The sequence below is a fragment of the Tardiphaga sp. genome, from assembly GCF_044336785.1.
In the GTDB taxonomy this organism is placed as follows: Bacteria; Pseudomonadota; Alphaproteobacteria; order Rhizobiales; family Xanthobacteraceae; genus Tardiphaga.
This window is the reverse complement of record NZ_JBIIOT010000007.1, coordinates 1-56650: the sequence shown is the minus strand read 5'-3', so window position 1 is coordinate 56650 and position 56650 is coordinate 1. Positions and strand designations below refer to the sequence as shown.

Annotated in this window: 54 protein-coding genes and 1 tRNA gene (1 of these 55 cut by a window edge); 30 read left to right on the top strand and 25 right to left on the bottom strand. The window is 62.5% G+C overall.

All coding sequences use genetic code 11. From position 1 onward, the window contains the following. The 3 genes in view from ACIQ2A_RS03785 to ACIQ2A_RS03775 are tightly spaced (at most 13 nt apart) and all read left to right on the top strand, a layout consistent with a single transcriptional unit that may run on beyond the window. Positions 1–871 carry the 3' portion of an amino acid--[acyl-carrier-protein] ligase gene (locus ACIQ2A_RS03785; RefSeq protein ID WP_398475912.1) on the top strand. The gene continues 59 nt to the left of window position 1, outside the view, so the window shows 871 of its 930 coding nt (coding positions 60–930); its start codon lies beyond the left edge, outside the window; its stop codon occupies positions 869–871. Positions 872–874: 3 nt separating this feature from the next. Further along, the gene (locus ACIQ2A_RS03780) at positions 875–1870 is read left to right on the top strand and encodes a DUF1839 family protein (protein ID WP_398475910.1); all 996 of its coding nucleotides are present in this window, start codon (positions 875–877) and stop codon (positions 1868–1870) included. 13 nt (positions 1871–1883) lie between these two features. After that, positions 1884–4337 carry a glycosyl hydrolase 2 galactose-binding domain-containing protein gene (locus tag ACIQ2A_RS03775; RefSeq protein WP_398475907.1) on the top strand — a complete coding sequence of 818 codons (2454 nt, stop codon included), beginning with the start codon at positions 1884–1886 and terminating at the stop codon, positions 4335–4337. Between the two features lie 131 nt (positions 4338–4468). On the opposite strand, the gene ACIQ2A_RS03770 is transcribed toward ACIQ2A_RS03775, so the two are convergent. Next, positions 4469–4555: transfer RNA gene (locus ACIQ2A_RS03770), tRNA-Leu, on the bottom strand. 161 nt (positions 4556–4716) lie between these two features. Here ACIQ2A_RS03770 and ACIQ2A_RS03765 point away from each other — a divergent pair. Next, complete coding sequence (locus ACIQ2A_RS03765) at positions 4717–5685, top strand: complex I NDUFA9 subunit family protein (RefSeq protein ID WP_398475905.1); 969 nt, start codon at positions 4717–4719, stop codon at positions 5683–5685. 154 nt (positions 5686–5839) lie between these two features. Here the strand turns inward: ACIQ2A_RS03765 and ACIQ2A_RS03760 are convergent, their stop codons facing one another. From ACIQ2A_RS03760 to dnaK, 8 genes are all read right to left on the bottom strand, one after another. Beyond that, complete coding sequence (locus tag ACIQ2A_RS03760) at positions 5840–6460, bottom strand: 2,3-bisphosphoglycerate-dependent phosphoglycerate mutase (RefSeq protein WP_398475903.1); 621 nt, start codon at positions 6458–6460, stop codon at positions 5840–5842. A 24-nt stretch (positions 6461–6484) separates the two neighbouring features. Beyond that, positions 6485–7300: a 4-hydroxy-tetrahydrodipicolinate reductase gene (gene dapB / locus ACIQ2A_RS03755; protein ID WP_398475901.1), complete on the bottom strand. Its 816-nt coding sequence runs from the start codon at positions 7298–7300 to the stop codon at positions 6485–6487. A 104-nt stretch (positions 7301–7404) separates the two neighbouring features. Then, positions 7405–7710, bottom strand: coding sequence for a DUF1330 domain-containing protein (locus tag ACIQ2A_RS03750; protein ID WP_398475899.1), 306 nt, complete (start codon positions 7708–7710; stop codon positions 7405–7407). A gap of 125 nt (positions 7711–7835) precedes the next feature. Beyond that, entirely contained in the window at positions 7836–8552 is a 717-nt protein-coding gene (gene pyrF, locus ACIQ2A_RS03745) for an orotidine-5'-phosphate decarboxylase (protein ID WP_398475897.1), read from the bottom strand. A 7-nt stretch (positions 8553–8559) separates the two neighbouring features. Beyond that, positions 8560–9138 carry an NADPH-dependent FMN reductase gene (locus ACIQ2A_RS03740; RefSeq protein WP_398475894.1) on the bottom strand — a complete coding sequence of 193 codons (579 nt, stop codon included), beginning with the start codon at positions 9136–9138 and terminating at the stop codon, positions 8560–8562. A gap of 152 nt (positions 9139–9290) precedes the next feature. Beyond that, positions 9291–9893 carry a class I SAM-dependent methyltransferase gene (locus ACIQ2A_RS03735; RefSeq protein ID WP_398475892.1) on the bottom strand — a complete coding sequence of 201 codons (603 nt, stop codon included), beginning with the start codon at positions 9891–9893 and terminating at the stop codon, positions 9291–9293. A 93-nt stretch (positions 9894–9986) separates the two neighbouring features. Continuing rightward, positions 9987–11132, bottom strand: coding sequence for a molecular chaperone DnaJ (gene dnaJ / locus ACIQ2A_RS03730; protein WP_398475890.1), 1146 nt, complete (start codon positions 11130–11132; stop codon positions 9987–9989). Between the two features lie 160 nt (positions 11133–11292). After that, positions 11293–13191: a molecular chaperone DnaK gene (gene dnaK / locus ACIQ2A_RS03725; protein WP_398475887.1), complete on the bottom strand. Its 1899-nt coding sequence runs from the start codon at positions 13189–13191 to the stop codon at positions 11293–11295. A 364-nt stretch (positions 13192–13555) separates the two neighbouring features. Between dnaK and ACIQ2A_RS03720 the strand changes: the two genes are divergently transcribed. Further along, positions 13556–14494: a hypothetical protein gene (locus ACIQ2A_RS03720; protein WP_398475885.1), complete on the top strand. Its 939-nt coding sequence runs from the start codon at positions 13556–13558 to the stop codon at positions 14492–14494. 68 nt (positions 14495–14562) lie between these two features. Then, positions 14563–15279: a bifunctional nicotinamidase/pyrazinamidase gene (pncA, locus tag ACIQ2A_RS03715; RefSeq protein ID WP_398475883.1), complete on the top strand. Its 717-nt coding sequence runs from the start codon at positions 14563–14565 to the stop codon at positions 15277–15279. Here pncA and ACIQ2A_RS03710 read toward each other — a convergent pair. Beyond that, positions 15268–16779: a hypothetical protein gene (locus ACIQ2A_RS03710; RefSeq protein ID WP_398475881.1), complete on the bottom strand. Its 1512-nt coding sequence runs from the start codon at positions 16777–16779 to the stop codon at positions 15268–15270. The two genes, pncA and ACIQ2A_RS03710, sit on opposite strands and share 12 nt — an antisense overlap. A 68-nt stretch (positions 16780–16847) precedes the next feature. After that, positions 16848–17657: an undecaprenyl-diphosphate phosphatase gene (locus tag ACIQ2A_RS03705; protein ID WP_398475879.1), complete on the bottom strand. Its 810-nt coding sequence runs from the start codon at positions 17655–17657 to the stop codon at positions 16848–16850. Positions 17658–17856: 199 nt separating this feature from the next. Here ACIQ2A_RS03705 and ACIQ2A_RS03700 point away from each other — a divergent pair, with 199 nt between their 5' ends. After that, positions 17857–18549: a glutathione S-transferase family protein gene (locus ACIQ2A_RS03700; protein WP_398475877.1), complete on the top strand. Its 693-nt coding sequence runs from the start codon at positions 17857–17859 to the stop codon at positions 18547–18549. Further along, positions 18498–19685 (top strand): tRNA epoxyqueuosine(34) reductase QueG, encoded by a 1188-nt coding sequence (gene queG, locus ACIQ2A_RS03695; RefSeq protein WP_398475875.1) that lies wholly within the window; start codon positions 18498–18500, stop codon positions 19683–19685. Before ACIQ2A_RS03700 ends, queG begins: the two co-directional genes overlap by 52 nt. A 152-nt stretch (positions 19686–19837) precedes the next feature. Here queG and ACIQ2A_RS03690 read toward each other — a convergent pair whose 3' ends face one another. Next, the gene (locus ACIQ2A_RS03690) at positions 19838–20302 is read right to left on the bottom strand and encodes a nuclear transport factor 2 family protein (RefSeq protein WP_398475873.1); all 465 of its coding nucleotides are present in this window, start codon (positions 20300–20302) and stop codon (positions 19838–19840) included. A gap of 61 nt (positions 20303–20363) precedes the next feature. Next, on the bottom strand, positions 20364–21146 hold the full coding sequence (locus tag ACIQ2A_RS03685) for an alpha/beta hydrolase (RefSeq protein WP_398475871.1): 783 nt from the start codon (positions 21144–21146) through the stop codon (positions 20364–20366). Positions 21147–21228: 82 nt separating this feature from the next. On the opposite strand from ACIQ2A_RS03685, the gene ACIQ2A_RS03680 reads away from it, so the two are divergent. Together ACIQ2A_RS03680 and infC are read left to right on the top strand one after the other, a co-directional pair. Next, positions 21229–21357: a hypothetical protein gene (locus ACIQ2A_RS03680; protein WP_398475869.1), complete on the top strand. Its 129-nt coding sequence runs from the start codon at positions 21229–21231 to the stop codon at positions 21355–21357. Positions 21358–21425: 68 nt separating this feature from the next. After that, positions 21426–21965 (top strand): translation initiation factor IF-3, encoded by a 540-nt coding sequence (gene infC, locus ACIQ2A_RS03675; protein ID WP_398475987.1) that lies wholly within the window; start codon positions 21426–21428, stop codon positions 21963–21965. Between the two features lie 171 nt (positions 21966–22136). On the opposite strand, the gene ACIQ2A_RS03670 is transcribed toward infC, so the two are convergent. Beyond that, positions 22137–22283 (bottom strand): hypothetical protein, encoded by a 147-nt coding sequence (locus ACIQ2A_RS03670; RefSeq protein ID WP_211911126.1) that lies wholly within the window; start codon positions 22281–22283, stop codon positions 22137–22139. 296 nt (positions 22284–22579) lie between these two features. On the opposite strand from ACIQ2A_RS03670, the gene rpmI reads away from it, so the two are divergent. From rpmI to ACIQ2A_RS03645, 5 genes are all read left to right on the top strand, one after another. Continuing rightward, positions 22580–22780, top strand: a complete 201-nt coding sequence (rpmI, locus tag ACIQ2A_RS03665) for a 50S ribosomal protein L35 (protein ID WP_002717744.1) — start codon at positions 22580–22582, stop codon at positions 22778–22780. Positions 22781–22850: 70 nt separating this feature from the next. Beyond that, positions 22851–23210 (top strand): 50S ribosomal protein L20, encoded by a 360-nt coding sequence (gene rplT, locus ACIQ2A_RS03660; RefSeq protein ID WP_398475867.1) that lies wholly within the window; start codon positions 22851–22853, stop codon positions 23208–23210. A 181-nt stretch (positions 23211–23391) separates the two neighbouring features. Further along, a complete protein-coding gene (gene pheS, locus ACIQ2A_RS03655) occupies positions 23392–24474 on the top strand; it encodes a phenylalanine--tRNA ligase subunit alpha (protein WP_398475865.1) in 1083 nt (360 codons plus the stop codon). After that, positions 24471–26876, top strand: a complete 2406-nt coding sequence (pheT, locus tag ACIQ2A_RS03650; protein WP_398475863.1) for a phenylalanine--tRNA ligase subunit beta — start codon at positions 24471–24473, stop codon at positions 26874–26876. Before pheS ends, pheT begins: the two co-directional genes overlap by 4 nt. Beyond that, the gene (locus tag ACIQ2A_RS03645) at positions 26873–27640 is read left to right on the top strand and encodes a sulfite exporter TauE/SafE family protein (protein ID WP_398475861.1); all 768 of its coding nucleotides are present in this window, start codon (positions 26873–26875) and stop codon (positions 27638–27640) included. The genes pheT and ACIQ2A_RS03645 overlap by 4 nt, the downstream gene beginning before the upstream one ends. Here ACIQ2A_RS03645 and ACIQ2A_RS03640 read toward each other — a convergent pair. Further along, positions 27637–29055, bottom strand: a complete 1419-nt coding sequence (locus ACIQ2A_RS03640; RefSeq protein ID WP_398475859.1) for a flavin monoamine oxidase family protein — start codon at positions 29053–29055, stop codon at positions 27637–27639. The two genes, ACIQ2A_RS03645 and ACIQ2A_RS03640, sit on opposite strands and share 4 nt — an antisense overlap. Before the next feature lie 194 nt (positions 29056–29249). Here ACIQ2A_RS03640 and ACIQ2A_RS03635 point away from each other — a divergent pair, with 194 nt between their 5' ends. Continuing rightward, positions 29250–30122 carry a YiiX/YebB-like N1pC/P60 family cysteine hydrolase gene (locus tag ACIQ2A_RS03635; RefSeq protein ID WP_398475856.1) on the top strand — a complete coding sequence of 291 codons (873 nt, stop codon included), beginning with the start codon at positions 29250–29252 and terminating at the stop codon, positions 30120–30122. A 101-nt stretch (positions 30123–30223) separates the two neighbouring features. Here ACIQ2A_RS03635 and ACIQ2A_RS03630 read toward each other — a convergent pair whose 3' ends face one another. The 3 genes from ACIQ2A_RS03630 to ACIQ2A_RS03620 all read right to left on the bottom strand — a co-directional run bounded on the left by ACIQ2A_RS03630 (position 30224) and on the right by ACIQ2A_RS03620 (position 33522). Beyond that, positions 30224–31075, bottom strand: a complete 852-nt coding sequence (locus ACIQ2A_RS03630) for a carbohydrate ABC transporter permease (protein ID WP_398475985.1) — start codon at positions 31073–31075, stop codon at positions 30224–30226. A 26-nt stretch (positions 31076–31101) separates the two neighbouring features. Then, complete coding sequence (locus ACIQ2A_RS03625) at positions 31102–31974, bottom strand: carbohydrate ABC transporter permease (protein WP_398475854.1); 873 nt, start codon at positions 31972–31974, stop codon at positions 31102–31104. A gap of 165 nt (positions 31975–32139) precedes the next feature. Continuing rightward, complete coding sequence (locus ACIQ2A_RS03620) at positions 32140–33522, bottom strand: ABC transporter substrate-binding protein (protein ID WP_398475851.1); 1383 nt, start codon at positions 33520–33522, stop codon at positions 32140–32142. Positions 33523–33663: 141 nt separating this feature from the next. Here ACIQ2A_RS03620 and ACIQ2A_RS03615 point away from each other — a divergent pair, with 141 nt between their 5' ends. After that, complete coding sequence (locus ACIQ2A_RS03615) at positions 33664–34413, top strand: sulfate transporter family protein (RefSeq protein WP_398475849.1); 750 nt, start codon at positions 33664–33666, stop codon at positions 34411–34413. Between the two features lie 138 nt (positions 34414–34551). Here the strand turns inward: ACIQ2A_RS03615 and ACIQ2A_RS03610 are convergent, their stop codons facing one another. Further along, complete coding sequence (locus ACIQ2A_RS03610) at positions 34552–36321, bottom strand: caspase family protein (RefSeq protein WP_398475847.1); 1770 nt, start codon at positions 36319–36321, stop codon at positions 34552–34554. Between the two features lie 224 nt (positions 36322–36545). Next, positions 36546–37316 (bottom strand): endonuclease III, encoded by a 771-nt coding sequence (gene nth, locus ACIQ2A_RS03605; protein WP_398475845.1) that lies wholly within the window; start codon positions 37314–37316, stop codon positions 36546–36548. Positions 37317–37338: 22 nt separating this feature from the next. Here nth and ACIQ2A_RS03600 point away from each other — a divergent pair, with 22 nt between their 5' ends. After that, the gene (locus ACIQ2A_RS03600) at positions 37339–37854 is read left to right on the top strand and encodes a DUF2244 domain-containing protein (RefSeq protein ID WP_398475843.1); all 516 of its coding nucleotides are present in this window, start codon (positions 37339–37341) and stop codon (positions 37852–37854) included. Positions 37855–37935: 81 nt separating this feature from the next. Continuing rightward, positions 37936–38820: a methylated-DNA--[protein]-cysteine S-methyltransferase gene (locus ACIQ2A_RS03595; protein ID WP_398475841.1), complete on the top strand. Its 885-nt coding sequence runs from the start codon at positions 37936–37938 to the stop codon at positions 38818–38820. Positions 38821–38923: 103 nt separating this feature from the next. On the opposite strand, the gene grpE is transcribed toward ACIQ2A_RS03595, so the two are convergent. Then, positions 38924–39523, bottom strand: coding sequence for a nucleotide exchange factor GrpE (grpE, locus tag ACIQ2A_RS03590; RefSeq protein ID WP_398475839.1), 600 nt, complete (start codon positions 39521–39523; stop codon positions 38924–38926). 93 nt (positions 39524–39616) lie between these two features. Next, complete coding sequence (gene hrcA / locus ACIQ2A_RS03585; RefSeq protein WP_398475837.1) at positions 39617–40705, bottom strand: heat-inducible transcriptional repressor HrcA; 1089 nt, start codon at positions 40703–40705, stop codon at positions 39617–39619. 154 nt (positions 40706–40859) lie between these two features. On the opposite strand from hrcA, the gene rph reads away from it, so the two are divergent. The 3 genes from rph (at position 40860) to hemW (ending at position 43497) form a co-directional block, all read left to right on the top strand. After that, complete coding sequence (gene rph / locus ACIQ2A_RS03580) at positions 40860–41585, top strand: ribonuclease PH (RefSeq protein WP_398475835.1); 726 nt, start codon at positions 40860–40862, stop codon at positions 41583–41585. A gap of 123 nt (positions 41586–41708) precedes the next feature. Further along, positions 41709–42350, top strand: a complete 642-nt coding sequence (gene rdgB, locus ACIQ2A_RS03575; protein WP_398475833.1) for an RdgB/HAM1 family non-canonical purine NTP pyrophosphatase — start codon at positions 41709–41711, stop codon at positions 42348–42350. Continuing rightward, the gene (gene hemW, locus ACIQ2A_RS03570) at positions 42337–43497 is read left to right on the top strand and encodes a radical SAM family heme chaperone HemW (RefSeq protein ID WP_398475831.1); all 1161 of its coding nucleotides are present in this window, start codon (positions 42337–42339) and stop codon (positions 43495–43497) included. The genes rdgB and hemW overlap by 14 nt, the downstream gene beginning before the upstream one ends. A gap of 131 nt (positions 43498–43628) precedes the next feature. Here hemW and ACIQ2A_RS03565 read toward each other — a convergent pair whose 3' ends face one another. Next, positions 43629–44858, bottom strand: coding sequence for a penicillin-binding protein activator (locus ACIQ2A_RS03565; RefSeq protein WP_398475829.1), 1230 nt, complete (start codon positions 44856–44858; stop codon positions 43629–43631). Between the two features lie 202 nt (positions 44859–45060). On the opposite strand from ACIQ2A_RS03565, the gene rsmI reads away from it, so the two are divergent. From rsmI to ACIQ2A_RS03545, 4 genes are all read left to right on the top strand, one after another. Then, a complete protein-coding gene (rsmI, locus tag ACIQ2A_RS03560) occupies positions 45061–45987 on the top strand; it encodes a 16S rRNA (cytidine(1402)-2'-O)-methyltransferase (protein WP_398475827.1) in 927 nt (308 codons plus the stop codon). Continuing rightward, positions 45980–46390 carry a YraN family protein gene (locus ACIQ2A_RS03555; protein ID WP_398475825.1) on the top strand — a complete coding sequence of 137 codons (411 nt, stop codon included), beginning with the start codon at positions 45980–45982 and terminating at the stop codon, positions 46388–46390. The genes rsmI and ACIQ2A_RS03555 overlap by 8 nt, the downstream gene beginning before the upstream one ends. 22 nt (positions 46391–46412) lie before the next feature. After that, positions 46413–47354: a glutathione synthase gene (gene gshB, locus ACIQ2A_RS03550; RefSeq protein ID WP_398475823.1), complete on the top strand. Its 942-nt coding sequence runs from the start codon at positions 46413–46415 to the stop codon at positions 47352–47354. A gap of 232 nt (positions 47355–47586) precedes the next feature. Continuing rightward, positions 47587–48567, top strand: coding sequence for an MBL fold metallo-hydrolase (locus ACIQ2A_RS03545; protein ID WP_398475821.1), 981 nt, complete (start codon positions 47587–47589; stop codon positions 48565–48567). Here the strand turns inward: ACIQ2A_RS03545 and ACIQ2A_RS03540 are convergent. Beyond that, a complete protein-coding gene (locus ACIQ2A_RS03540; RefSeq protein ID WP_398475818.1) occupies positions 48554–49660 on the bottom strand; it encodes a diguanylate cyclase domain-containing protein in 1107 nt (368 codons plus the stop codon). The two genes, ACIQ2A_RS03545 and ACIQ2A_RS03540, sit on opposite strands and share 14 nt — an antisense overlap. Positions 49661–49833: 173 nt before the next feature. Here ACIQ2A_RS03540 and ACIQ2A_RS03535 point away from each other — a divergent pair, with 173 nt between their 5' ends. The 4 genes from ACIQ2A_RS03535 to ACIQ2A_RS03520 all read left to right on the top strand — a co-directional run bounded on the left by ACIQ2A_RS03535 (position 49834) and on the right by ACIQ2A_RS03520 (position 55571). Continuing rightward, entirely contained in the window at positions 49834–51372 is a 1539-nt protein-coding gene (locus tag ACIQ2A_RS03535; protein ID WP_398475983.1) for a YifB family Mg chelatase-like AAA ATPase, read from the top strand. Between the two features lie 102 nt (positions 51373–51474). Then, the gene (locus tag ACIQ2A_RS03530) at positions 51475–51945 is read left to right on the top strand and encodes a hypothetical protein (RefSeq protein WP_398475815.1); all 471 of its coding nucleotides are present in this window, start codon (positions 51475–51477) and stop codon (positions 51943–51945) included. 152 nt (positions 51946–52097) lie between these two features. After that, positions 52098–54299 (top strand): ATP-binding protein, encoded by a 2202-nt coding sequence (locus ACIQ2A_RS03525; protein WP_398475981.1) that lies wholly within the window; start codon positions 52098–52100, stop codon positions 54297–54299. Positions 54300–54647: 348 nt separating this feature from the next. Beyond that, complete coding sequence (locus tag ACIQ2A_RS03520; protein ID WP_398475813.1) at positions 54648–55571, top strand: GNAT family N-acetyltransferase; 924 nt, start codon at positions 54648–54650, stop codon at positions 55569–55571. A gap of 143 nt (positions 55572–55714) precedes the next feature. Here ACIQ2A_RS03520 and coaA read toward each other — a convergent pair. Continuing rightward, positions 55715–56650, bottom strand: a 936-nt coding sequence (gene coaA, locus ACIQ2A_RS03515) for a type I pantothenate kinase (RefSeq protein ID WP_398475811.1), incomplete at its 5' end; no start/stop codon positions are given.

Here is a 56650-nt window from a genome sequence, read left to right as displayed (position 1 = left end):
CGAATCGATCCTGATCAAGACTGGCGTCGATGGCCTCTATGGCCGCGCCGGCGTGTTCGAGGAAGTGATCGATCGGTTCGAGGACGCCGTGACGAAAATGGCGGTCGGCGATAAAGCCACGCGGATTCATTTTCCGCCGGGCATGCCGCGCAAGAATCTCGAAAAGGCGGGCTACCTCAAGAGCTTTCCGCAACTCGCCGGCTGCGTCCATTCCTTCATGGGCGACAATGCCGACCACGCAAAACTCGTCGGCATGATCGAGAAGGGCGAAGACTGGACCGAGATGCAGGACGCGACGGAAGTCGCGCTGACACCCGCGGCCTGCTATCCGCTCTATCCCACGGTGGCGGCTGCAGGCCCGGTGCCCGATGGCGGCAAGCTGTTCGATCTGAAATCCTACTGCTTCCGCCATGAGCCCTCGAAAGATCCGGGCCGCATGCAGCTGTTCCGGATGCGCGAATTCGTCCGCATCGGCACGGCCGATGATGTTATCGCCTTCCGCGCCACCTGGCTGGAGCGCGGCGAACAGCTCATCAAGTCGCTGGGCCTGCCCTGCGTCATCGATCTCGCCAACGACCCGTTCTTCGGCCGTCCCGGCCGTATGCTGGCGGCGAACCAGCGCGAACAGGGTTTGAAGTTCGAACTGCTGATCCCGGTCGCCAGCGATGACAATCCGACGGCGTGCCTGTCGTTCAACTATCACCAGAACCATTTTGGCACGCTGTGGGGCATGCAATTCGCCGATGGCGAAGCCGTGCATTCCGCCTGCGTCGGCTTCGGCCTGGAGCGAACGGCACTTGCGCTGTTCCGCCATCACGGCACCAAGGTCGAAGCCTGGCCCGATGATGTCCGCCGCGTGCTGTGGGGCTGAGCATTGCCGATCGCATGTGCCATTGATGGTCTCGATCCCGCCCATTACGCGCGGCATGCGCTGCATGATCCCGCGCGGAACTGGCCCGAGACCAATTGCTATGTCGATCTCCTGATCGAGGTGCTGCACCAGCGCGGGCACGATCCCCGCGCGGCGCTGGCTTTCACCGTGGCGCAGGATTACGAGGGCGACCAGTTCACTTTCTTCAAGTATCCAGCGGCCGATCTCGCGCGTCTCTACGGTGTCGAGATCCTGGAGCTTTCGATCTTCGATGAGCTGGAAGAGCATGTGCGTGTGCAATTGACGCGCGGCCGCGTGCCGATGATCGAGGTCGATTCCTACTATCTGCCGGACACCCGCGGCATCACCTATCGCCACAGCCACGGTAAGACGACCATCGGCGTCAATGTGTTGGACTCAACCAGTCGCCGGCTCGATTACTTCCACAATGCCGGCTATTTTCGCCTCGAAGGCGAGGATTTTGACGCGCTAATGCGAACGCCGCGCGACAACGGCGCGCCACTGTTTCCCTATGTCGAATTCATCAAATTCGGTCCGGCACCATCAGCCCAGACGCAGGTCGAGATATCCCGCATGCTGCTGGCACATCATCTGCGTCGCCGCCCATCGCAGAATCCGTTCACGGCATGGGGAGATACGATCGGCGCCGACATCGCCAAACTGATGGGCCGGCCTCCCGAATGGTTTCATATCTACGCCTTCAACACCTTGCGTCAGGCCGGTGCGAATTTTGAACTGCTCGCGACCTATTTGGCTTGGCTGCAGGAGCATGTTGCCGACCCGGCGCTTGAACGCGCAAGGATCGCGGCGGAAGCCATCGCCGGCGGCACCAAGATGATGCAATTCCAGTTCGCCCGCGCCTCCGCCCGCGGCAAGGTGCCCGACGTGACGGGCGCCATCCACCAGTTGGCGAGCGACTACGACATCGCTCTCGACAGCCTCACGGATGCTTTCGCCGCACGCGGCGCTGCGGTGTGATATCTCTCAAGCCATGACCGACATCCGCACCATGACGGGGCGCCATGTTCAGCCGCTAGACAGCGGCTGGGAATTGGCGCTGTCGCCCGCGCAGGCATGGCAGGAGCCCGGCGCGCTAGGTGGTGCCGTCTGGTTGCCGGCGATCGTCCCTGGCACAGCCACTGGCGCATTGCGGGCTCTCGGCCAATGGAGTTTCGACGAGCCGCAGCCGCTCCACGACAGGGATGTCTGGTATCGCCTGAAGATCAGCGGACACGGCGAGCGCAAGCTACGCTTCGAGGGGCTCGCGACATTCGCTGAAGTCTTTCTCGACGGCGCATCGATCCTCGCCGCCAGCTCGATGTTCGAGTCTTATGAGGCCGACATCGTCCTCGACGGCGAGCATTGGCTGCATATCGTCTTCCGGAGTCTTCACCACGTGCTCGCAGCGACCAAAGGCCCGCGCGCACGCTGGAAGACCATGATGATCGCGGAACCAAAACTGCGATTCCTGCGCACCACGTTGATCGGCCATATGCCCGGCTGGTGCCCGCCGGTGGATGTGGTCGGCCCCTATCGATCCGTGCTGCTGATCGACGAGGGAGCGGTGCGCGCCAGCGCCATCGATCTGCGCAGCCGCCTCGACGACACCGACGGCGTGCTGACGCTCGCACTCGATCTGTCGGGCGTGCCTGAAGGCGTCACACCGATCCTGCACTGCGCCGGATCACAGACGCCGCTCACTGGGACGACACACTGGCAAGGCACGCTCCGCATCCCCGATGTGGATCTGTGGTGGCCGCACACCCATGGCAAGCCAACGCTCCATGCCGCGAGCATTACCATCGGCGACGCACGCATCGATCTCGGCGAAGTCGGATTTCGCCGCATCGACATCGATCGCGGACGCGACGGAAACGGATTCACGCTTCATGTGAACGGCGTCCGTGTCTTCTGCCGCGGCGCAAGCTGGACGCCCATCGACGTGGTTGGCCTGCAAGCCTCCGAAGCCGACTACGCGCGCGATCTCGGCCTGCTGCAGAGCGCCGGCCTCAACATGCTCCGCCTCAGCGGCACCATGCTCTACGAGACGCCGGAGTTTCACCGCCAGTGCGACCGGTTCGGCATCATGGTCTGGCAGGACATCATGATGGCCAATTTCGATTATCCGTCGGATCAGGCTTTTGCCGATGTCATCCGCAGCGAAGTCACGACTCTCATTCGCCGCCTGGGCGCATCGCCGTCATTGGCGATTGTGTGCAGCGGCAGCGAAGTCGCCCAGCAGGCCGCGATGATGGGTCTGCCGCGCCAGACGCGTGACGTGCCCCTGGCGGACACCGTCATTCCCGAAGTCTTGGCTGATTGGTCCGACGTCATCTATGTGCCAGGCTCGCCATCCGGCGGCGCGCTGGCTTTCGTGAATGACGCCGGCCCCTCGCATTATTTCGGCGTCGGCGCCTATATGCGCCCACTCGACGACGCCCGCCGCGCCAATGTGCGCTTCGCCTCCGAATGTCTCGCTTTCGCCAATCTGCCGGACGAGCGCCACTTCATCGATCATTCCGTCGATCCCGTCGCCAATCCCGACCGCTGGCTCAAAGGCGTGCCGCGCGATGGCGGCGCCTCCTGGGATTTTGACGATGTGCGCGAGCATTATCTCCAGGCGCTCTGGCATGAAGACGGGCGCAGCCTGCGCCACAGCGATCCCCCACGCTGGCGCCGACTCTCGCGTGCGATTGCAGCCGAAGTGATCGAACGCACCATGGACGAATGGCGCCGCCCGGCCTCCATCACCGCCGGAGCGCTGCTGTGGCTCTTGCGTGACCTCGAACCCGGCGCCGGCTGGGGCCTGCTGGATTCCGACAGCCGTCCGAAGTCGACCTTCTACGCGCTTCGCCGCGCATCACTACCGCTGCGCCTGTCGATATCAGATGAAGGCACCAACGGGCTCCATCTGCACGTCGTCAACGACACGCCACAGCCCGTCACCGGCCAGCTGAATTTGCGCTGCCTGAAAGACGGCAAGATCCCGGTGATCGAAGCCTCGCGCGACGTGGCCATCGCGCCGCATGGCGGTCTCTCCATCAGCTCCTTCGACCTCCTCGATCGCTTCTTCGACGCCGGCCACTGCTACCGCTTCGGCCCCGCCCCGCATGACACCGTGCATGCGAGCTTCACCGCAGCGAACGCCGATCAGCCGCAAGAGGCCTTCCATTTTCTGAGTCCCCCGACGTCAGTTCTCGATCACACGATCGAAGCCGCACTCGGCGAAGACGCCGCCGGCTTCTTCCTGGATCTGCAGACGTCAGCAACGACGCGCTTTATCGAAATCGCCGACGACGCATTCTTGCCCGACGACAATTATTTCCATCTGACACCCGGCCATCGCAAAATCGTGCGGCTGGCACCGCCACAACATTCGGCCAGCGATCTGCGCCCATCAGGCCGTGTCTCGGCGCTCACGCTGAAAGGCGATGTCCCATACTGAGGGGCTTATTCGGGGTGTTTCATGGACGTGCCACGACAAAGATCATGTGTGCCACCCGCGTGTACCAAGCGGCACCGCCGAGATCGATGATCCCGTTTATGTCCTTGTAAACCAATGGTTTAAAGGGGGTGTGGTGCCCAGGAAAGGACTCGAACCTTCACGGCCGTTAAGCCACTGGCACCTGAAGCCAGCGCGTCTACCAATTCCGCCACCTGGGCACGTGCGAGGCACGTGGCGCGGTGTGTAGGGGGCCGTTACGCACTTGTCAAATTGCTTTGTGCAATTCCTTTCCGCTGTACAGGCCAAGCGCGTTGGCGTATCGCGAAACGGTCTAAACTGCCGCCTTTTCACTGCCCTATCCACGCAAGGAACTGACCCCATGGCTGCCCCCCTCGACACCCTCGTGACGGTTTTCGGCGGATCCGGCTTTGTGGGTCGTCACGTCGTCCGCGCGCTGGCCAAGCGCGATTACCGGATTCGTGTCGCGGTGCGCCGTCCGGAGCTCGCAGGCTACCTGCAGCCGCTCGGCCGCGTCGGCCAGGTGCACACCGTGCAGGCCAATATCCGCAATCCCGCCTCCATCAAGGCCGCCATGCGCGATGCATCGATCGTGGTGAATCTGGTCGGCATCCTGGCCGAAGGCGGCAAGCAGAGCTTTGATGCCGTGCAGGCCGAAGGCGCCGGCGCCATCGCGCAGGCCGCGGCGGAGATCGGCGCCCGCCTGGTGCATGTCTCGGCCATCGGCGCCGACGCCAATTCCGAATCGGCCTATGGCCGCGCCAAGGCTGCCGGCGAGGCGAATGTGCTGGCTGCCGTGCCGCAGGCCTCGATCCTGCGTCCATCGCTGGTGTTCGGTCCGGAAGACAGCCTGACCAACCGCTTTGCCTCGCTGGCCCGCATGGCGCCTGTGATGCCGGTGTTCGGCGCCGAGACGAAGATGCAGCCGGTATTCGTCGGCGATGTCGCCGAAGCCGTGGCCGATGCGGCCGAGGGCAAGACCAAGCCGGGCGCCGTCTATGAACTGGGCGGGCCGGAAGTGCTGACTATGCAGGAAATCGTCGCCATCGTGCTCAAGACCATCGAGCGCGAGCGCATGATCCTGCCGGTGCCGATGGGCATCGCCAAGCTGAAGTCGTATGTCCTGCAATTCGCGCCCGGCGACTTCAAGCTGACGCCGGATCAAGTGGCGATGCTGAAGGTCGATAATGTCGTCTCGGACGCCGCCAAGGCTGCCGGCCTGACACTAGAGGGGCTGGGCATCGCGCCGGATTCGCTGGAAGCCGTGGCGCCGCAATATCTCTGGCGTTTTCGTGCCACCGGCCAGTTCGCGCATAACGGCGCGAACTAACCTCCGCTATCGACTGCCCCTCATGGTGAGGAGCGCGCCACTCGGCGCGCGTCTCGAACCATGAGCTGGCCTGGCGCGGAGACCGCCGCCATCCTGCGAGACGCCGCGCTTTGCGCGGCTCCTCAGGATGAGGGCGGAGTTTGGGAGCGCCCCCTTACGCGAGATCGAGCTTCGATTCCACCGTCGCATCCGCCTTGAGGCGATAGATGATCGGTGCGCCGGTGCCGAGTTCGCGGGCCAGAATCCCTTCGGGCGACAGTTTTTCCAGCACCATGATCAGCGCGCGCAGCGAATTGCCATGTGCGGCCACCAGCGTGCGCTCGCCACGGAGCACGCCGGGCAGGATCTCCTGCACATAGTAAGGCAGGGTGCGGGCCAGCGTGTCCTTCAGGCTCTCGCCGCCGGGCGGCGGCACGTCATAGGACCGGCGCCAGATATGGACCTGCTCCTCGCCCCACTTCTCGCGGGCATCGTCCTTGTTGAGGCCGGAGAGATCGCCGTAATCGCGCTCGTTCAGCGCGAGGTTCTTGGTCACCGGAATGCCGGTCTGGCCCATTTCCTCCAGCGCAAGACGCAGCGTGTGCTGGGCACGGGTCAGGTCTGACGTGAAGGCGCGGTCGAAAGTGAGGCCCTGGGCCTTCAGCTTGCGGCCGGCTTCCTTGGCTTCCGTGACGCCCTTCTCGGTGAGATCCGGGTCTTTCCAGCCGGTGAACAGGTTCTTCAGATTCCATTCGCTCTGGCCATGGCGGACGAGAACGAGAAGGCGGTCGGTCATCGCAGATTCCTATCCAGTTTGTTCTTACTTCTCACCAAGGCCGAGCACGTCGGCCATCGAATAATGTCCGGGCGGCTTGCCATGCGCCCACATGGCGGCCTTCAGCGCACCATGGGCGAAGATCATGCGGTCCTCGGCCTTGTGCACGAGTTCGATCCGCTCATGAGGGCCGGCGAAGATCACCGTGTGCTCACCGGCCACGGTGCCGCCACGCAGCGAGGCGAATCCGATATCGCCGGCCTTGCGCGCACCCGTGATGCCATCGCGGCCGCGGGCCGAATGCGTATCGAGCGACACCTTGCGGCCGTCGGCCGCGGCCTGGCCGAGCATGAAGGCGGTGCCCGACGGCGCGTCGATCTTGGCCTTGTGGTGCATCTCGAGCACTTCGATATCGAAACCGTCGTCAAGCGACTGGGCGACGCGCTTGACCAGAGCAGCCAAGAGATTGACGCCCAAGCTCATATTGCCGGACTGCACCACGATGGCCTGCTTGGTGACGCTCTTGATGACAGCATCATCCGACGCCGAGAGGCCCGTGGTGCCGATCACATGCACGATGCCACGCTGGGCTGCGATGGCGACATTGGCGATAGTCGCGGCCGGTACCGTGAAATCGAGGATGCCATCGGCTTCCTTCGAGATGGTCCACAGATCGGCCGAGAGTTTGACGCCGTTTTCCGGCAGGCCGGCGAGAATGCCGGCATCCTGGCCGATCAGTTCCGAGGTCGGCGCCTCCAGCGCACCGGCGAGCACGGCACCGGGCGTGTCATGGATGGTGCGGATCAGCGCGCGGCCCATACGGCCGCCGGCGCCGGCAACGATCAATCTCATATCGGACATCTGGCGTTCCTTCGTATCTCAGGCGGTATAGCGGCGCGTGCTGCCCACGGCAACACGCGCGCGTCTCGCGAAATCCCCAGATACCAATCGAATCAAAGAGATGCTTAAGCGGGTTGCGGCCCGTCATAGCCTTCGATGATCACGAGGTCGCTCTCGCCATGCGGTTTGCGCATCTCGACGAGGCGCTGGTATTCCGGCGAATTGTAGCAGGCGAGCGCCGTCGCGTAGTCAGCGAATTCGAGTACGACATTGCGCGTGCGCGAGGTGCCTTCCTTGGCCTCGAACTGGCCACCGCGGACGACGAACTTCGCGCCGAATTTGGCGAAGACCGGGCCGTTCTCGGCGACATATTGCTTATAGCCGTCCATGTTGTGCACATCGACGCGCGCGATCCAGTAGGCCTTTGGCATTGGTCTCTCCCTTTTCTTGACTCAGTCCCTCATGGTGAGGAGGCGCGAAGCGCCGTCTCGAACCATGAGCTTGTGAAACTCTGACGCCCGTGGCCATCCTTCGAGACGCGCGCGATGCGCGCTCCTCAGGATGAGGGGCGGAGTGAAGTTTCGATCTCGGCGACAATCGCTTCCGCTGCAGCTTTTGGATCAGCCGCCGCAAGAATCGGCCGTCCCACCACCAGATAATCCGAACCTGCACCGATCGCCTTCGCGGGCGTCATCACACGCTTCTGGTCGCCGATGTCGGCACCGGCGGGACGTACGCCCGGCGTCACAAGCATCATCTCCGGCTTGATCAGCTTGCGCAAATTGCCGGCTTCTTCGGGCGAACAGACAAGACCGTCGATGCCAAGTGCCTGCGCCTGTTGCGCGCGCGTCGTCACAAGATCGCTGACGCCGAGCTGATAGCCGGCGGCTTTGAGATCTTCATTATCGTAGGACGTCAGCACCGTGACCGCGAGAATGCGCAGGTCGGAGCCTTTGCTGGCATTTGCCGCGGCCTGCATGGTCTGCGGATAAGCATGAACCGTGAGGAACGTCGCGCCGAGCTTGGCAACGCTCTCCACACCACGCGCAACGGTGTTGCCGATGTCATGCATCTTCAGATCGGCAAACACCTTCTTGCCGGCATCCGCGAGCTTACGCACCAGGGGCAGGCCACCGGCATAACCGAGCTGATAGCCGATCTTGTAGAACGTCACGCTGTCGCCGAGCCGTTCGATCATCGCTTCGGCGGATGCCACATCCGGCACGTCGAGGGCGACGATCAGGCGGTCGCGAGGATCGATAATGGCGGTCATGTCAGGCTCACTTCATCTGCTGGGCGACATCGATCAATTGCCGCACCATGGATTGCATCGCCGCGATATCGGCGGGGTGTTTGAGACGGTCCATCTCGTCATAGGCGTCGTCAGCATGCGATAGCGCCAGCTGGCTCGGAATCACCAGCGCGCGGCATGCCGAGAGCACCAGCCGCAGCGCCTCAAGACAGCGCGTGCCGCCGAGACGACCATTCGATGCGGCAGCGATGGCGAAGGCACGGCCACGAAACACATGGCCCCTTGCCTCTTGCCCGTCCGTCACGCGCGATACCCAGTCGATGGTATTTTTCACCAATGGCGGCAGCGAGGAATTGTATTCGGGGGTCACGATCAGCACGCCGTGATGCGATGCGATCATGCGCTTGAGGTTCAGCGCGTGTTTCGGCACGCCGGATGACGCTTCGAGATCCCCGTCATAAATCGGCAACGGAAAATCGCCGAGCGAGATGCGGGTGACCTCGGCATCGGCACGCACCAGCTCATCGACGGCAGCAGCGGCCAGCTTCGCATTAAGCGAGCCGGTGCGCAGAGAGCCGGGAATGACGAGAATCTTGGGTGTGGGCATGGGTCAGGTCGTCACTCTCTTGTCGTCCCCGCGCAGGCGAGGACCCATAGACACTGGAGAGATCATTGGATGCCGTAGCATCGGCCTTCGCGCTTAGCCAGACTGTCAGAGGCCATGGGTCCCCGCCTGCGCGGGGACGACGAGCTCTAGCCTCAGCCCTTGCGGTACACCCAGACGCGGGCCGGCGGAAGGTTCATCCAGATCCGCTCGGAGGCTTCCGTGGACACACCGGGCAGCGACTTCGGGATCGGCGGCGCCACTGAATAGGTGAACTGCACGAAGGGCGCGCTGGGCGCGAGGGCCGCAAACGCATCGCGGATCAGCTTCAGGCGCGTCAGCATCGGTTTTGTCACAAGCGGCAGGCCGGAGACGACGGCAGCAGCCGGCTCTTTCAGCACGTCCCACAGCGTGTCACGCAGCGTATAGGCATCGCCTTGCACAACGGTCGCTTGCGGATAGCGCTCACGCAGCAGGGCACAGAATGTCGGATTGAATTCGACGAGCACCAGACGCTTCTGATCGATGCCATGCGCCACGAGCGCCGTGGTGATCGCGCCGGTGCCGGGCCCAAGTTCGATGACCGGACCGGTCCCCTTGGGATCGACATATTGCGCCATTGTGCGCGCCAACGCTTTGCCGGACGGCATCACGGCGCCCATATGCAGCGGCTTGTCGATCCATGAACGGATGAAGCGGACTTCGTCATCGAGACGAAGCGGCTTTTTCAACGGACGCGCGGACGATTGCAGAGGCATTGTGCTTCCAAGCAGACCGCGGAACGTGCGGGACGTCAGAATTTCGTCATAAAGGGGTATCGTCAACCGTAGAAACGGTCAAGCATTCTAACGTCAGGACGCGTTGCGTGTTCCGAAGAAGTCCTTGACCTTGGTGAAGAATCCCGCTGCTTCTGGTTGCGTTGCACCAGACGAAAGCTTCTCGAATTCACTGAGAAGTTCTTGCTGCTTCTTGGTCAGGTTCTGCGGCGTTTCAACCACGACCTGCACATACATGTCGCCGGACTGACGCGAGCGCAGCACAGGCATGCCCTTGCCGCCAACGCGGAAGCGACGCCCGGATTGCGTGCCGGACGGCACCTTCACCTTGTTGCGGTTGCCATCGATGGTCGGCACTTCGAATTCGCCGCCGAGTGCTGCCGTCACCATGGAGATCGGCACGCGACAATGCAGATCGGCGCCATCGCGCTGGAAAAAATCATGCGAGGCGAGCGACAGGAAGATGTAGAGGTCGCCCGCGGGACCGCCGCGCGTGCCGGCTTCGCCTTCATTGGCGAGGCGGATGCGGGTGCCATCCTCGACGCCGGCGGGAATGTTGACGGACAGCGAGCGCTCGCGCTCGACACGGCCGGCGCCGGAGCAGCTCGGGCACGGGTCCTCGATCATCTGGCCGCGGCCGTGGCAGCTCGGGCAGGTGCGCTCCAGCGTGAAGAAGCCCTGGGCCTGACGCACACGGCCCTGGCCGGCGCAGGTCGAACAGGTCTTTGGCTTGGTGCCAGCCTTGGCGCCGGTGCCGGAGCAGGCTTCGCAGGTAACGGCGACAGGAATTTCGATCTGCGCTGTCTTGCCGGAGAAGGCTTCCTCCAGCGTGATTTCCATATTGTAGCGCAGGTCGGCGCCACGCTCGCGACCGCCGCTGCGGCCACCGCCACCGCGCTGCCCGGCCATGCCGAACAGGTCTTCAAAGATGTCTGAGAAGGACGAGGCAAAGCCGGAGCCGAAGCCCGGACCACCGCCGCCACCATGCCCCTGCTCAAAGGCGGCATGGCCGAAACGGTCATAGGCGGCGCGCTTGTCGCCGTCCTTGAGAACGTCATAGGCCTCGGCGATTTCCTTGAACTTCACTTCGGCGGCGGCATCGCCCGGGTTCTTGTCCGGGTGCCACTTCATCGCAAGCTTGCGGAACGAGGTCTTGAGCGTCGCGTCATTCGCGGTGCGCTCGACTTCCAGCGTCTCGTAGTAACATTGCTTGGTGGACATTCGTCAGATCCGCCCGAAATCCCAGGTCGCCGCATCATCATGATGCGATATATGCCGATGCAAAGGCTATGCTAGCCGCACCGACCTTACAAAAAATGACCCCCATCCATCGTCAGCTGCCTTGTGCTGCTGTGGATGAGGGTCATGATTTTGCTCGTGATCAGGCCGACTTCTTCGGCTTGTCGTCGTCGACTTCCGTGAACTCGGCGTCCACGATGTCGTCCTTGGCCGCATCGCGCTTGGCGTCGGCTTCGGCCTGCTGGGTGTACATCGCCTCGCCGAGCTTCATGGAAGCCTGGGCCAGCGTGTTGGTCTTGGTCTTGATCGCCTCTGCGTCGTCGCCCTTCAGCGCTTCCTTCAGATCGGCCATGGCGTCTTCAATGGCCTTGCGTTCGTCTTCGCCGACCTTGTCGCCATGCTCGGCAATCGCCTTCTCGGTCGAATGCACCAGCGCATCGCCATGGTTCTTGGCGTCCACGGCCTCACGACGCTTCTTGTCGTCGGCCGCATTGGCTTCGGCGTCCTTGACCATCTTGTCGATGTCGGCTTCCGACAGACCACCAGATGCCTGAATGCGGATCTGCTGTTCCTTGTTGGTCGCCTTGTCCTTGGCCGAGACGTTGACGATGCCGTTGGCGTCGATATCGAAGGTCACCTCGACCTGCGGCATGCCGCGCGGCGCCGGCGGAATGCCCATCAGGTCGAACTGGCCGAGCGGCTTGTTGTCCGCAGCCATTTCGCGCTCGCCCTGGAAGACCCGGATGGTGACCGCATTCTGATTGTCTTCGGCGGTCGAGAACACCTGGCTCTTCTTGGTCGGGATCGTGGTGTTGCGATCGATGATGCGGGTGAACACGCCACCCAGCGTCTCGATGCCCAGCGACAGCGGGGTGACGTCGAGCAGCAGCACGTCCTTGACGTCGCCCTGCAGAACGCCGGCCTGGATGGCGGCGCCGATGGCCACGACTTCGTCCGGATTGACGCCCTTGTGGGGCTCCTTGCCGAAGAACTGCTTCACGACTTCCTGGATCTTCGGCATGCGGATCATGCCGCCGACCAGCACCACTTCGCCGATTTCACCGGCGGTGAGGCCGGCATCCTTCAGCGCCTTGCGGCAGGGCTCGATGGTCTTCTGCACGAGATCATCCACCAGCGCTTCGAACTTGGCGCGGGTCAGCTTCAGGGTCAGATGCTTCGGACCTGAGGCATCGGCCGTGATGAAGGGCAGGTTGATTTCGGTCTGGGTGGTGGACGACAGCTCGATCTTGGCCTTTTCAGCGGCTTCCTTCAGGCGCTGCAGGGCCAGCTTGTCGTTGCGCAGGTCAATGCCCTGCTCCTTCTTGAACTCGTCGGCGAGGTAGCCGACCAGACGCATGTCGAAGTCTTCACCGCCGAGGAAGGTGTCGCCATTGGTCGACTTCACCTCGAACACGCCATCGCCGATCTCGAGAATCGAGACGTCGAAGGTGCCGCCGCCGAGGTCGTACACCGCAATGGTGCCGGACTTGGACTTGTCGAGGCCATAGGCCAGCGCGGCAGCGGTCGGCTCGTTGATGATGCGGAGCACTTCGAGGCCGGCGATCTTGCCGGCATCCTTGGTGGCCTGACGCTGGGCGTCATTGAAGTAAGCGGGAACCGTGATGACAGCCTGATCGACCGTCTGGCCGAGATGGGCTTCAGCGGTTTCCTTCATCTTCTGCAGGGTGAAGGCGGAGATCTGTGAGGGCGAATAGGTCTTGCCGTCGACTTCGACCCATGCGTCGCCATTGCCACCCTTGGCAATCTTGTAGGGGACGAGCTTCTTGTCCTTTTCAACGGTCGGATCGTCGTAGCGGCGGCCGATGAGGCGCTTCACTGCGAAAATCGTACGCTCGGGATTGGTCACCGCCTGGCGCTTGGCCGGCTGGCCGACGAGGCGCTCGCCATCATCGGTGAAAGCGACGATCGACGGCGTCGTCCGCATACCTTCTGCGTTCTCGATCACCTTCGGCGTTTTGCCGTCCATGACGGCCACGCAGGAATTCGTCGTACCGAGGTCGATACCGATGACCTTTCCCATGCTCTCACTTCCTTCTTTTTGCGGCAGGTTGGCCGGGCCCAACGGGCGCCCCGCTCAAACCCCCAAATCAATCACATGCTCGCGATATTGCGACGCTCAGCGTCATATAGGAGGGGGCTAGGTTGCCGCAAGGCATCCCATCGCGGCTTAGGCGCGGAAATCATAGGGTATTCGGGAAATTAATTAACTCTGAATGCGTGGTCGGAAACTGACAACGCGGCGGATCGGCGCGGGACCTTGCGGGAACGGATTTGTGCCTTGATCTGTTGCTGGAACAGGGCAACCTAAGCCCGTTTCGGCTGGCTGGCCGCTCTGGCCGCCCCGTCCGTCGCCCCGCCGCAACACCGAACCAAGTAAGAGCCTGATGAGACACCTCGCGCCCCTGTTCGCCCTGACTGTGTTGCTGGCCGCTTATTCCCCGGCCTCCGCGGCCGATCCCATCTATCCGCCCGGGGTCCGCATCGGGGTGACCCCGTCGGTGGGGCTGGAGCCGTCCAAGACCTTTACGGGATTCCAGACCTCGGATCAGGGCGTGAAAATGCTGATGACCGAATTGCCGGCCAGTGCCTTCACCGAGGTCGAGACGGCGTTCAGGACCAATCCGGCCAGCATGACGCTCAAGCCGGAGACCATCGAGACCGGCGCCGGCCAGGCCTTCTACACCGTCGAGCCCACCAAGGACGCCGCCGGCATTCCCGTGCGTCGCTACTCGATGATCATCAATGGCGGCACCTTCTCGGGCTATGTCGCAGTGCAAGTTCCTGAAAACGCGCAGAAAATCTATACCGACGATGCCGTCCGGCAGATGTTTGCCAGCGTCACCGTGCGCAAGGAAGTGCCCCTCGACGAGCAGCTCGGCATGATGCCGTTCAAGATTTCGGAGCTCAGCGCCTTCAAGACTGTCCGTACGCTGGCGCCGGGTGCCGCGATTCTCTTGGCGGATTCCGCCGACGAGAATGCCATCGAGCAGGGCCCGTTCATGATCCTCGGCAGCGTCGGCTCGGCGCCCGATCGGCCCGATGACCGCGGCCGTTTCGCCCAGCAGGCGGCCGCCCAGATCCCCGGCCTGCGCGACGCGCGCATCACGCTGTCCGAGCCACAGCGGATTGATGGTGCCCCGGGCTACGAGACCCGGATCGACGCCATCAGCGGCAAGGGCAACACGCCGGTGACCGTGGTGCAGTGGCTGCGCTTCGGCTCGGGCAAGACCGCCATGCGCATCATTGCCAGCGCCCCGCGCGATGACTGGTCGAAAGCCTTCCCGCGCTTCCGTGCCGTCCGCGACGGTATCGAGCCGCGCTGACTCAACCGAAAGCTTTACGGCGATCTCCCGACCTGATTTGCTGGCGCATTCCGGCGGGAGATGTTGCGATGTTTGATCGACGTCAGCTTCTTGTGGGATTTGGTGCGATGACTGCAGCCAGCATGATGCCCAACGCGCTCGAAGCTGCCGGCAAAGTGACCGCCGACCGCAATTCTGTGCTGCTCGTGGTGGACGTGCAGAACTGCTTCCTGCCCGGTGGCAGCCTGGCGGTGAAAGATGGCGACAAGGTCGTGCCCGTCATCAATGCCATCGCCAAGAAATTCACGCATGTGGTGCTGACCCAGGACTGGCATACGCCCGGCCATATCTCATTCGCCTCCAGTCACGGCGGCAAGAAGCCGTTCGACACCACCGACGTGGCTTATGGCAAGCAGGTTTTGTGGCCCGACCATTGCGTCATGGGCACCGAAGGCGCGGCGCTGTCGAAAGATCTGGCTATCCCGCACGCTCAGCTCGTTCTGCGCAAAGGCTACGAGAAGGCGGTCGATAGCTATTCGGCGTTCACCGAAGCGGATGGCAAGACCACGACCGGCCTTGCCGGCTATCTGAAAGCGCGCAAACTGCAACGCATCTTCATAGCCGGGCTGGCCACCGATTTCTGCGTGGCGTGGTCGGCATTGGACGCACGCAAGGCAGGGTTCGAGACCTATGTGATCGAGGACGCCTGTCGTGGCATCGATACGCAGGGCTCACTCGCCAAGGCGTGGAGCGATATGACCAAAGCCGGCGTGAAGCGCATCAAATCCGGCGATCTAGCTGCCTGACGCCTTCCGCGTGAAAATCCCGACTTTGTTGACGGTATCGACCAGCTCGAAATCCGTCAGCAGAGCGGCGACATCCGGGTGTGCCTTCAGCCAGTCGCTGCCATGGCCGGTGAGGTCATCCACGATCAGGATCGTCGGCGGCATATGGCGGATGTCCGCGATCAATCTTTCACGCTCGCGTTGCACATAGCGTTGAAGCATATAGTCCCGCGCCTGATCCAGCATGCCATCGCGGCGCATGACATTCAGATAGGTGTCGATCCAGAGCCCCTGCTGGCGCGACACCCAGGTGCCGCCGATGGCGCGGGTGAGTGGATGACCAATCCCTGGCTCAGCCGTGATCGCGAGAACAGCCGGATCTTTCTGGCCAAGCTGCGCGACTCGCTGCTGCAGCGGCAACGCATCGAAAGATGTGTCGAACCACAGCATCGAACGGACGAACAGCGCGAGCAGCAACAGACTGCCCCCAAGCCGCCAGATGCGCGATGCGCCGGTCTCCGAGGTCAATGCATAGCCAAGAGCAAACAGAGCCAGCGCGATCGCGGGATAGGATTGATACGGCCAGCCTTTACCCTGCAACATGAAAGCCACGGCGAAGGCGGCCGAGGTCGCCATCAGGAGAGTTAGCGACGGCGATAGCCGATGCCTGCGATGCAAGGCGACGATCGCGAGCAAGGCAATGGCCCAGAGTGAGACGGCAGGCTTTTCCAGCAGCGCCATCAAGGGCGGTTTGACCGGCACATAGACGTCGCGCAGCAGCGGCAGAATGTCGGTGAAGAATTGCGGCCAGAGGGTCGCTGTGACGATCACATAAAGAAGACCGGCAACCGCCGCCGCAACGTGTTCAGGCAAAAGCAGCACGCGCCATGACGTGCGCGTCACGCTGCCCACGACCGCAAGGGGGACATAAACGGCCAAAGCGAAATGCGGCTTGAATGCCAAGGTTACTGCCGCGCCGAATCCCGCCGCGACCGCCAGCCATCGCGGCGGCACGCCGCCCGTGATGCGGTCGATCAGCGTCGCCAGAAAAGGGAGCAAAGCGATCAGCGCTATATGTTCGCGCTGACCAAAAGTGTGGGTCGGCAGAATCGCCAGAGCGGCGAAGGCCAACAGCAGAAGCACCCAACCACGCGCGCCAGTGAAACCAGCATGTCGCCGCAGCAGAAGCGTGCAAAAGGTGAGCGATGCGAGAATGCCAAGGAAGACCAGCGCATCGACAATGGTTTCTGCGGCAAGTCCGGTCATGCGCGACAGGACGATGGCCGGCAAATACGCCAGCACGGACATCGGCGGATTGGTTTCAAGCACGTCGGTATAAAGGCGGCCACCATTGAGCACGCGTTCGCCGGCCGTGAGCAGCCAGCTCACATCCGTATTGGCCGCCAGCACTTGCCGAAGCCAGATCGCGGCGGCGAACAGGCCTGCCAATGCAAGCCAGCCGACCAGCGAGCGTCGCGCGCCCGACATCGCAGGCGTGCCGGCTTCGAGATTCATGGTCATTGCGATCGTCCGCTGATGGCGGCGACCCTAGAGCTCAGGTTTTAATAAGTTGTTTACCGACAGGACGCTTACGCGCCGAGCGCCAGCGCGATCAGGCCAAGCGTGCCGACAATCACGCGCCACCATGCAAACAGCGCGAAGCCGTGGCGGGTGACGTAATTCAGCAGGGTCTTCACGACGAAGATCGCTGTGATGAACGAGACGGCGAAACCGATGGCGATGATGACAGCGCCATCCGACGTGATGTCATTGCGGCTCTTGTAGAGATCATAGGCAAAGGCGCCGACCATGGTCGGGATCGCCAGGAAGAACGAGAACTCCGCAGCGGCGCGCTTGTCGGCGCCCATCAGCATGGCGCCCACAATCGTGGCACCCGAACGCGACACGCCGGGGATCATGGCCACGCACTGGCAGCAGCCGATCTTGAAGTAAGTGAGCAGCGGAAACTCGGTGGCATCGTGATGCACCGGCTGCAGATCGAGCTGATCGACCCAGAGCAGAATGGCTCCACCGACGATCAATGTGAAACACACGACCCAGGGATTGAACAGATAGCCCTTGATGTAGCCGCCAACGGCCGCGCCGAGCACGGCTGCCGGCAGGAAGGCAATCAGCACGCCGATCACGAAACGGCGAGCGGCTGCATCGCCCTTGAACATATCGAGCGCGATCCGCCACAGTTTGCCGAAATAGATCGAGAGAATGGCGAGAATGGCGCCAAGCTGGATCAGGATTGCAAAGCTTTTCCAGAGACCGATCTCGTCGAGTCCCAGAATGCGTTCGACGAGAAGGACATGGCCCGTGGAGGACACCGGCAGGAATTCGGTGGCGCCCTCGACAACGCCGAGAATCACCGCCCTCAACACATCAGACATCATCGACTTGCCGTCCTGATTTTTGCGGGCCTCAAAAAGCCGGGTTCTTCTCGCTTATTCCCTGCATTGCTGCAATCGCAAAAAGCGTGCAATCGCGCCTTGCCTCTCATGCGCGCTTCGCTAGTTTGGCGCGCTTCGCGCATCATTTATACCACCGCGACCGAGACGCTTTGTTAACGCCGCTTCCTTAACCAAGGCCCGCATGTACACGCTCTATCATCACGCGTTCTGTCCGCATTCGCGCTTCGTTCGTCTTGTTCTCGGCGAATATGGCCTGGACTTGACGCTGGTCGATGAGCGGCCGTGGGATCGGCGTGAGGATTTTCTGAAGCTCAATCCGGCGGGAACCACGCCGGTGCTGGTCGCCGAAGACACACCGCCGATTCCCGGTGCCAGCATCATCGCCGAATATCTCGACGAGGTGCATGGGCATGAAGCCGGTGATCGCCGGCTGCTGCCGACATCCATGGCCGAGCGCATCGAAGTGCGCCGCCTGATGGCCTGGTTTAACGAAAAGTTCTTCGAGGAGGCCTCCGGTCCTCTCGTCACCGAACGCATCTATAAGCGCTTCATGAGCGAGGATATCGGCGGTGGCGCGCCATCGATGGACGTGATTCGCGCAGCCAACGCGAATGTGCGCTATCATCTGGCCTATATCGGCTGGCTGGCGCGGACGCGAAACTTCCTGGCCGGCGACCGAATGACGTATGCGGATCTGGTCGCGGCAGCGCATCTGTCGGCGATCGATTACCTGGGCGATGTGCCATGGAGCGAGGACGACGCAGCGAAGGCCTGGTACGCACGGATCAAGTCGCGTCCGTCGTTCCGACCGCTGCTGAGCGAGTGGCTGGCGGGCGTGCCGGCCTCGCGGACCTATGTGGATCTCGATTTCTGAGCGCTGACGGCGCCACGCCACTCCCAGCCGATCTGAAGGACAGACTTGCGCGCGAGGCGCAGGCCCTGGGTTTCGAGGCGATCGGCATCACCGATCCCGCGGCCATCGATGGCGCACGCGTGAAGCTGGAGGCCTTTCTCGACGCCGGCGCGCATGGTGAGATGGAGTGGCTCGCCGACAATCCCGCCCGCCGCGCCGATCCGAAGGTGATGTGGCAGGATGTCCGCTCGGTAATCATGCTCGGCATGAATTACGGGCCCGACGAGAATCCGATGGCGATTCTCGCCGAGCGATCCAGTGCTGCGATTTCGGTCTATGCCCGCGGCGACGACTATCACGACCTCATCAAGAAGCGCCTCAAGCAACTTGCGCGCTGGCTGATCGCCGAAGCCGGCGGCGAGGTGAAAGTCTTCGTCGATACGGCGGCGGTGATGGAGAAGCCGCTGGCGTCGGCGGCGGGTCTGGGCTGGCAGGGCAAGCACACGAATATGGTGTCGCGGGAATTCGGCTCATGGCTGTTTCTCGGCGCCATCTTCACCACGCTTGACCTGCCGCGTGATGAGCCGATCACCGATCGCTGCGGCTCCTGCCGTTCATGTCTCGACAGCTGCCCGACATCGGCTTTCATCGCGCCCTACCGCCTCGATGCGCGACGCTGCATCTCCTATCTCACCATCGAGCATAAAGGCCCGATCCCGCACGAATTCCGCAAAGCCATGGGCAATCGCATCTATGGCTGCGACGACTGCCTCGCGGCGTGCCCGTGGAACAAGTTTGCGCAGGAAGGGCGTGAAGCCAGGCTCGCGGCACGCGATGAATTGCGCGCGCCGACGCTGGCCGAGTTGTCGAAGCTGGATGATGCCGCATTCCGTGCGTTGTTCACGAAATCGCCGGTGAAGCGAATCGGCCGCAATCGCTTTTTGCGAAACGTGCTGATCGCGATTGGCAATTCGGGCGATGCGGCACTGATCGATGATGCGATGCGGCTGTTGCACGACGATAACCCGCTCGTGCGTGGCGCTGCGGTTTGGGCGCTGGGCCAGCTGATGTCGGGCGATGCGTTTGCAGAACTCGGGACAACCATCGATCACGATGAAGATGTTCGTGCCGAATGGCGTAACGCGCGCGCATTGTAGGCTGCGCTTTCTTTGAACTCCGCCTTCATCCTGAGGAGCGCGAAGCGCGTCTCGAAGGATGGCCCGAAGCTCCGGCGCCCTCCATCTCATGGTTCGAGACGCGCGCAAATGCGCGCTCCTCACCATGAGGGACAGTGTATGGGCGCTCGCTCCTACAGATGCCTCTTCATCTCCTCGCGCGCCTTGAGCGCTGCGCCCTGTTTGCCGACGATTTTCGCGATCCGCTCCGGCGCGAAATTGAGATCGACAAAAGCCGGTGCCGTGTTCGCGACTTCCTGATAGCTCACGATCAGCCCATTGCGCAGCGTCATGATCGCAACACCCTCGAACATCGCGCGCTTGCCCTGCGCTTCCGGCAGTTTCGAGCGATAGCTGAACGTATAGCGCGCATAGAGCGTGACGCCGTTGCTGACGGGATCATGCATGTCCCAGCGGAAATCCTCGGCGGTCTCGTAGAAATGATGGTCGATCATGTCGGCGATTTTTGCGCGACCTGCGAAGGCACCGTAGAATACGTCGTGATAGACGCCGTCTTCAGTAAACAGGTTGGCAAAGCTCTTGCCGTCGCGCGTTTCGACGGATGAGCAGAACGTCCGCAACATGGCGGTCGTATCCATGGCGTTTCTCCGGAAGGTTTGTTGTTGACGACAAACCTACCGGAAGAGACCGTCAGCGCAATCAGAACTCCGCCACCGTCACCAGCAGCCGTCCGATATCCTGCGGCCGGGACAGGCGATGATCGCCGTCCTGGATCATGGTCAGCACCACGTCTTCACTCGGCAACCGTTCGGCCAGTCGGAATGCGTGCTGCCATGGCACGTCCGGATCCTGCCGGCCCTGCAGGATGCGCACGGGGCAACCGACATCGATGGAGCCGCCGAGCAGGAGATGATTGCGCCCCTCCTCGATCAGCCGCTTCGTGATCGGATAGGGCTCGCCGTAGTCCGACGGCCTCAGCCATTGCCCGGTGGCCTCGATCTCCGCGCGGATTTCCGGCGAAAACTGTTTCCACATCAGCTCTTCGGTAAAATCCGGCGCCGGCGCGATCAGCACCAGCGCCCGCAGCGAGGCACGGCCGGCCTTGCCGCGTTTGGCAATGGCGCGCGCCAAAAGCAGCGCCATCCAGCCCCCCATGGAGGAACCGACCACGATCTGCGGACCCTGACAGCCTGCATCAAAGGCGGCGAGACCGTCCTCGAGCCAGTCGCCGATGGTGCCATCGGCAAAGTTACCGCTGGATTCGCCATGCCCGGAATAATCGAACCGCACACAGGCGCGGCCGTGCTGCGCGGCCCATTCGTCCAGCGCCACCGCCTTGCCGCCCTGCATGTCGGATTTGAAGCCGCTCATCCAGAAAACGCCCGGCGCCGCACCTTCGCGGACCCGCATGGCGATCTGCCGGCGCGCAGCGCCGCTGCCGACGGTGATGAAACTGGGATCGGGCGCCGTCGCCGTGGTCATCGGACGATCTCCATCCTGCTGGAACTGCGGTGGTGTTTGCTGGAGCGAGGCTGGAACGTCAACGCCAGCACGGCGTTTCCGGATGGAACTGGCGCTTGCGGAACAGCGCGCGGCACTCTATGTGGGCTGCGTCCGGTTGGCGGACGATTTTGTCGGGTCCGTCGTGGCGCAAATGCTGCTGATTGAAGCGATCTGGCGCCGCGTTGCGTGAGTTTGCTTGCTCAAAACGCCTTATTCCGACAAAGTGCCGCCTTCCATCACAACCTTGGAGAATATCCCATTCGCCGTCCGAACAGAGCCCCGCCCACTGCAGCCAAAGATGGGCCGCGCACCAACGATGAAATCCGTAATGCCCAGATCCAGCTGATCGATCAGGAAGGTGTCAATCACGGCACCATCGAGACGATGCTGGCGATCAAGATGGCTGCTGAGGCCGGCATGGATCTCGTCGAGATTTCGCCGAACGTGGCGCCGCCGGTCTGCAAGATCATGGACTACGGCAAGTTCAAGTATTCGGCGCAGAAGAAGGCCGCCGAAGCGCGCAAGCGTCAGAAGACCGTCGAAATCAAGGAGATCAAGCTCCGCCCGATGATCGACGATCACGACTATGGCGTGAAGATGCGGGCGATGCAGCGGTTCTTCGAAGAAGGCGACAAGGTCAAGATCACCTTGCGCTATCGTGGCCGCGAAATGGCGCACCAGGAAATCGGTACCAAGCTGCTCGACAAGGTGAAGGCGGATGTCGCCGAATTCGCCAAGGTGGAGCAGGACGCGAAGTTCGAAGGCCGCCAGGTGGTCATGGTTCTGGCCCCGCGTTAAGCGACCGGACCAATCAAGAGTTTCGGCCCGTCAATTTGGCGGGCCTTTTCTTTTGGCGATTGCGGGATCGTAGGATGGGTTGAACGAAGGCGCGAAGCGCCGGAGTGATACCCATCACGGCCGGGCGCTAATGGTGATGGGTTTCGCTTCGCTCAACCCATCCTACGGCCGTCAGCCCAGAACGAACGAAAGCGCTCCGGCGAGAGCCGTCACAGCAGCGAGGCCAGCGGCCACGAACAGCCAGCCGGCGGCGGCTTGCGCGGCGGATTCTTGCTGGATGGCGACCGCGCGGGCGGCGGTGCGTCGATTGCGGACCATTATTGGTGTCCTTTCAATGATCGAATGCTTCGCAGCAGATAGGCATGCATAGCCGAGTCGGCCAGTCCAGAACCAGTTTTTCGGCTAAAAGTTGCGATCGCTTAAACGTTGCCAAGCTGTCGCATCTCTGCCATAAGCCCGGCTTCGTCGACCGGCTGATCAAGGGCTGCCGTGGCGACGTCCGTGACGATTGATTTCATTCCGGAAATAATCGAGCACAATCAACGCTCTAACGAGCATTTTCGGCCGATGCAGCGCCCTCCGGGGCGTTTTCTGCGTGGCTAGAGGAGAGCAAAATGCCCAAGTTGAAGACCAAGTCGGGCGCTAAAAAGCGCTTCAAAGTCACCGGCACCGGCAAAGTTGTGTCGGCCCATGCCGGTAAGCGCCACGGTATGATCAAGCGGACGAAGAAGCAGATTCGTCAGCTCCGCGGCACCCGCGTGCTGTTCAAGACCGATGGCGACAATATCAAGCAGTACTTCCTGCCAAACGCCTGATCCCCTGCCACTGCGCCCTGTGCGCGGTGCATTCACCCCCTTTTGTTATTTCAGATGAAGGAGATCAGTCATGGCTCGCGTTAAACGCGGTGTGACGGCTCATGCCAAGCACAAGAAAGTCTACAAGCTCGCCAAGGGTTTTCGCGGTCGCCGCAAGAACACCATCCGCGCCGCCAAGGCCGCCGTCGACAAGGCCGGCCAATATGCGTTCCGCGATCGCAAGCGCAAGAAGCGTACGTTCCGCGCCCTCTGGATCCAGCGCCTCAACGCTGCCGTCCGTCCGCTCGGCATGACCTACAGCGTGTTTATCAACGGTCTTGCCAAGTCCGGCATCACTGTCGACCGCAAGGTTCTGTCTGATCTCGCGATCAACGAACCGGCGGCGTTCAACGCGATCGCTGAGAAGGCCAAGGCTGCTCTCGCAGCCTAAACCTCTCCGCTTCTCGCGGATCTATCGACATTGTCATGGCCGGGCAGAGGCGCTTCAAGCGCCCCTGTTCCGGCCATTGGCGTCTTAAATCCCTGCAAAACCGTGCTGTAGAACGGCGCACCCGAACTCCTTCGGGGACGACGACAGCAAGAGGCGCATGCCTCTTTGATCGAGGTTGCCGATGTCCGACCTGACGACGCTCCAACAACAAATTCTGGCCGATATCGCCGGTGCATCCGACGAAGCCGCACTCGAAGCCGTGCGCGTCGGCGCGCTCGGCAAGAAGGGCTCGATCTCCGCGCTGCTCGCGACGCTCGGCAAGATGACGCCGGACGAACGCAAGACCGAGGGTGCTGCGATCAACCTCGCGAAGGATGCCGTCTCGCAGGCGCTGACCGCGCGCCGCGACGTGCTGAAGAGCGCAGCCCTTGATGCACGCCTCGCGTCCGAAACCATCGACGTCACGCTGCCGCTGCGCGAGAATCCGGCCGAGCTTGGCCGCGTGCATCCGCTGAGCCAGACCTGGGACGAGCTGACCACGATCTTCGCCGATATGGGCTTTGCCGTCGCCGAAGGTCCGGATATCGAGACCGACGACTACAACTTCACCAAGCTGAATTTCCCCGAGGGCCATCCGGCCCGCGAGATGCACGACACCTTCTACTTCAATCCGAAGGAAGACGGCTCGCGCCTGCTGCTGCGTACGCACACCTCACCCGTGCAGGTGCGCACCATGCTGAGCCAGAAACCGCCGATCCGCGTGATCTGTCCGGGCCGCACCTATCGCAGCGACAGCGACCAGACGCACACGCCGATGTTCCATCAGGTCGAAGGCCTGGTCATCGACAAGACCTCGCATCTCGGCCACCTCAAATGGATTTTGCAGGAATTCTGCAAGGCGTTCTTCGAGGTCGATCACGTCAATATGCGCTTCCGCCCGTCCTTCTTCCCGTTCACCGAGCCTTCGCTGGAAGTCGATATCCAGTGCCGCCGCGACAAGAACGAGATCCGTTTCGGAGAAGGCGAGGATTGGCTCGAGATTCTCGGCTGCGGCATGGTGCATCCGAATGTGCTGCGCGCCTGCGACATCGATCCCGATGTGTATCAGGGCTTCGCCTGGGGCATGGGTATCGACCGTATCGCGATGCTGAAATACGGCATGGCTGACCTTCGTCAGCTTTTCGAGGGCGATGTGCGCTGGCTCAACCATTACGGCTTCAAGCCGCTCGACATGCCGACTCTGGCCGGAGGACTGAGCACGTGAAATTCTCCCTCTCCTGGCTGAAGGACCATCTCGACACCGACGCAACGCTGGATCAGCTGAGCGAAAAGCTCACCATGATCGGGCTCGAGGTCGAGCATATCGAGGACAAGGCAAAACTGCTGGCGCCGTTCACGATCGCCGAGATCGTGGAAGCCGTGCAGCATCCCAATGCCGATCGCCTGCGCGTCTGCACCGTCAATGTCGGTGAAGCCCAGCCGCTGCAGATCGTCTGCGGTGCGCCGAATGCACGTGCCGGACTGAAGACCGTACTGGCCCGCCCCGGCACCTATATTCCGGGCAAGGATTTCACCATCGGCCTCGGCAATATCCGCGGCGTCGAAAGCCAGGGCATGCTGTGCTCGGCCGGCGAACTCGGCCTGCCCGATGCCATCGACGGCATCATCGAGCTGCCGGCCGATGCGCCGGTCGGCGCGGTGTATCCGGACTGGGCCAAGCTCGGCGATCCCGTCATCGAGATCAATCTCACGCCGAACCGCCAGGATTGCACCGGCGTTGCCGGCATCGCGCGCGATCTGGCGGCCGCCGATATGGGCGTGTTCAAGAATCCCGGCATCAAGCCGATCAAGGGTGAATTCCCGTGCCCGGTGAAGGTGACGGTCGAGGACGCAAAACTGTGTCCGGGCTTTGCGTTGCGCCTCGTGCGCGGCGTCAAGAACGGCCCATCGCCGGAATGGCTGCAGAAGAAGCTGACCTCCATCGGCCTGCGCCCGATCAACGCGCTGGTGGACATCACCAACTACCTGACCTTCGATCGCGCCCGGCCGCTGCATGTGTTCGACGCGGCCAAGGTGAAGGGCGATCTCGTCGTGCGTCGCGCCAAAGACGGCGAGACGCTGCTGGCACTCGACGGCAAGACCTACAAGCTCGACGACAAGATCTGCGTCATCGCGGACGAGTACGGCGTCGAATCGCTGGCCGGCATCATGGGCGGCGAAGCATCGGGCTGTTCGGACGACACCACCGATGTGCTGATCGAGTCCGCGCTGTGGAACGAGATCAACATCGCCCAGACCGGTCGCAAGCTCGGCATCAATTCGGATGCGCGCTATCGCTTCGAGCGCGGCGTCGATCCTGTCTTCATGGTGCCAGGCCTCGAACTCGCCACCAAGCTGGTGATGGAGCTCTGCGGCGGCACGCCGTCTGAGAGCATTGTCGTCGGCAAGAGCTATGGCGAAGATCGCCTGATCGACTTCCCGATCGCGGAAGTGAAGCGCCTCGCCGCCATCGATGTGCCGTTCCCGGAAATGCGGATCATCCTCAACCGGCTCGGCTTCTCGGTCGCCGGCAATGGTCCCGTGGTGAAGGTCGCGGTGCCGTCGTGGCGCATGGACGTCACGGGGAAGGCGGACATCGTCGAAGAGATCATGCGCATTGTCGGCGTCGATAAGGTGCCGCTGACGCCGTTCCCGCGTGGCGATGCCCAGCGCAAGCCGGTGCTGACCCAGATCCAGCAGCGCACCCGTCGTGCCAAGCGCGGGCTGGCTGCGCGTGGTCTCGTGGAAGCTGTCACCTGGTCGTTCATCTCGAAGCCGCATGCCGAAGTTTTTGGCGGCGGTAAGCCGGAGCTCGCGCTCGCCAATCCGATCGCGGCCGATCTCTCGGACATGCGCCCGAGCCTGCTGCCGGGCCTGATCGCGGTGGCCCAGGCCAACGCCCATCGCGGGTCATCCGATCTCGCGCTGTTCGAAGTCGGCCAGATCTTCAAGGGCGACCGCCCGCAGGATCAGTTCATCGCGGCGAGCGGCGTCCGTCGCGGTCTGGCTTCGTCGAATGGCACTGGCCGTCACTGGACCGGCGCCAGCGCAGCCAATGCGCTCGATGCCAAGGCTGACGCCTTCGCCGTGCTCGCGGCCGCGGGCGCACCAATGCAGGCGCTGCAGATCGTTCCCGGCGGCGCCGACTGGCTGCATCCGGGCCGTTCGGGCACGATCCAGATCGGGCCGCAGAACATTCTCGGTCATTTCGGCGAGTTGCATCCGCGCACGCTGGAAGCGCTCGGCGCCGATGGCCCGCTGCTGGCTTTTGAGGTGATCCTCGATCGCATCCCCGATGCCAAGCAGAAGGCGACACGCGCGAAACCGCTGCTGGAGCTCTCGGCCTTCCAGCCGGTGTCCCGCGATTTCGCCTTCATCGTCGATCGCAAGGTGAAGTCCGGCGATATCGTCAAGGCGGCAGCCGGCGTGGACAAGAAGCTGGTCACTGGTGTGACCGTGTTCGACATCTATGAAGGCAAGGGCATCGACGACGACAAGAAGTCGGTGGCCATCGCCGTGACCATCCAGCCGCGTGAAAAGACCCTCACCGATCAGGAGATCGATGCGGTGGCGGCCAAGATCGTGGCTGAGGTGACCAAGAAGACGGGCGGCACGTTGCGCGCATGATCAATGGACTGGGCCTCGCGCAATATTCGACAGCGTCGCTCACCGTCATCGCCGTGACCGCCTTCATCGCCGGGCTCGCACGCGGATTTTCCGGGTTCGGCTCGGCGCTGATCTTCATCCCGCTCGCCTCCAGCGTCGTTGGCGCAATCGTGGCATCGCCGCTGCTGTTGCTGATCGACTTTCTCACCACGCTGACGCTGATCCCAAATGCGGCGCGGCGCGCCGACAAGCGCGACGTCAGCATCATCTCGCTCGGCGCGCTGATTGGCGTGCCGCTCGGCACCATGGCGCTTGCGTGGGCTGATCCGCTCACGGTGCGTTGGGGAATCGTTGTCCTGATCGTCGCGTTGCTCGCATTGCTGATCTCGGGCTGGCGCTATCCGGGCAAGCCGACTGTGCCGGTCACGATCAGCGTGGGCGGCCTCGCCGGCTTCTTTGGCGGACTGGCGCAGCTCGGCGGTCCGCCTGTGGTGCTTTACTGGCTGCGCGATGCCGCCGTCGCCGCAGTCGTCCGCGCCAATATCATTCTTTATTTCGCGATTGCCGACGTGCTGATCATCATCAGCTACACGATCGGCGGCCTGTGGAGTTCGGCGGTCCTTGGACTTGCAGCAATCACCGGCCCGCTTTTCGGCCTCGGCCTCTGGATCGGCTCAAAACTGTTCGGCAAGGCCAGCGACGAGCTGTTTCGCAAGATCTGCTACACGCTGATTGCAGTATCTGCGCTGGTCAGCCTGCCGCTGTTCGACGGGCTGTTTCGCTAATTCGTACCAAATCCACCCGCACTGCTCGATTGCGGCGGCGCGCGGCGTTTCTGCTTCTTCGCAGGCTTTGGCTCGGCCTCCGGATCCTTCACTCCGCCGATCCGCTTCAGTGCTGCATCCGCTGCGCGTTCGCCGGTTTCCCAGGCGCCATCGACGGTGCCATACAAGGTCTCATGCGTCGCTTCGCCGGCGATGAAGAGATTGCCTATCGGCTCGGCCAATACGCGCCGCGACGCCTGGCCGCCAGGCACTGCTGCAGACATGGCGCCGAGAATGAAGGGCGACGCATTCCAGCGCGTGACCTTGCTGCGCTGGATCGCAGCCTTCACATCGCTGCCGAACAGTTTTGTCAGCCACTCCGTCGCAAAGCCCGTCATCGCGGCTTCGCCTTGCGCCGCAAGGGTGCGGCCGAATGAGCCGGCGACATCGACCGTGCATAGCGATGAGCCGTTGATATTGGCAAACAGCGCGCCGGTGCGCGTGCTCGTGCTCTGCTCGATCATCAATTCATCGCGACCGAGGCCGAGCGGATTGCCCTTCAGCTCGAGCGCGATGCGATCGTAACTGCCAAGCGTGAGTTTGGACGCCGCATCGAGCTGGCGCTTCGGCAATTCCGGCGTGAACTTGATCGCCCCCGCATTCAGCACATTGCTCGACACGGTGACGATCACCGCGCGGGCCGCAACGCGCCCTGCTGCCGTCTCCACGCCGATATCGCGGCCGCTCCAGGTGACCCGCGACACCGGCGTCGACAGCACGACCGGCACGCTCTCGCCGAGCTTCGCCATCAACGCACCGAGCCCTTGCCGCGTCGCGACCGAGATGGCGCGGTCTTCGGCGCGCGACTGATCCAGGGTCGAGAGGTCCTTGAGATCCTTGCCGGTGGCATAGGCGCCAAGCCCGAAATCGACGGTGCCGGCCCAATCACCGAAATCCTTCGGCAGCACGGCCGCGCAGGAGATATCGCCACGGCGTGCAGCATCGTCGATCGCGCGGGTGGCGCGCACGAAAGTCGCAAGCAGCTCCTCGGTTTCCGCCGCACGCGCATTGCGGCGGCCGATGCGCAGTTTCTGGCTTGGCGAGGGGGCGACATCGATACCGGCACCGCGCGCGAGCTTCACCAGCACATTGGTCTCCGGCGTGTGCAGCCAGCGGGCGCCGAGATCGAGCGGAACATCGAAAGTTGAACTGTCGGTCGCGCAGCGGCCGCCGATCTGTGCCGAGGCTTCCAGCACGATGACCTTGCGCCCTGCCGCCTGAACGCGGCGTGCCGCTGCAAGCCCGGCAGCACCCGCGCCTATCACAACCACGTCAGCGTCGCGCGGCAATGTCGCAGCCTGTGCCCTTGCGCTGAACCATGGCGCAAGCGTCAATCCAGCCGACGCTGAGAGAAATGCGCGGCGAGAGAAAGTCATGACATGGTTTCCGAAAGTGCAACTGGCATGAGAACGTCCCGCGAACTTTGCAGTATTCGCCTGCGCACAGCAACCCTCATGGTAAATCCCGCGTTGATGTCGCTGCTCACGCATGAACCAAATGGCAATGGCTGGCGTCCATGATGAAGGCAGGGACAAAGCGGTCGATACGAACCGCAACCGGGGTCAGCGTCATGGGCATCATGCTCGATACGGTCGGGAAACTGATCGCCAGATATCTGCAGAAGGAAGTGCCGGGTTACGAACCGTTTACGCCCAGCGATCCCGAGCGTCTGCATGATGTCATCCAGGAAGGCGACGTGCTGCTCGTCGAGGGCAACAACCGCGTCTCCGGCATCATCAAATATCTCACCCAATCGACCTGGTCGCATGCAGCACTCTATGTCGGGCCGATCGACGGCGCCGTGGAGCCCAATGGCGAGCCGCATGTGCTGATCGAGGCGAATATCGGCGAGGGCGTCACCACCGCGCCGCTATCAAAATACTTTGCGTTCCACACGCGGCTTTGTCGCCCGGTCGGCCTGTCCTATGAGGATCGCACCACGGTCTGTCGCTACGCCATCAACCGCGTCGGCTTCGGCTACGACACCAAGAATATTCTGGACCTGATGCGCTTCCTGATCCCGCTGCCGATCCCGCAGCGCTGGCGACGGCGGATGATTGCGATCGGCTCCGGCGACCCGACCAAGATCATCTGTTCGGCCCTGATCGCCCAGGCTTTCGAAGCGGTGCGCTATCCGATCCTGCCAAAAATCACCCGCGCCGGCAGCCGGCAGGCGCGGCGCGAGATCCTGCATATTCGCCATTCATCGCTCTATATGCCGCGCGATTTCGACATCTCGCCCTATTTCGAGGTGGTGAAGCCCACCATCGAGCTTGGCTTCGACTACACAGCCTTGCACTGGGCCGACAAACCAAAGCCGCTCCGGGAGGTGGCGGGCTCGGTCGATCCGTTTCCAGGACCTGTCGAAGCACCGGGATTCGCGGCGGAAGCCGCGAGCAACGAAGCGATGGTTCCGCAAGCGATGAGGCAGGTGGCGGCGTGAAACCGTAGGGCGGATTAGCGAAGCGCAATCCGCCGCGGCGTTTCCACCATGCATTCGGCCGGCGGATTACGGCTTCGCCTGATCCGCCCTACATCACTGGATCACGACTTGACCGCACCCGCGGTGAGCCCGCCCACCATGTAGCGGCGGAACGCGTAATACACCGCGGCCGGCGGCAACGCGTAGATGAAGCCGGTGGTCATCAGCAATTCCCACGGCGAGTCGTCGGCAGCCAGAAAGTTGCCGAGCGCGACGGGCAGTGTGATCTCGGTGTCTTTCGAGAGCAGCAGGAACGCATAGAGATACTCATTCCAGGCTAGCAGCAGCGCATAGGTGCCGACGGCCACCAGCGATGGCAGCATCAGCGGCACATAGACCATGCGAAACAGCTGCAGCGGCGTGGCGCCGTCCATGATGGCGGCTTCATCCAGCTCGACGGGCAGTTTGTCGGAGGCCTGTTTCAGCACCCAGATCGCATAGGGGGAGGCGATGGTGACCATCGCCAGGATCAGCGACCAGTGATTGTTGAGCAGGCCGTAATTGCCCATGGTGCGATACATCGGCACCGCGAGGAATGCAGCCGGAATGAAATAGGTGAACAGCGCGAGATTCATCACGGTGCGGCCGCCGCGCACGCGCAGGCGCGAAATGGCGAAAGCTGCCAATGTGGCGATGATCAGCGTCAGCACGCCGGCGGCGATCGCAATCACCACCGAATTGCCGAACTGGACCCAGAAGTCGCGCAAGAAATAATGCTGCTGATTGAAGACGATGCGGAAATTCTGCAGCGTCGGATGATCGGGCCACAGCTTGCCGGCAAAGGCATCCTGCTTCGGCGAAATCGCGAACAGGAACATGTGATAGATCGGGATCAGCGTCCAGATCAGCACGGGAATTCCGATCAGCAGCAGTTTGGCTTCATTGCCGATCTCACGCAGCGTGGGCATACGCATCGTCGAGGCTTTGATCGCTTGGGCCTTCATCGCGAGAGCCTCTTCATCATGAAATAGACCAGCGGCAGCACCAGCGGCATCGCGCAGACGATGGACGCCATTGCGAGATCGAGCTGGTCGAGCCGGAGATAGCGGATACCGAGCGTCGCCAGCACATGGGTGAGATCGGCGGGCCCGCCACCCGTGAGCAGATAGACGCTGTTGAAATCACCGAGCGTCCAGATCATCGAGAGCAGGGTGCAGGTCAGATATAGCGTCTGCATCGACGGCCAGGTGATGAAGCGGAATTTCTGCCACCAGCTGGCGCCGTCCACATCGGCCGCCTCGAACATGTCGGTGGAGATGGCGAGCCGCCCGGTCATCAGGATCAGCGTCCAGAACGGCAGCGACTTCCAGATATGGACCATGATCGCCAGCGTCAGGCCGATGGCGGGATCGTTGAGCCAGTTGGGGCCGTCATCGCCGGTGAACTTGAAGATCAGGTTATTGATCACGCCCCATTCCGGATTGAACATGAAGCGCACCGACAGGATGGTCGGGATCGACGGCACCGCCCAGGGCAGGATGAACAGCACCGACAGCCAGCGGATCCAGGTGCGCGTCTGCACGAAGAAGCCGGACAGGAAGAGGGCGATCAGCATTTTCACATTGATGCCGATGATCAGGAAGATCAGCGTGTTGACGACCGCGCGCGCGAAAACGGGATCGTTGTAGAGCGCGACATAGCTGGCGGGATGGCGTGCGAGCCAGAGGCCATAGCTGATCGGATAGACCACGAAAGCGAGGAAGACGAGGATATAGGGCGCGAGCATGAGAATGCCCCAGACCTGCGGGGTCGAGAACCGCGCGGAGAGGGGACGGGAGGTGGTGGAAGGCGTGGTGTAGGTGATCGCCGTCATGGGATTTGCCTGTCATTCCGGGGCGGGATCGACGCCGGAGGCGTCGAAACAGAGCCCGGAATCTCGAAGTGATGGAGCTCTGATACTGGCTCCGGCAGGTGATAGAGCGGCATGAGGTTCCGGGTTCGCGCGACGCGCGCCCCGGAACGACGCGTATGATGCGGCTTAGCCCGCGATTTCCTTGATCCGTGCGATCAGCTCATCCACGGCCTTCTCCACCGGCACCTTCTCGCTGACCACGCGGTTCATGGCCTTGGCCCACACATTCTCGTTGTTGAGCATGGTGAACTTGTAGTTCTTGGTGAAATCGAACGGCGTGGTGCCGCCCATGAACTGGGTGTAGACCGCCTTGCGATGCTTGTCGGCCTGCCAGAAAGGCGAGGCCTGACCCGCCTTGGTCACCGGAAACCAGCGGCCCAGCGCGCCTTCCACATAAGGCTGCAGGTTCTCTTCCTCGAGCAGGAACTTGACGAATTCGCGCGCGCCGGCCTTGTTCTTCGATTGCGAGAAGATCATGCCGGTCTTCACATCCGAGCGATATTTGATCGGCGTGCCGTCCGGCTTCAGCGGGAAAGATGCGGTGATGATCGTGTCTTCATACGCCTTCTTGCCGGCCGCGCGCTGCTCGGGCGTCAGCGTCTGGTTCTGCGAATCCTCGAACCACTTTGCCGCGATCGAGATCGTGAAATTGTGGGTCATGATGATGCTGCGATTGTGGAAGGCGACATTGTTGTCGGGATCCTTCCACGTGGTCGAGGACGGTGGCGTACAGCCCTTGACATAAGTATCGGTGTAATCGCGCAGCGCCCCGATCAGGCCCTCCTTCACCTTCGGATCGTCCACCGTCAGCTTGCCGTCGTCGTCCACCAGCTTGACGTTATAGGCATCGATGAAGGTGTAGAACGACTGCAGCGAGTCCGTGGACTCCACGCCCATCGGCTGGCCGACACCATAGGCGCGGCTGCCCGAGGCCTTGCGATAGGCCGGCTGCACCTTGTCGCACCAGAATGACCAATAGCCCTTCCAGTCCTTGGGAATATCCTCGACCTTGAAGCCTGCCTGCTGGAGCATGTCGCTCCAGATCTCCACATGCATGGATTGCTGCTTCAGCGGAAAGCCGTAATAGCCCTTCTTCTTGGTCTGTCCGTTCATCAGCAACGCGGTTTCCACCGTGTTGGGCGCGAACTTGTCCATCATCGGCTTGAGAACATCCGTGATGTCCTCAAGCTTGCCTTCAAAAGCCCATTTGCCGGAGGCCTGAACGTCATAGGTGTCGGCATAGGCGACATCGGGCGGCGTGCCGGAATCCAGCGCGGCCACCGTTTTCGGGATCATGTCCTGAATGGCGTATTGGGAGAGCTCGACCTTGATCTTGGTCTTCTCTTCGAACTTCTTGATTGCCGCCAGCAGCGATTCATCTTCGGATTTGTAAAAGCCCTTGCTGAACCAGACGGTGATGCTCTGCTGGGCGAAGGCAGGCGCCGCGCTCAGGAAAAATCCGGAAGCGGCAGTCGCAAACAAAAGCGCACGGGTACCCTTGGTGATCAAGACATCGTCCTCCCTGGTGATCTTTTTTGGGGAGACTACCCCTTTCTATTTATCCGTCCAGTGAAGAAGTGGATGTTGCGCTGCACTTGTCTGACAACTTTGCAGTTGTTACGTGTTCGTGATTGCAAGGAGAAAAATCGAATGCTCGCTGCGGCCTTCAAGGCGCTCTCGCAAATTTTGTCGCCACCGATGCGCAGCATCCTGTGGAAGTCGATCGGCATGGCACTGGTGTTCATCACCGTGCTGGCGATCGGCATGCAGCGTTTCCTGAACTGGGCCGCCACCGCCGGTGGCGTCTGGGCCGAGGGTATGGTGGGCTCGGACTATCACAGCATGGTCTCGGTGCTGACCTGGATCCTGTCCATCGCGGCCGGGCTCAGCGTGGTTGCCGGCGCGATCTTCCTGATGCCGGCGATCACTTCATTGGTGGCCAGCATTTTTGTCGATGATGTCGCCGATATCGTCGAGCGCGAGCATCATCCGGCCGAACGCGCAGGCACCGCGCTGCCGCTCGGCAACGCAATCTTCGAGGGCGGCAAGACGGCATTGCTGACGATCGGCGTCTATCTGATCGCATTGCCCTTCGTGTTGTTTGCCGGCATCGGCTTTCTCATCTTCTTCATTGCCACCGCGTGGCTGCTTGGCCGTGAATATTTCGAACTGGCCGCGATGCGCTTCCGCTCGCCTGCGGAAGCCAAGGCAATGCGCCGGCAGCATTCAGCCACCGTGTTCACGGCCGGACTGTTCATCGCCGCCTTCGTGTCGATCCCGATCGTCAATCTTGCCACGCCGCTCTTCGGCATGGCGTTCATGGTTCACATGCACAAGAAGCTCAGCGGGCCACGGCCGGAGCTGATCGAGCCGGGGCGGGTGAAGGCGCCTGTTGCGTAGAATTTCAGTACTCCTCCCTCATCCTGAGGAGCGCGCAGCGCGCGCGTCTCGAAGGATGGCCGCATACTCCTGAGCCAAGCGATCTCATGGTTCGAGACGGCGCTATGCGCGCCTCCTCACCATGAGGGGCAGAGCTTACTACTTCGCCGCCACGAAGTAAAAATCCTGCCGCCCCGAAATCGAGCCATAGCTGAACGGCTTCTGCTTGCGTTTGGTCAGGTCCATCACATCGTCGCGGACGTAGTCGAACAGCCGGCGCACCTCGAGGCCGGGCGTCGGCAGGTTCTTCACCAGTGCCGTGGCGAACGGGCTGTTGGCACCGGCGCCATCGAGCGCAACTTCGCCATCCTTGGCGGCATAGACGACCATCGTACCGGCTTCCGGCTCGACCGCAGCCAACCCCTGCGAGGTCGAGCGCGAGGCCACTTCCAGCGTGCGCTTCATCTTGTTGGCGAACGGATTATTGCGACAGGCATCAAGGATGACGAGGCGCAGTTTCTTGGCGCGCTCGGCGGCATTGAGGATCTGCCCGAGCGGCACCGCCTCGAATTCGATGTCGCGATCGACAGCGATGCGCGCATCGACGGGAATGAGATAGTTCACGCCACCGACTTCCATGCCATGGCCGGCATAATAGACGACCGCCCAGTCCGCCGCCTCGGCCTGCACGGCGAATTCGCGCAGCGCCGTCATCAGCGCATCCTTGCGCAGGTCGGTGAGGACGGTGACCGTGGAGAAGCCGGTTTTCTTCAGCGTATCCGCCACCAGCGCGGCGTCGCGCCTTGGATTGGTCAGGGCCGACACGCTGCTATAGGCGGAATTGCCGATCACCAGCGCGATACGGCGATCACGCGGCCCCAGCGGCAATGTTGCCGTCGGTGCTGCAGCGGCGATCACCGGCGCGACCGCAGCCGGTCCGCTGGCGCCGGGCGGCGCTGCCGAAGGCGCAGTCGGCACGGTGGATGCGATCGAGGGAATTTTGATCGACGATGGCGGTGTTGAGGTCGATGGGACAGCGGACGGCGCAGTGCTGGTGCCCTCCAGTGCTGCCAGCCGCTCGCGTGCCTTGTCGCGCGCCCATTTTCCGTTGGCATATTTCTCCGGCAAGGTCAGCGCGACGGTGAAGTCGTTGCGTGCCAATGCCGGCTTGCCGAGCGCCTCCTGCGCCAACCCGCGATTGGCATAAGCAGCGCCAAATGACGGATCGAGCTTGATGGCTTCGGAGAGATCCGTGATGGCGCGATCAAACTGCTTCTTTTTCAGCAGGATGTTGCCGCGATTGTTGCGAGCCAGCGCATCGCGCGGATCGATACGAATGGCGTCGCCATAATCAGCGATGGCCCGATCGTCATCGCCTTTGACGCCGTAGACAAAGCCGCGATTGCGATAGGCAAAACCATTCTTCGCATCAAGGCGGATCGCATCACTGAAATCGGCGATGGCGCGGTCGCCGTCGCCGCGGACGCGATGGAGATCACCGCGGCTGGTGAAGCCCGCGACATTGCGCGGATCGATGCGTATCGCTTCGCTGTAGTCGGACAGAGCGAGATCGAGATCATTCTTGGCCGCATAGGCCTTGCCGCGGCTGACATAGGCATCCGCATAGCGCGGATTGAATTCGATCGCTCGGCTGAAATCGGTCAGCGCGAGCGCGACGTCGGAAGGCGCAACGCTGCGGCTCCAGCGGTTCATGAACTTGATGCCGCGATTGCGATAGACGATGGCGCGGTCATTGCCGCGATAGCGACCGGATGTAACCTGCCGATCGCAGGCAGCAATCTCGCCGTCAAAATCCTGGCCGGGATAGATGCAGGCGCGCTTGTCGCTCTCGAAATCGGCGTAAGCGGGTGTGATCGACGGGCCGGCAATGACGAAAGACGCAATCAGCAGCAATATGGCCTTGAACATCCATTTCTCCCAATTGCCGCATTGTGGGTTTGGCAATGTGATGAAAATGGGTCGAAAGCGGGTGAGGGCCGGGTTCCATCATGCCATGCTCGGTCCCTCATGGTGAGGAGGCGCGCAGCGCCGTCTCGAACCATGAGATGGCGTGGCTCTGAGTCCGCGGCCATCCTTCGAGACGCGCGCTTTGCGCGCTCCTCAGGATGAGGGGTAGCGTGTGTCGCAGCAGGTCAGACCACCGTCTTCTCCGGCCACCGGCACAGATCATTGATCAAGCACACCTCGCAACGCGGTTTCCGTGCCAGGCACGTGTAGCGGCCGTGCAGGATCAGCCAGTGATGCGCATGCAGCATGAACTCGTCGGGAATGACCCGCTCAAGCTCCAACTCCACATCCAGCACATTCTTGCCCGGTGCCATATTGGTGCGGTTGCCGACGCGAAACACATGCGTGTCCACCGCCATCGTATGTTCGCCAAACGCCATGTTGAGCACGACATTGGCCGTCTTGCGCCCCGCCCCCGGCAGCGACTCCAGTTCGGCACGGGTGCGCGGCACCACGCCACCGAAGTCGCGGATCAGCTTCTCCGACAGCGCGATGACGTTCTTTGCCTTGGTGCGATAGAGGCCGATGGTCTTGATGTATTCGCGGACCGTCTCCTCGCCGAGATCGATCATCTTCTGCGGCGTATCGGCGATCGGAAACAGCGCGCGCGTGGCCTTGTTGACGCCGGCATCGGTGGCCTGCGCCGACAGCACCACGGCGACCAGCAGCGTATAGGGATTGAGATGTTCGAGCTCGCCCTTGGGCTCGGGGTTGGACGTCTGGAAGCGTGAAAAAGCTTCATGAATCTCGGCAGCCGTCCAGCGCTTCAGCTTGGTCGTCTTCGGCTTGGCTGCCTTTTTAACGACTTTGGCTTTCGCCACCGCTTTCTTCGCCACAGCGGCTTTTGCAACGGGGGTCTTCGCGCGGGCGGCAGGCTGGCGGGTGATTTTCGGCATCAGGGGGATATAGTGGGCGCCGATGACACAGGGCAACGACTTTCACGAAGCCGAGCCGAAGCTGTTCACCGCGCTGCTGCGTCCGCACCGCGCGCTGAGCCGCAAGGGCTTTCTCGTGCTGATGGCCTGCGTCAGCGTCGTGTCATTTGGCGCCGGCATGATGTTTCTCTGGATGGGTGCCTGGCCGGTATTCGGCTTTTTCGGCCTCGACGTGCTGGCAATCTATGTGGCGTTCAGGATCTACGACCGCCGCGCCAGGGCGACGGAGGAGATCACCGTCACCCTTTCGGAAATCCGTGTCCGCCGCGTCTCCCCGCGCGGCGATGTGGTGGAATGGGCGTTCAATCCGCTCTGGGTGCAGGTGGATCGCGTCGAGCACGCTGAATTCGGCATCGAACAGCTGTTCCTGGTCTCGCGCGGCCGCCGCGTGTCGATTGCGCGGTTCCTAGGCGCCGAGGAAAAGGCGAGTTTCCTCAGTGCGTTGCTGGACGCCCTGCAGGACGCCCGGCGCGGCCCGAGCTACAATCCGGTGACATGATGGCTGATCTGGAATCGGGTGGTTTGCAGGGGCTGCGAGGCCTAGATCCGCAGCATGATGAATTTTGCCAGAGACGTTGCGATGAATGACCATCGCCCCATCAAGCCGGGCCTGCGGGATGCGGCCCTGCGTGATTACGACAGTGTTCGCCGCGCCATCGGCTTCATGCACGGGCAGTGGAAACACCAGCCCAGCATCGAGGACGTCGCCGATGCCGCCAGCGTGACGCCGGACGAGCTGCATCACCTGTTCCGCCGCTGGGCTGGCCTCACGCCAAAGGCCTTCATGCAGGCGCTGACCCTGGACCACGCCAAGGGCCTGCTGCGCGATTCCGCCAGTGTGCTGGATGCGGCGCTGGATTCCGGCCTGTCAGGACCGAGCCGGTTGCACGACCTGTTCGTGACCCACGAGGCGATGTCGCCGGGTGAATGGAAGACCGGCGGCGCCGGCATGGAGCTGCGCTATGGCTTCCATCCCTCGCCCTTCGGCACCGCCATCGTCATCGCCAGCGATCGCGGCCTTGCGGGGCTGGCCTTTGCCGACGCCGGCGAGGAGCAGGCCGGCTTTGCCGACATGGCACGCCGTTGGCCGGCCGCGCGGATGATCGAGGATATGGAGGCCACGGCGCCCTTGGCGCGGCGCATCTTCGACAACAAACTCTGGCGCCCCGATCAGCCGTTGCGCGTGGTGCTGATCGGCACGGATTTCGAGGTCCGGGTCTGGGAGACGCTGCTGAAAATCCCGATGGGTCGCGCCGTCAGCTATTCGGACATCGCCTGCAAGATCGAGAAGCCCACAGCTTCGCGCGCCGTCGGCGGCGCGGTAGGGCGCAACCCGATCTCCTTCGTGGTCCCGTGCCACCGCGCCATGGGCAAATCCGGCGCGCTGACAGGCTATCACTGGGGGATTACGCGCAAACAGGCGATGATCGGCTGGGAAGCCGGGCAGGTGGGCTCGAACAGCTAAGCTCTTTCTGTCGTCACCCGACTTGATCGGGTGACCCAATACACACTGCACGGACTGAGTTTGCTGGATCGCCCGGTCGAGCCGGGCGATGACAGATGGAGCGTTACTCGCTCGCAGCCGGCGCCGCCTTGGCGCCGCCCTTCGACACGCCGACCAGCGCCGGGCGCAAAACGCGTTCGCCGATGGTGTAGCCGGCCTGCACGACCTGCACCACAGTGCCCGAAATCACCGACGCATCCGGCACTTCGTACATCGCCTGATGGAAGTTCGGATCGAACTTCTCGCCGGTCGGATCGATCTTCTTCACGCCATGCTTTTCCAGCGCGCTGAGCAGCGAGCGCTCGGTGAGCTCGACGCCTTCGATAAATGCCTTGAGGCCAGCGTCAGCCGATTCCTTCGCATCCGCCGGCACGGCATCGATGGCGCGCTGCAGGTTGTCGGCGATATCGACGATGTCGCCGGCAAATTTCGAGACGCCATAGACGCGCGCGTCGGCGACTTCCTTCTGGGTCCGCTTGCGGAGATTTTCCATCTCGGCCAGCGTACGCAACGTGCGGTCGCGCGCATCCGCGGCTTCCTTCTGCAGGGCCTCGACGGAATTCGGTTCCGGATCGTCGGGCATGACATAGGGCTTCGAGACCACCGGCTCGGCGGCCGCGGCCGTCTTGTCGTGGTTGTCGTTCTGCCCGTTGGACTCAGTCATGACTCTGCCTTCTCGAAACACGCTCAATGGGGTGGGGTTGCTGACCCCGGATATGTTGGTTTACTGGGCAAAAATCAAGCTGAACCGGGCCGATCAGCCGCCCAGCATGCGGCTGACGATGCGGGCTGCGTAATCCACCATGGGAATGACGCGGGCATAATTCAGCCGCGTCGGCCCGATCACGCCCAACACACCCACAATATGGCCTGCACCGTCACTATAAGGCGCAATAATGGTGGACGAGCCGGACAGCGAGAACAGCTTGTTCTCGGAACCGATAAAGATGCGGACGCCCTCGGCGCTCTCCGCGCGGCCGAGCAGATCGACCACCTCGCGCTTGGTTTCCAGATCCTCGAACAGCAGGCGGACGCGTTCCAGATCCTCCAGCGCGTGCAGATCTTCCAGCAGATTGGCCTGCCCGCGCACGATCAGCTGGCGATCGTCGCCATTGCCGCCGGACCACGAAGCAAGGCCAGCTGCGATGACTTTCTGCGTCAGCTGGTCGAGCTCGGCCTGGTTCTGCTTGAGCGTGGTTTCGAGTTCGAGCCGCGCTTCGGCAAGGGTGCGACCGCGAATGCGGGCATTGAGGAAATTCGAGGCTTCGGTGAGCGCGGAAGAAGGCACGCCGGGCTGCAGCGTCAGCACGCGGTTTTCGACCTGGCCGTCTTCGGAGACCAGCACGACCAGCGCCTTTTCCGGCTCCAGACGCACGAATTCGATGTGTTTCAGCCGCGCATTCGACTTGGCGGTGAGCACCACCGCGGCGGCACGGCTGAGGCCGGAGAGATGCGTCAGCGCCTCGCCGATGGCGGCTTCGACGGATTGCGAGCGACCAACCGAAGAGAGCTGTTGCTGGATCGACTGCCGTTCCGGCTCCGTGAGATCGCCGACCTGCATCAGGGCATCGACGAAGAAGCGCAGGCCCAGTTCGGTCGGCAAACGTCCGGCCGAGGTATGCGGCGCATAGATCAGGCCGAGCTGCTCCAGATCCGACATCACATTGCGGACCGAGGCCGGCGACAGCGGCACGGTGATCAGCCGCGAAATGTTGCGCGACCCGACCGGCTCGCCGGTGGCCAGATAGCTCTCGACGATCTGGCGAAAAATCTCGCGCGACCGCTCATTGAGCTGGGCAAGCCCGGCTCGTGGCGAAATCAGGCCGATGGGATCGTGATGCGCCAATGGAGCACTCCTTCCGTCCCAATTTGTCGTCGCGGGCGCCCGGATACAAGCACCTTCGCGCCTGCGGAACCCCGGCTGCCCTTGCCGCTGCCGCCCGGCCCCCCTAAAAGCTCGGCCAACAGACATTATCGGAACATTTGGAAGGATTTTTCTCATGCGGCCAAGCCGTCGTGCGCCCGATGAATTGCGCGCTGTGTCGCTGGAACGCGGCGTCGTCAAATATGCCGAAGGCTCCTGCATGGTGAAATTCGGCGACACCCATGTGCTGGTCACCGCCACGCTGGAAGAACGCCTGCCGCCATGGCTCAAGGGCCAGGGCCGCGGCTGGGTCACGGCCGAATACGGCATGCTGCCCCGTGCCACTTTGGAACGTACCCGCCGTGAAGCCGCCGCCGGCAAGCAGGGCGGCCGCACCGTCGAGATCCAGCGCCTGATCGGCCGCTCGCTGCGCGCCGCGGTGGACCTCGAAGCGCTCGGCGAGCGCCAGATCACCATCGATTGCGACGTGATCCAGGCCGATGGTGGCACCCGCACGGCGTCGATTACCGGCGCCTGGGTGGCGCTGGCCGATTGCATCGCCTGGATGAAAAGCCGCAACATGTTCAAGAAGGACACCGCGGACAAGGTGCTGCGCACCAATATCGCGGCGATCTCCTGCGGCATCTACCAAGGTACTCCGGTGCTCGATCTCGATTACGCCGAGGATTCCGAGGCCGATACCGATGCGAATTTCGTCATGACCGGCGACGGCCGCATCATCGAGATCCAGGGAACCGCGGAGAAGGAGCCGTTCACCCAGGACGAGCTGATAAAGCTGCTGGCGCTGGCCCAGCAGGGCGTCGGCAAGCTGGTGGATTTGCAGAAGATGGCGGTGGCGTAAAACTCTGTCGTTCCGGGGCGCGCGCAGCGCGAACCCGGAACCTTGTATTGAGATTCTCCACTTCGAGATTCGGGGTTCGCGCGATGCGCGCCCCGGAATGACAGTTTCGAGCTATAGTATCCCATGACTCAACATCGTCGAATCACCGGCAAGCTCGTGATCGCCACGCATAATCCCGGCAAACTCGCCGAGATGCGCGATCTGCTGGCGCCCTATGGCATCGAGGCGGTGTCGGCCGGCGAACTCGGCCTCGCAGAACCCGATGAGACCGGCGACACGTTCAAGGCCAATGCCGCGATCAAGGCGATTGCCGCCGCCAATGTCGCGCAGCTGCCCGCTTTCGCCGATGATTCCGGCCTGGTCGTCGATGCACTCGACGGCGCACCCGGCATCTATTCGGCGCGCTGGGCCGGCGAAACAAAAGACTTTAACGCGGCGATGACGCGGATCGAGCGCCTGTTGCAGGAGCGCGGCGCGACCACGCCCGACAAGCGCACCGCGCATTTCGTCTCCGCACTCTGCGTCGCGTGGCCCGACGGCCACCTTGAAGAGGTCGAGGCCCATGCCCATGGCACCCTGGTCTGGCCACCGCGCGGCACCGCCGGCTTCGGCTATGATCCGACCTTTCTGCCCGATGGCCATGAACGCACTTACGGCGAAATGACTGCGGTGGAGAAACACGGCCTGCCGCCGCTCGGCCAGGGTCTGTCGCATCGTGCAAAAGCCTTCGTGAAACTCGCGGAGATCTGCCTTGAGCAACGCTAACGCACAGCAGGACGCCTTCGGCGTTTATGTGCATTGGCCGTTTTGCCTGTCGAAGTGCCCGTATTGCGACTTCAACAGTCATGTGCGGCACCAGCAAATCGACGAAGAACGTTTTGCCCGCGCTTTTGCGCGCGAGATCGAGACCACTGCGGCGCGTATTCCGAACCGCACGGTGACATCTATCTTTCTCGGTGGCGGCACGCCGTCGCTGATGAAGCCGCAGACCGTCGGTTCAATCCTCGATTCGATCGCGAAATACTGGAACGTGGATTCCGCCGTCGAGGTCTCGATGGAAGCGAACCCGACTTCCGTCGATGCGACGCGTTTTCACGGCTATCGCGCGGCCGGCGTCAATCGTGTGTCGCTCGGCGTGCAGGCACTTGACGATGCCTCGCTGAAATCGCTGGGACGCTTGCATAGCGCGCGCGAAGCGCTCGATGCCGTCGCCATCGCGCGCAGCGCGTTCGATCGCTACTCGTTCGATCTTATTTATGCACGACCGGACCAGACGCCGGAGATGTGGACGAGCGAGCTCAAGCTCGCCATCTCGGAAGCTGCCGAACATCTCTCGCTGTATCAGCTGACCATCGAGGAAGGCACGCCGTTCTTCGGCCTGCATGCCGCCGGCAAGTTGAAGACGCCGGAAGAGGGCCTCTCGCGCATTCTGTATGACGTGACGCAGGAGGTCTGCGCGCAACACGGCCTGCCCACCTACGAGATTTCAAACCACGCGCGGCCGGGCGCCGAGTGCAAACACAATCTCGTCTACTGGCGTGGCCAGGAATATGCCGGCATCGGTCCGGGCGCCCATGGCCGCATCGATATCGACGGCATTCGTCATGCGACTTCGACGGAGAAGCGCCCGGAGACGTGGCTGATGCGTGTCGAGGCCACCGGTCACGGTGTGACACTGGATGAAAGCCTCAACAGCGAGGAACGCGCCGACGAATATCTGCTGATGGGGCTGCGGCTGGTCGAAGGCATCGATCCCGCGCGTTATGAAGCGCTGTCGGGCCGTCCGTTCGATCCCAAGCGGGTGGAGAATCTCTGCGAAGAGGGCGCCATCGTGATCGAGAACGGTCGCCTGCGCGTGACGCAGGAGGGATTTCCAGTGCTCGATGCGGTGGTCGCGGATCTCGCGGCGTAACAAGTCGTCCCCGCGAAGGCGGGGACCCATACACGCTGGAGAATTTGGACGGCACCGTCGTCGCTTCTATGCCGTTTCAATCATAGGCTCGGAGGCTATGGGTCCCCGCCTTCGCGGGGACGACATCGGAATTACGTCCCGAAACTCTTCGGCGAACCCGCCACCGGCTGACCACCACCCGACGCCACCTTCATGACAGCCAGCCCGCGATCATTGCCGCCGTCCTGACGGAAACGGAACAGCCCATCGATTCCGGCAAAGCCGGATTGATTGGTGAGCACCTCCGGCGTGAAGCGCTGACCACCTTGCGTCCGGGCGAGGGCCGCGACCAGCGCCACCGCATCATAGGCCAGCGTGGCCGTGCGGACGGGATCATTGCCATACTTCGTCCGATAGCGACCGGAGAACGCGCGAAACCCGGCCGGATCAGGCGCGGCATACAAACCACCCTGCATCGACGCGCTGTTGAACACCCGCGGATTGTCCCACAAGCCGGTGCCGAGCAACTGCACATTGCGGAGATTGGCGCCAGCGGTGACCAGCGCATCCGCCGTGGCCACCACCGCATCGCCGTCATCGGCGAGCAGCAGCGCATCGGCCCCCGTCAGTTGCGCGGCAATGTTCTTCGCCGCATTGCTGCGGTCGCTGCCATAGCGCTCGAATGCGACGACGCGCGCACCCTTGCGTGCCACCGCCTGCTTGAATGCGACCTCGACCACGTTGCCATAGGCATTTTCCGGCAGCATCGCCGCAAAGGAGCGCTTGCCGGTGCTGACGGCATAATCGACGATCCGATTGACGTCGGATTCGGGCAGGAAACTCAGCAGATAGACGCCGCGCCCCGCCACGCTCGAATCGGTGGAAAATGCGATCACCGGAATGTTGCGCGCCCGCGTGAGCTGCGCCACCGCCGGCACCGACACCGCAAATAGCGGCCCGAGAATGATCTCTGCGCCTTCGTTCAGCAACTGCTGGGCCGCCTGCTGCGCGCCGGCGGCGCTGCCCGCATCGTCCTTGATCAGAAGCTGGATATTCGGGTTCTGGAATTCGGCATAGGCCATCTCCGCCGCATTCTTCATCGACTGCGCGGCGAGGCCGGCATTGCCGGCCGCCGATTGCGGCAGGATGACCCCGACCTTGACGCCCCCGGTGCCGATCGCCTGCGGCTGCTGCGCGGGCCCGGCGGGACCCGGCGGCTGCTCGTTGGCGGGCCCTGTGCTGTAATTATTGGTGAGCGTTTGCTGCAGGCCCGAACAGGCTGCCAGCAAGGGCGAACCGAGCAGGAGACCGAGGCCTGCTTTCACGGCCGTTCGCCGGGAGGGGCCCGGACGTGCAGTTTTCGGATCGAACGGATCGGCCATCGCTTCTCTTCTTCTCGGCCGGCATGCCGGCGCACTCCCCTGTCTATATCGGGAGCGTGGATTCAGACATACTGTTCGGGATTAGTTAACCGAAACAAAAGGTTTATATTTGGCGCAGCGCCAGACAAGGTCTCCGGTAACGGGGAACGACGGCCGAAAAACGACTGTCCCTCTTTGCCGCGTTTCCCTCTAGATTGCTCCCATGCGTGCTGACCCAATAACCTCCGAATCCAATGTCCCGAAACGGACTTTTACGGTGTCCGGCCATGTGCTGACGGCGCCGAAAGCCGCGCCGGGCCTGCATCTGGTGGCGACGCCGATCGGCAATCTCGGCGACATCACCCTTCGCGCGCTCGAAGTGCTTGCGGGGGCTGATGTGATCGCCTGCGAGGACACCCGCATTTCGCGCCGTTTGATGGAGCGCTACGGGATCGCCGCCGATCTCAAGCAGTATCACGAGCATAACGCCGAAGCGGCGCGGCCAAAAATTCTCGCCAAACTTGCGGAAGGCGGATCGATCGCGCTGATCTCGGACGCCGGCACCCCGCTGATTTCCGATCCCGGTTTCAAGCTGGTGCGCGAAGTGACCACGGCCGGCTTCGACGTGTTTGCGCTGCCGGGCCCATCCTCGGTGCTGACGGCGCTTGCCGTCTCGGCACTGCCGACGGATCGTTTTTTCTTCGAGGGTTTTTTGCCCTCGAAGCAGGTGGCGCGTCGCACCCGGATCGAGGAACTGTCCCGCATCGACGCCACCATCGTGATGTTCGAATCCGGCAACCGCGTGCAGGAGATGCTCGGCGACCTCGCCGACATCGTGGGCCAGCGCGACGTGGCGATCTGCCGCGAGCTGACCAAGCTGCATGAAGAAATTTCACGCGGCCCTGTTGCTGAACTCGCGCGGACTGCGGATCAGCTGGAAACGCGCGGCGAATTCGTTGTCGTGCTCGGGCCGCCTGCAGCCGATGCGCAGGCGATGACCGATGACGATCTCGACGCCTTGCTGCGCACATCTCTGCAGCGCGACAGCGTCAAGGATGCCGTCGCGCATGCGGTCGAATTGTCCGGCCGGCAGCGCCGCGCCGTCTATGCCCGCGCGCTCGAACTCGCCAGGGAGACCGGCGATGGTTAAGCCCAGGGAGATGTCGGCGCCCGGCCGCAGCAAGGCGCCGTCGCCCCAGCGCGTGGCTGCTTTCGCCACAGGTCTTTCTGCGGAAAGCCGCGCCAGCGCGATGCTGCTCGCAAAAGGCTATCGCATCCTCGCCCGCCGCTTCCGCACGCCCCATGGCGAGATCGATATCGTGGCGCGCAAGCGCAACCTGATCGCCTTTGTCGAGGTGAAGGCGCGTGAGACCCTCAATGACGCCGCCTATGCCGTTACCCCGCAGCAGCAGGTGCGCATCAGCAATGCCGCCCAAGGCTGGCTGATGACGCATCCCGAACATGCGGATTTCGACATGCGTTTCGACGTCATCCTGATTGCGCCAAAGCATCTGCCACGCCATCTGTTAGCGGCATTCGACGCCGCCTCCTGACGCTTCACTCCGGAATGATCCCATGACCCTGAACATCGCCGTCCAGATGGACCCCATCGCCCGCATCAACCACAAGGGCGATTCCACCTTTGCGATGCTGCTGGAGGCGCAGAAGCGCGGCCACCGCCTGTCCTATTACACGCCGGACAAGCTCTCTTTGCGCGGCAATGACGTGGTGGCGCCGGTGCAGCCGCTGGAAGTCCGCGACGTCGAGGGCGATTACTTCACGCTCGGCGACCCCGAGCGCGTCAACATGGAAAGCTTTGACGTCGTATTGCTGCGGCAGGACCCGCCCTTCGATCTCGCTTACATCACATCCACGCATCTGCTCGAACGCATTCATCCGAAGACGCTGGTGGTGAACGACCCCGCCTCGGTGCGCAACGCGCCGGAAAAGATCTTTGTCATGGGCTTCAACGACCTGATGCCACCGACGCTGATCTCGCGCGACAAGGACGAGATCAACGCGTTCCGCGCCGAGCATGGCGCCGTCGTGATGAAGCCGCTGCACGGTCATGGCGGCGCCGCCGTCTTCCGCGTGCTGCCGCAGGACATGAATTTCGGCTCGCTCTATGACCTGTTCTCGGTGACCTTCAAGGAGCAGTGGGTGATCCAGCGCTTCCTTCCCGAAGTGAAGCACGGCGACAAGCGCATCATTCTGGTGGACGGCGAATTCGCCGGCGCCGTCAACCGCGTGCCGGCCGAAGACGACCTGCGCTCCAACATGGTGCGCGGCGGTGCGGCGAAATCCACCGAACTGTCGCCACGCGAACGCGAGATCTGCGAGCGCGTCGGCCCGGCACTCCGCGAGCGCGGGTTGCTGTTCGTCGGCATCGACGTGATCGATGGTAACCTCACCGAAATCAATGTGACCTCGCCCACGGGCATCCGCGCGATCGCGAAACTCGGCGGGCCTGATGTCGCGGCGCGCATCTGGGATGTGGTCGAGGCGAAGCGGAAGTAATACGCTGTCCTGTAGGATGGGTTGAGCGCAGCGATACCCATCACCACCAGCGCCAGATCCGATGGGTATCGCTACGCTCAACCCATCCTACGATTTCATCGCAACTGCGAGATATGTCCTCCACGCTTTTGCTTGCCAGTCCGCACCGACGGGCGCAGCATGGCCGCGCACGCTCATCCAATCGAGCGGCCCGTCACCATGACGGCTAACAAAAGCATAGTTGGAGGAACGCATGACTTCAGACGTCTCGCGACGTTCGCTGCTCGCGCTCGGTGCAGGGCTCGGCGCAAACCTCATCGCTCCCGGCCTGATCGGCAGCGCATCGGCGAAAGCGCCGAAGCTCGGCACCCAGGCGCCCTACTTCCACCGCTTCACCTTCGGCGACGCCGAAGTCTCTGTCGTCTCCGACGGGCCGCTACCGCTCGGCGATCCCTCGGGCACCTTTGTCGGCGTGCCCAAGGAAGACGTGCAGAAAATGCTGACGGACAATTTCCTGTCGCCCAGCAATGTCATCCTCGAGCAGAACGTGCCGATCGTGAACATGAATGACAAGCTCATCATGTTCGACACCGGCATGGGCACATCGAAACTGTTCGGGCCCACCACCGGCCGCCTGCAGAAGAGCATTGCCGAAGCCGGGATCAAACCGGCGGATATCGACGCCATCGTCTGCTCGCATGCGCATATCGATCATATCGGCGGCATCGTCGATGAGAACGACAAGCCTCTATTTCCGAATGCACAGGTCTATATCAGCGAGGAGGACTTCAAGTTCTGGACCGACGAAGGCAAGCTGGGCTCGCCGCTGAAGGATTTCGTCGTCCATGCGCGCAAGAACCTGATGCCGGTGAAGGACCGTCTCGTCTTCTTCAAGGATAATCAGGAATTCCTGCCCGGCGTCACCGCCATGCATGCGCCCGGCCACACCTTCGGCCACCACATGTTCATGATCACCTCGGCAGGCAAGTCATTCGCCTTCCTCGGCGATCTCACCCATCATCAGGTCTTGCTGCTCGAAAAACCACGGATGGAATTCTCGTATGATTCCGATCCGAAGATGGCGGCAGTCTCGCGCGTGAAAATGCTGGACATGCTGGCGGCGAACAAGACCGCCGTGATGTCCTATCACTTCGCCTGGCCAGGCTATGGCCACGTGGTGAAGGCCGGCGATGGCTTCCGCTATATCGCGGAGCCAATGATCATGAACCTGTAAGCGCACGAAACGCCGGCGACAATCCTGCGGCGGTGGACGCCGCGGGATTGTCCAGCAATCGGTCCGCGCCTGCGGGTAATCCACCGGTCAGCGCGGAAATGCCGGCCTTGTGGATGCGGAATGTATTGCGGCCGGCTTTCTTGGCCGCATAGAGCGCGGCATCTGCCATGATATTGAGCTGCGCCGACGGCGTGTGATTGTCCGCCAATGCGATGCCCACGGACGCACCGATCTTCAGCTGATGCCCGCGATACTCCATGGGATAACCGAGATGCGCGATGATCGCACGCGCGGCGTCTGATGCTTCCGCAAGCCGCGCGTCAGGGCCGAGGAGCACGGCGAATTCATCGCCGCCGATCCGTGCGACGAGTTCGGCATCCGGACAGACATCGCGGATGCGCTCTGCCGCGTGCTTCAGGCATTCGTCACCGGCAGCATGGCCGAGGCTGTCATTGACCGGCTTGAATTCATCGAGGTCGATCAGCAGCAATGCGCCGAACGGGCGTTGCGACGATGCATGATCCAGCACGGACAACCGCGTCTGAAACTGGCTGCGATTGGCGAGACCAGTGAGAACATCGAATTCAGCGAGATAGCGTGTGCGATCGGCCAGGATCTTCTCGTCCGTGATGTCTTGCTTCATGCCGAAAATGCGAACAGGGACGCCATCGACGGACTCGACGGTCGCCGTGATCCTGATCCAGCGCCGGATGCCCTTGAAGCTGATGATTTCGGCGTCGAGCGTGAAGCCGGTGCGATCCTCGATCGCCTTGTTGCGCCGCTTGGTCAGTTCGCGAACGGATTCTTCCGGGTAACATTTCAGTGTCGCGCCACGTTCCGGCATCACGCCGCGCGGCAGATCGAAAATGTCATAAACCACATCGGTCCATGTCAGCGTTTCGCTCGGCAATTCGCATTCCCAGACGCCGATGCGCGCGGCGGCCGAGGCACGGTCGAAGATCTTCTGGCTATGGGCGAGTTTAGCAGCCTGCTGCGCGAGTTCGGCGTCCTGAGCCGCAATCTTCGCCCGCAAAGCGGCGAGCTGCTCGGCGTCGTCGGAAACAATGGTTTGCCTGGACGGGCACTCTGACATGCGGCGGAGACTCGGACTTCATCGTCACTTGATTCTTGTCATGCTTCGCATGGCGGAGTTTATGATTTGCTGCAAGCCGATCAATAACCCTCGCGACGATGTGCAACACCGCTGTCTAACGTTCTTGTCATCATCCAAAACCATTGCTACCTTAAATAGAATATCAGGGTGGCATCATGCAGCATGTCGCGACGGTCGCATTCGAGGGGATCGAGGCCCGCGCGGTGGACGTGCAGGTGCAAGTGGTGCCCGGCCTGCCGAATTTCATTATCGTCGGCCTGCCCGACAAGGCCGTTTCCGAAGCGCGCGAGCGGGTTCGCGCGGCACTCACGGCGTCCGGTCTCGCGCTACCGGCACGGCGGATCATCGTCAACCTTGCGCCGGCTGATCTGCCGAAGGAAGGCAGCCATTACGATCTGCCGATCGCACTCGGCCTGATGGCGACCATCGGCGCGATCCCGCATGACGCGCTCGCAGGCTTCACCGTGCTCGGCGAACTTGGCCTCGATGGCTCGCTCGCACCGGTCGCCGGGGTGTTGCCGGCAGCGATCGGCGCCAATGTCCGCGACGAGGGGCTGATCTGTCCGGTCGCTTGCGGCGCCGAGGCAGCCTGGGCCAGCCCGGATATCCAGATCATCGCGGCACAATCGCTGATCCAGATCGCCAATCACTTCAAAGGCACCCAGGTGCTATCGCGGCCGCAGCCGAGGGTGCAGACCCGCGAGGACTCACGGCTCGATCTCCGGGACATCAAGGGCCAGGAGAGCGCCAAGCGTGCATTGGAAATTGCAGCGGCTGGAGGTCATCATCTCCTGATGATGGGATCGCCCGGTTCCGGCAAATCCATGCTCGCCGCGCGGCTGCCATCGATCCTGCCGCCGCTGGCGCCGGCTGAATTGCTCGAAGTCTCGATGATCGCCTCGGTCGCCGGGATGATCCGCGACGGTGCGCTGACGGCGCAGCGGCCGTTCCGCGCCCCGCATCATTCGGCCAGCATGGCGGCGCTTACCGGCGGCGGGCTGCGTGCCAGGCCCGGCGAGATCTCGCTGGCGCATCAGGGCGTGCTGTTTCTCGACGAACTGCCGGAATTCGACCCACGCGTGCTCGATTCCCTGCGCGCGCCGCTGGAGAATGGCGAGGTGTCGGTGTCCCGCGCCAATCATCGCGTCACCTATCCCGCGCGCTTCATGCTGGTGGCGGCGATGAACCCATGCCGTTGCGGCCATGCCTTCGAGCCCGGCTTTGCCTGCAAACGCGGGCGGATCGATCGCTGCACGTCGGACTACCAGACCCGGATCTCCGGCCCGTTGATGGATCGCATCGACCTGCGCATCGAAGTTCCCGCCGTGACGGCCGCCGACCTGATCCTGCCGCCACCATCGGAGGGATCAGCGGAAGTCGCAGCACGGGTGGCGGCCGCACGCAGCCTGCAGACCGCGCGCTACAAGAATGCGGGACTGATCGGCACGCACACCAATGCATCTGCACCAGCATCCGTTCTCGAAACGGTGTCGCAGCCCGACAAGCAGGGCCTCGCGCTGCTGAAAGAAGCCGCCGAGACCATGCGGCTTAGCGCCCGCGGCTATCATCGCGTGCTGCGCGTGGCGCGGACCCTGGCCGATCTCGATGGCATCGAAAAGATCGGCCGGCTGCATCTGGCAGAAGCGCTCTCCTATCGTGCATTGGCCGACGAGGTGAGGAGCGCAGCTTGAGACCACAACGAATGCGCGTATCGTCAACCCCGCAGTAACCAGTCTCGTTTACGCTTCGCTCACCATACCCCGCATTACGGGGTGAAGGGGCGAGTGCGTATCATGCTGCGTTTCAAGATTTTGGCCTCCACGATTCCGTTGGCGATTGCCGCTTTCCTCGCGCGCGGGGAGCTGTTTGCGTCCGTACGTCCCTGTATCGCCGCGGGCGACAGCACGGTCCAGCTCGCCTCCATGCCATGGCAAGCACAGAGCCATGTCAGCTTCACCGACGATCCCGACCGCGCCACTGTGCGGGTACAGATCGTCGATAATGCCGAAAGCGCCGATTTCGCCGTGATCGATGACGAAGATACCGATGAGCCCGGTGTCTGCGCCACCAATGCCGCGACGCGTTTCGTCGGTATTACGGCATCGGCTGCCAGCACGGATCCGATCATCTATCTGTCGGAAAGCGGTGAGGCCGATTATCGCATTTTCGTGCGCTCGCGGAGTTTCACGGTGCGGGACGCTGCAGCCCTGATCGTCGCAGCACGGAATGCGCCGCCGGCGCGCATGGCGGCCGCGAGCTTCTGACGCCCGTTAAGGCTTCATCAACCATAACGAGACCGCTTCGGTATCATCGCCGCGCGCGCAACGCCTTGGCAATCTGATCGGGACATCATCGCCACAACACCGCATCGAGCCGGAGTGGCGCCGTGGCTAAACGCATTTTCCGGATCAAGGTCATGTTCCGGCGCTTTGCGCGTCGCTTTCCATGGCTGTCTTTCGCCATCCGCTCCTTCGTGATGTTCTCCGCGGCATTCGGTGGCGCCTATGGCTTCATCTCCGCCGCGGCCTCGCCGACCTCGGGTTACGATCCTCACGCCTTTGCGATCGGCGCCAGCTTTCTGTTCGCCGTCGCCTGCGTCGCCCTTGTCAGCATGAGCATCCGCATGCGCTTCCTGCACAAGCGCATGTGCAAGGTCAGTGCCCTCAACGAGGCGCTGGTCGATCGTAACTGGGAACTGAAGGAAGCCGAGGAACGCGCGCGCCATCTGTTCGAGGCGCAGGACGATCTCATCGTCATCCGCGATCAGGACGGCCGCATCACTTATGTCAACGATGCCTATTGCACATTGGCGGAAACTCCGCGTGATGCGCTGGTCGGCAGCCATTTTGAATTGAAAGTGCTGGAGCAGGGCGACAGTGCCAATGAGTCGAACGGCACCAGCATCCACGATCAATGTATCGCCGCCGCCACCGGCCCGCGCTGGATCGCCTGGCGCGAAGGCATGGTGCGCATCGATGCGAATCGTCCGGCCGAGTTGCAAAGTGTCGGTCGCGACGTCACCGATCGTACCGAGACCGAACGCGCACTGTCCGACGCCCGCGACAATGCCAATGCCGCCAATCGCGCAAAATCGCGTTTTCTCGCCATGGCCTCGCATGAGATCCGCACGCCGTTGAATGGCATTCTGGGCATGAGCGGCCTCTTGCTCGATACCCAGCTGTCACCGGAGCAAACGACTTATGCCCGCGCTGTGAAGACATCGGGCGAATCGCTGTTGTCGCTGATCGAGGAGTTGCTCGACTATTCCAAGATCGAAGCTGGCAAGATCGACCTCGATTATCGTCCCTTCGCACTGTCATCATTGATCGAGGACATCACGGAACTCCTGGCCCCGCGCGCGCAGGCGCGCGACCTCGAAATCGCCGCCTATATCGATGAGCGGCTGCCGCTGGAGGTGATCGGCGATGCCGCACGCCTGCGGCAGGTGCTGCTCAATCTCGCCGGCAATGCGATCAAATTCACCTCCACCGGCGGCGTGGCGCTGATCGTCGAGCCCGGCATCTGGCCCAATGAAGTCAGCTTCATCGTGCGCGACACCGGCATCGGCATCGCGCCGGATGCCCAGCAGCGCATCTTCCGCGAATTCGAACAGGCGGATGAACGCACGGCGCGGAATTTTGGCGGCACAGGCCTCGGGCTCTCCATCAGCGAGCGCATCGTCAAGCGCATGAACGGCCGCATCGCGCTGCAGAGCCAGCCCGGTGTCGGCTCCACCTTTGAAGTCGCGATCCCGCTGGTCGCCTCCAATGACCGCGCCGAAGCTTTCGTGCCGCCGGATCTCAGCGGCCAGTCTGTGATGCTGGTGGCGCCGCAAAGCATCGAGGCCTCGCTGATTGCCCGGCGCCTGGAGCGCTGGGGTGCGCAGACCTGCATGGTCTCCGATACAGATGTCGCGCTGGCGCTGCTGCCGCAGCGGCCATGGCGCGCCGTGCTGATCGACCGCGCGCTTGGTGCCAGCGAATTCGAACGGCTGTCTGAGCGCGCTGTTTCGCATGCCACGCAGCGCATCGGCCTGTTCACGCCCGCCATGCGACACGAATTGCAGCCGACGGCGACAGAAGGCCTTACCGGCTATCTGATCAAGCCACTGCGCGCGGCATCGCTGGCGAAGCTATTGGGTTTGCAGACGGATGATCCGGCGCCGGTGATGGAAGACGCGGCCCTTGCGTCAAATGACGCCACAGCGAGTGACGGCCTCTCGATCCTTGTCGCCGAAGATAACGAGATCAATGCGCTGCTGATGCGCTCGCTGCTGACACGGCTCGGCCACCGCACTGTGGTCACGACCAATGGCGAACAGGCGCTGGAATCCTGGATGGCGTCGGATGCGGCCGGCACGCCATTCGATCTCGTGCTGATGGATATCCAGATGCCGAAACTCGACGGCATCGCCGCCGCCAAGCGCATCCGCGCATTGGAAGCCGGCCAGCGCGTCCGTCGCACGCCGATCCTGGCGCTGACCGCCAATACGCTGGTGGAAGATCGCTATGCCTGTTTTGAAGCGGGCATGGATGGCTTCCTGCTCAAGCCGCTGGACCGCGACAAGCTGGAAGAGGCGCTGAAGCATCTGGCCGCGGGCCGGCATATCGCTGCTTAGACTCCGTCCTCATGGTGAGGAGGCGCGAAGCGCCGTCTCGAACCATGAATGGCTGGGCTCAAAGCGTGTAGCCCATCCTGCGAGACGCCGCTGCGCGGCTCCTCAGGATAAGGGGCGTGTTTGTCGCTCTCTTTCCCCAACCTGTCCTGTCACACCTTCGCAATACACCCGTCACACCTCTGTCGATCACCCGTGATGTCTGGTGTCGATGGGCCGCGTCGATTCGCGTGGGGCTCATCGCGGCCTGGGGTAAGTCGGGGATTGGCTATGCACGGCAACGAACTCGTTCGACCGAAGCCAGGCATCATCAAGCCAGGCCTTGTTAAATCAGGCCTTGTTAAACCAGGCATGATGCAGATGTTGCGGCCGCAGAACATGGCGCTTGCGGCACAGACCGCCATCACCTGGTTCAAGCCACCCTTCAATTTCGATCCCGCCAATTTCAATCCGCAAAACCTGAACTCAAAAGGCGCGCCATCGCTTGGCCGCATGGGCCCGCTGGAAGTGCGGCTCGCCCAGGACAAGCGCGACGTGAAGCGCGCGCAGCGCCTACGCTACAAGGTGTTCTACAAGAACGGCACCGCCATCGCCGACGCCGCCACCATGCTGGCACGCCGCGACAAGGATGCGTTCGATAAGATCTGCGATCACTTGCTCGTCGTCGATCATGCGGCCAAGCCGACGCTATCGGGCCGGCAGCCGGTGGTCGGCACCTATCGCCTGCTGCGCCATGAGATGGCGATGAAGAATGGCGGCTTCTATACCGAGAACGAGTTCGATCTCGATGGCATCCTGCACAACCATCCAGGACTGCGCTTCCTCGAACTGGGTCGCTCCTGCGTGCAGGAACGTTATCGCACCAAGCGCACCGTCGAGCTGCTGTGGCAGGGCATCTGGAGCTATGTGAAGCAGAACCGTTTTGACGTGATGATCGGCTGTGCCAGCTTTGAAGGCACCGATCCGGACGCACTCGCACTGCCGTTGTCGTTCTTGCATCACAATGCCCGCGCACCCGAAGAATGGCGCGCCCGCGCGCATGGTTCACGCTATGTCGAGATGAACCGGATGCCGAAAGACGCCATCGACCAGAAGGCCGCGCTCCGTGCATTGCCGCCGCTGATCAAGGGCTATCTGCGCATCGGCGCGATGATCGGCGATGGTGCCGTCATCGATCATCAGTTCGGCACCACGGATGTGCTGATCGTGATGCCGGTGTCGGCGATCGGCGCGCGATATATCGAGCATTTTGGTGGGGAAGCGAAGGCGGCGTAAGCGCTTCGGAGCGGCGCCTCCCTCCGCTTGTCATCGCCCGCGAAAGCGGGCGATCCAGTAAACTCTGCCGTCTCAGAAACGCGTCAGCAGCCGTGCGTACTGGATCGCCCCGTCGAGCCGGGCGATGACAGTAAGAGCATGGACTACAGCCGCCGCAGCGCCACGTTTTCAATCACGTGATCCGCGCCCTTCTTCAGGATCAACGTCGCCCGCGGCCGCGTCGGCAAGATGTTGTCCTCGAGATTGGCGAGGTTCGTCCGCTCCCAGATCGCCAGCGCGGTTGCCGTTGCTTCTTCATCCGACAGCAGCGCATAGCGATTGAAATAGGAGCGCTTGTCGTGGAACGCCGTATCGCGCAGCGCCAGGAAGCGCTTCACATACCATTCGCGCAGCACCGGCTCATCGGCATCGATATAGACCGAGAAATCGAAGAAGTCGGACACCACAGGCACCGCCTTGCCATCGCGCGGCAGGCGGCCGGCCTGAAGCACATTGACGCCTTCGACGATCAGAATGTCGGGCTGATCGACCTCGACGAATTTGTCCGGGACGATGTCGTAAGTGAGATGCGAATAGACGGGCGCGCGGACATTGGTGCGGCCCGCCTTGATGTCACTGAGAAACTGCAGCAGCAGCGGCAGATCATAGCTCTCCGGAAAACCCTTCTTCTGCATGATGCCGTTGCGCTCGAGCACCGCATTGGGAAACAGGAAACCGTCGGTGGTGACGAGATCGACCTTCGGCTTCGGCGACCAGCGCGCCAGGAGCGCCTGCAGCACACGCGCTGTGGTGGATTTTCCTACCGCGACCGAGCCGGCGACGCCGATGATGTAAGGCATCTTGCGATCTTCGATGCCGAGAAACTTGCGCTGCGCCACATAGAGCCGCTGATGCGCAGTGACATACATCGAGAGCAGGCGCGACAGCGGCAGATAGATCTCCTCCACCTCGCGCAGATCGAGGCGATCATGCATCGAGCGCAGTGCCGCGATCTCCTCGGCATTCAATGCCATCGGCATGTCGTCGCGCAGCTTGGCCCACTTCTCGCGGGGATAGTTGCGATACGGATCGTATTTCTG

Bases quoted from the DNA above. Each gene is read 5' to 3' on its own strand.
- ACIQ2A_RS03595 (WP_398475841.1), top strand. From the start codon at position 37,936: ATGAATGACCATCGCCCCATCAAGCCGGGCCTGCGGGATGCGGCCCTG.
- rdgB (WP_398475833.1), top strand. From the start codon at position 41,709: ATGACTCAACATCGTCGAATCACCGGCAAGCTCGTGATCGCCACGCAT.
- ACIQ2A_RS03750 (WP_398475899.1), bottom strand. From the start codon at position 7,710: ATGCCAAAGGCCTACTGGATCGCGCGCGTCGATGTGCACAACATGGAC.
- ACIQ2A_RS03625 (WP_398475854.1), bottom strand. From the start codon at position 31,974: ATGACGGCGATCACCTACACCACGCCTTCCACCACCTCCCGTCCCCTC.
- ACIQ2A_RS03610 (WP_398475847.1), bottom strand. From the start codon at position 36,321: ATGTTCAAGGCCATATTGCTGCTGATTGCGTCTTTCGTCATTGCCGGC.
- pyrF (WP_398475897.1), bottom strand. From the start codon at position 8,552: ATGACCGCCATTATCGATCCTCGCGACCGCCTGATCGTCGCCCTCGAC.
- ACIQ2A_RS03555 (WP_398475825.1), top strand. From the start codon at position 45,980: ATGGTTAAGCCCAGGGAGATGTCGGCGCCCGGCCGCAGCAAGGCGCCG.
- ACIQ2A_RS03740 (WP_398475894.1), bottom strand. From the start codon at position 9,138: ATGCCCACACCCAAGATTCTCGTCATTCCCGGCTCTCTGCGCACCGGC.
- ACIQ2A_RS03765 (WP_398475905.1), top strand. From the start codon at position 4,717: ATGGCTGCCCCCCTCGACACCCTCGTGACGGTTTTCGGCGGATCCGGC.
- ACIQ2A_RS03600 (WP_398475843.1), top strand. From the start codon at position 37,339: ATGACACAGGGCAACGACTTTCACGAAGCCGAGCCGAAGCTGTTCACC.
- ACIQ2A_RS03775 (WP_398475907.1), top strand. From the start codon at position 1,884: ATGACCGACATCCGCACCATGACGGGGCGCCATGTTCAGCCGCTAGAC.
- ACIQ2A_RS03530 (WP_398475815.1), top strand. From the start codon at position 51,475: ATGCTGCGTTTCAAGATTTTGGCCTCCACGATTCCGTTGGCGATTGCC.
- ACIQ2A_RS03710 (WP_398475881.1), bottom strand. From the start codon at position 16,779: ATGACCATGAATCTCGAAGCCGGCACGCCTGCGATGTCGGGCGCGCGA.
- ACIQ2A_RS03565 (WP_398475829.1), bottom strand. From the start codon at position 44,858: ATGGCCGATCCGTTCGATCCGAAAACTGCACGTCCGGGCCCCTCCCGG.
- ACIQ2A_RS03635 (WP_398475856.1), top strand. From the start codon at position 29,250: ATGGGCATCATGCTCGATACGGTCGGGAAACTGATCGCCAGATATCTG.
- ACIQ2A_RS03525 (WP_398475981.1), top strand. From the start codon at position 52,098: ATGTTCCGGCGCTTTGCGCGTCGCTTTCCATGGCTGTCTTTCGCCATC.
- ACIQ2A_RS03690 (WP_398475873.1), bottom strand. From the start codon at position 20,302: ATGGATACGACCGCCATGTTGCGGACGTTCTGCTCATCCGTCGAAACG.
- rph (WP_398475835.1), top strand. From the start codon at position 40,860: ATGCGGCCAAGCCGTCGTGCGCCCGATGAATTGCGCGCTGTGTCGCTG.
- ACIQ2A_RS03615 (WP_398475849.1), top strand. From the start codon at position 33,664: ATGCTCGCTGCGGCCTTCAAGGCGCTCTCGCAAATTTTGTCGCCACCG.
- ACIQ2A_RS03540 (WP_398475818.1), bottom strand. From the start codon at position 49,660: ATGTCAGAGTGCCCGTCCAGGCAAACCATTGTTTCCGACGACGCCGAG.
- rpmI (WP_002717744.1), top strand. From the start codon at position 22,580: ATGCCCAAGTTGAAGACCAAGTCGGGCGCTAAAAAGCGCTTCAAAGTC.
- ACIQ2A_RS03735 (WP_398475892.1), bottom strand. From the start codon at position 9,893: ATGCCTCTGCAATCGTCCGCGCGTCCGTTGAAAAAGCCGCTTCGTCTC.
- rsmI (WP_398475827.1), top strand. From the start codon at position 45,061: ATGCGTGCTGACCCAATAACCTCCGAATCCAATGTCCCGAAACGGACT.
- ACIQ2A_RS03670 (WP_211911126.1), bottom strand. From the start codon at position 22,283: ATGGTCCGCAATCGACGCACCGCCGCCCGCGCGGTCGCCATCCAGCAA.
- gshB (WP_398475823.1), top strand. From the start codon at position 46,413: ATGACCCTGAACATCGCCGTCCAGATGGACCCCATCGCCCGCATCAAC.
- ACIQ2A_RS03630 (WP_398475985.1), bottom strand. From the start codon at position 31,075: ATGCGTATGCCCACGCTGCGTGAGATCGGCAATGAAGCCAAACTGCTG.
- ACIQ2A_RS03760 (WP_398475903.1), bottom strand. From the start codon at position 6,460: ATGACCGACCGCCTTCTCGTTCTCGTCCGCCATGGCCAGAGCGAATGG.
- ACIQ2A_RS03545 (WP_398475821.1), top strand. From the start codon at position 47,587: ATGACTTCAGACGTCTCGCGACGTTCGCTGCTCGCGCTCGGTGCAGGG.
- pheS (WP_398475865.1), top strand. From the start codon at position 23,392: ATGTCCGACCTGACGACGCTCCAACAACAAATTCTGGCCGATATCGCC.
- pncA (WP_398475883.1), top strand. From the start codon at position 14,563: ATGTTTGATCGACGTCAGCTTCTTGTGGGATTTGGTGCGATGACTGCA.
- ACIQ2A_RS03705 (WP_398475879.1), bottom strand. From the start codon at position 17,657: ATGATGTCTGATGTGTTGAGGGCGGTGATTCTCGGCGTTGTCGAGGGC.
- dnaK (WP_398475887.1), bottom strand. From the start codon at position 13,191: ATGGGAAAGGTCATCGGTATCGACCTCGGTACGACGAATTCCTGCGTG.
- ACIQ2A_RS03700 (WP_398475877.1), top strand. From the start codon at position 17,857: ATGTACACGCTCTATCATCACGCGTTCTGTCCGCATTCGCGCTTCGTT.
- grpE (WP_398475839.1), bottom strand. From the start codon at position 39,523: ATGACTGAGTCCAACGGGCAGAACGACAACCACGACAAGACGGCCGCG.
- ACIQ2A_RS03685 (WP_398475871.1), bottom strand. From the start codon at position 21,146: ATGACCACGGCGACGGCGCCCGATCCCAGTTTCATCACCGTCGGCAGC.
- ACIQ2A_RS03680 (WP_398475869.1), top strand. From the start codon at position 21,229: ATGGAACTGGCGCTTGCGGAACAGCGCGCGGCACTCTATGTGGGCTGC.
- nth (WP_398475845.1), bottom strand. From the start codon at position 37,316: ATGCCGAAAATCACCCGCCAGCCTGCCGCCCGCGCGAAGACCCCCGTT.
- rplT (WP_398475867.1), top strand. From the start codon at position 22,851: ATGGCTCGCGTTAAACGCGGTGTGACGGCTCATGCCAAGCACAAGAAA.
- ACIQ2A_RS03520 (WP_398475813.1), top strand. From the start codon at position 54,648: ATGATGCAGATGTTGCGGCCGCAGAACATGGCGCTTGCGGCACAGACC.
- dapB (WP_398475901.1), bottom strand. From the start codon at position 7,300: ATGTCCGATATGAGATTGATCGTTGCCGGCGCCGGCGGCCGTATGGGC.
- ACIQ2A_RS03645 (WP_398475861.1), top strand. From the start codon at position 26,873: ATGATCAATGGACTGGGCCTCGCGCAATATTCGACAGCGTCGCTCACC.
- ACIQ2A_RS03720 (WP_398475885.1), top strand. From the start codon at position 13,556: ATGAGACACCTCGCGCCCCTGTTCGCCCTGACTGTGTTGCTGGCCGCT.
- dnaJ (WP_398475890.1), bottom strand. From the start codon at position 11,132: ATGTCCACCAAGCAATGTTACTACGAGACGCTGGAAGTCGAGCGCACC.
- ACIQ2A_RS03640 (WP_398475859.1), bottom strand. From the start codon at position 29,055: ATGACTTTCTCTCGCCGCGCATTTCTCTCAGCGTCGGCTGGATTGACG.